Consider the following 56133-nt stretch of genomic DNA (forward strand, 5'->3'; position numbering starts at 1 on the left):
ACGGCGCCCGCGCAGGCGCGCTTCACCACGATCGAGACGCGCTCGATCGACTATGTGCCCGACAGCGAGCGGCACGGCAGGGTCATCGACCAGGGGCCGTTCTGGTTCCTCGGCAATTTCCAGTTCTTCACCATCGCGATCGGCTTCGTCGGCCCGGGCATGGGGCTCTCGCTCGGCTACACGATCCTGTCGGGCATCCTCGGCATCCTGTTCGGTACGCTGTTCATGGCGTTCCATGCCTCGCAGGGCGCCCACCTCGGGCTGCCGCAGATGATCCAGTCGCGCGCGCAGTTCGGCTATCGCGGCGTGGTGGTGGTGCTGCTCGCCACCGCGTTCACGTTCGTCGCGTTCAACGTGGTGGACGTCGTGCTGATGGCGAGCGGCCTGCATGCGATCTTCGGCTGGTCGCCCGCCGCGATCACGCTCGTCACGGCGCTGCTCGCGCTGCTGCTCGCCGTGTACGGCCACGACTGGCTGCACCGCGCGTTCAAGTGGATGCTTTACGCGAGCCTGCCGCTCTATCTGGTGCTGTCGGCGGCGATCCTCGCCGGCGGCGTGGCGCCGAAGGCGGTTCACGCGGGCGGCTTCAGCCTCGTCGCGTTCGCCTCGCAGTTCGCGGCCAGCGCCAGCTACAACATCACCTACGCGCCCTACGTGTCCGACTACTCGCGCTACCTGCCGCGCCACACGCGGCCGCGCGCGATCATCGGCGCGGTGTTCGCGGGCGCCTCGTCGTCGGCGATCTGGCTGATCGCGCTCGGCGCCTGGCTCGCCTCGCGGCTCGGCGCGTCGGATGGATTGATCGCGCTGAACGCGGCCGGCAACGCGATTGTTCACGGCTTCGGCGCGCTGATCTCGATCGTCTCGATCGGCGCGATGGTCGCCACCATGGGGCTCAACAATTACAGCGCGATGCTGACGCTGATCACCGGTGTCGATTCGTTCCACCCCGTCAAGCCCACGCGCGCGATCCGCATCGTGACGATCGTGCTGGTGAGCGCCGCGTGGGTCGTGATTTCGATGCTGCTGACCGGCAACGCGATCGACATCCTGTTCGCGGCGCTGACGATGATGCTCTACCTGCTCGCGCCGTGGACGGCCGTGAACCTGGTCGACTACTTCTTCGTGCGGCGCGGCCGCTATGCGATCACGCACCTGTTCTCGGCCGACGGCATCTACGGCGCCTGGGGCCTGCGCGGGCTCGCCTCCTATGCGATCGGCCTGGCCGCCTCGGTGCCGTTCTTCGTGCTGCCAGGCCTCTACACGGGCGGGCTCGCGGCGCGCCTGGGCGGCGTGGACGTGGCTTGGGCGGTCGGGCTCGCGGTGGCGACGCTGGCCTACCTGCTGCCGTGGCGTGGCGTGACGGCACGCGACGAAGCGGCCGCGATCGACGAGAGCGACTACACGCCGGGACTGCGCTGAAGCAGGGCGAGGTGGCGGCGAGGCATCGTCAATGCGTCATCGATGCGATGCATTCCGCCATTGCCGTTGACCGGCCGCAACTCGCTCATGACAATCGATTCGGATGATCCTCGAACGCGCCTTGCCAAGGCAATCAACACGGATTCATTGACGCAGCACGGTACCGCGCGCGTCTCGCCGCGCGTGGGAGGGAACCTCGCGAGGCCGGCGCAGTCGGTCAGGACGGGGCGAGACAGCCCCATGACGATAACGATGATCCGATTCATCGAAACAGGGAGAAACACGATATGCGGAAGAGGGTGGCGGTGGCGATCGCCTGTCTGGTCGCGTCGCATGGCGCGCAGGCGCAGAGCAGCGTGACGCTGTTCGGCGTGCTCGACGAGGGCATCAACTACACCAATAACGCCGGCGGTCACGCCGCCTGGCAGCAGACCAGCGTCGATCTCGCGACGAGTCGCTGGGGCATCAAGGGCAGCGAGGATCTCGGCGGCGGCCTGCATGCGATCTTCGATCTCGAAAGCGGCTTCCAGCTCGACAATGGCCGCATCTACTACGGCGACCGCCTGTTCGGCTATCAGTCCTACGCGGGGCTGCAGTCGGAACGCTTCGGCACGCTCACGTTCGGGCGCCAGTTCGATACGGTGGCCGACGTGCTCGCGCCGCTGACCGCGAACGGCAACTGGGCCGGCTACCTGTTCTCGCATCCGTTCGACAACGACAACACCGACGCCTCGTTCCACGTCGACAACGCCGTGAAGTTCACGAGCGCGAGCGTCGCCGGGCTGACGGCCACCGCGCTCTACGGCTTCAGCAACCAGGCCGGCGGCTTCGCGCGGAACCGCGCGATCGGCGTCGGGCTCGGCTACCGCTACGAGACGCTGACGCTCGGCGCCGTCTACGAGGATCTCGGCGCGCCCGGCACCACCACGGGCGGCAGCGTCGCGACCGGCGACATGGTGTTCGCCGCCGCGAACCAGAAGATCTACGGCATTGGCGCGAACTACGGCATCGGGCCGGCCACGCTCGGGCTCGTCTACACGCACGTGATGGTGCAGCGGCCCACCGAGTCGCTGTACGCGGGCGCGCTCGGCGTGCCGGTCGCGGCGCTGCGTTTCGACAATCTCGAAGCCAACGCGAAAGTGCAGGTGCGGCCGGACCTGTTCGTCGGCGCGATGTACACCTACTCGCGCGCGCATCTCGACACCGGTGGCGGCGCCTCGCTGCACTGGAACCAGCTCGGGCTGATGGCGCAGTACGCGCTGTCGAAGCGTACCGGCCTCTATTCGCAGGTCGCGTATCAGATGGTGGGCGGTGGCGGCACCGGCACGCCGCTCGAGAACGCGTTCGTGCTCGGCTCGGCCGGCGCGTCGTCGAACGGGCATCAGGTCGTCGCGCGAGTCGGCATCACGCATTCGTTCTGAGCGGCGGCGGTGCGTCAGAAGCGGTAGTCGAGCAGCAGCTCGAAGCGCCGGTCGCTGCCGAGCAGGTATTGCGTCTCGTCGTAGTAGGCGCTCTCCACGTAATGGCGGTTGAACACGTTGTAGGCGCGCGCCGTGATCGTGGTGTCCTTGCGCGGCTTCCAGGCGAGCGCCAGGTCGACGGTGGTGTAGGACGCCATCGACAGCTGGTTCGCGGTGTCGGCGTAGCGCTTGCCCACGTAGCGCAGCCCGCCGATGCCGGTCCATCGCGAGGCGAAGCGCCAGCTCACCCACAGGTTCGCGAGCCGCTGCGGTACCGAGGCCGGCACGTTGCCGTCGCGCGAGACGAGCCCGCCGCCGCTCGCCTCGGTGAAATCGTCGTACTTCGCGCGCAACGCGGCGACGTTCGCGTCGATGCGCCAGTCGCGCGCGAGTTGCGCGCCGAAGCTCGCCTCGATGCCGCGTGACGACTGCTGGCCGATCTGGATCGACTGGTTCGGGTTCTGCGGATCGGCGGCCACCAGGTTGTCCTTGACGATCCGGTAGGCGGCCAGCGTCCACTCCGCGCGGCCGCCGAGCAGCGACTGCTTGAAGCCGACCTCGATCTGGCGGCCGGTGGCGAGGCGGAAGTTCGCGCTCGACGAATTGAGCATCAGCAGCGAGCCGACCGGATCGGCCGCCACCGAATACTGGCCGTAGACGGTGAACGCCGGCGCGATGTCGTAGACGGTGCCGAGGCGCCAGCCGGTGTTCGCGTACACGCGCGTGAAGCCGCCGCCGTTGACGAGATCGTCGCGGTTCACGCTGGCGTGGTCGTAGCGCAGGCCGCCCACCACCGACCAGCGCTTCGTGAGCGCGAGGTGATCCTCGGCGAACAGCGCGTACTGGTTGGCCTGCGAATCGTACTTGGGCCGCGTGCCGGCCACGTTGACGAAGCTGCCCGGGTCGAACGCATACGGATCGACCATCGAGCCGCCCGAGTACGGCGAGTTGTTGTCGTGGCGGAACGTGGTGTGATTGAACTCGAAGCCGGCCGAGAACGTGTTGCGGCGGCCCAGCACGAGGCTGTCGACGGTGGCCGTCGTCACGTCGCCGAACTGCTGCTGGTCATGCAGGATCTCGGTGTAGCCGCTGCGCGCGATCCGGCCGGTGGCCGGCACGAACGCGTAATCCTCCGCGTCCTTCCAGTGGCGGTTGCTCTTCATCCGGTAGAACGTGCTGGTCACGCTCAGCTGGTCGCTCGGCCGCCAGCTCGCGGCGAGCGTGGCCCAGCTGTCGCGAAACGAGATCAGGCTGTCGCCGACGTTGTAGTTCTTCTTCCGCAGCGCGGGATCGAGCCCGCCGTTTTCGAGCGGCACGCCGAAATAGCGCATCGGATGCTGGAAGCCCTCGGCATACGAGGCGGTGATCGACAGCTCGGGCGTCACGTCGTAGCGCAGCGCGCCCGACACCGACAGGTTGCGCGAATCGCCCGCGTCGACCCAGTTCGCCGAGCGGTTGCCGCTCACGTCGAAGCGATAGGAAAGCCTGTCGTTGATCGCGCCGCCGCTGCCGAACGCGGCGCGCGCGGTCCGCTCGGTGCCGATGCCGAGCTGCAGCTCGTTCTCGATCGGCCCGCGCGCCGGCTTCTTCGGCACGACGTTCACCACGCCGCCGATCGCGCCTTCGCCGTAGATCACCGAGGCGGGGCCGCGCAGCACGTCGATGTGATCGACCGACCAGGTATCGAACGGATAGGTCACGCCGATCGCGCCGTAGGGGCGCACGCCGTCGAACAGCTGCGTGACCGACGAGGCGCCCACGAAGCCGCGCGCCGACAGTTCCGAATCGCCGTTGCCCGGATGCGGCGAGGCGGCAATGCCGGTGGCGCGGCTGACGGCATCGACGATCGACGCGTCGCCGCGCTCGGTCAGCGTGGCACGGTCGATCTGCTCGACGCTGGCCGGGGTTTCGAGCGGCGTGAGGCCGAGGTGGCTGCCGGTGTCCTGTGGGCGCTCCAGCGCGCCGGGGCGCGCGGCCTTGACCTGGACCGCGGGCAGCGCGAGGTCGGGTGCGGTGGCGTTGGCCTGGGCGTGAGCGGGGTTCGACAGCGTGCCGAGCGCGGCGGCGAGGGCGGAAAACGAGCGAGGCTTCATGGCGAGTGCGGTGAGGCGAATCGAAGGCGGAACGAGAGAGCACGCATGCCCGGCGGGCTGCGTGGGACGAGATGGCGTTCGGCCCGATCCGGGTGCGCTTTGATTGCGCGCCGAACGCGCCATGCCTTGCGTCGCGGTGAACGGGCGAGGCGGGCAGGGCGGCCGCGGCGAGGGACGGGGCCGACGAAGGCCGACGCGCATTGACGACGCACGACGGCGGCGCCGGATCACGCGGGGATCAGGCGACGGCAAGGCGCGGCAAACGAAGCGTCAGGCGGAAGCGAAGCGGGGAGGGGCACGCGCGCCGGGGCGCGCATGATGCGCTTGCCGGCGCGGGCGCGTCAGGCGCGACGGCGCGCGGCGCGTGACGACCGTGACGCGCGCCCACCGCAGGCATGCCAGCACGGCGAACGTGATCGCGATCGCGAACGCGGCGCTGAACGGGCACAGTTGGCCGCCCTGCATCGCGCCGGCGTGATGCGGATCGACGCTGCCGAAAGCGTCGGAATGGCCGGGCGTGGCCGCGAGCGCCTGTTCGAGCGCGTCGGCGGCCCGCGCGGCGGCGCCCGTCGGCGCCAGCGGGCCGTGCCCGGTGCAGATCACGAGACCGGGCCAGCCGCCGTCCGCGCTCGGGTCGAGCATCAGACCGGTCGGGAAGATCAGGCGGAACGCGAGCACGCCGAGAATCAGCGCCGACAGCAGCGGATGATTCGCGCGCCGCGCCAGCAGATGGCGGAGTCGGCTCATGGCGGCGGTATTGTAGCCGCAATGTTGCGGTCGTTCGCTCCGCGACGGGGTGCAGCATCGTCGCGAAAACCGCGCGCCGCGCCGGTTGTCGTGGCGGTGCGTGGATGCGCGGCGACCCGCGACGCGAGGCGGCGCGGGCACCGCCGGCCGTCGCGCGCCACGGCCCGGCCGCCCTGATACCGGCGATTCGGCGATAGCGCTTCACGGTCGCCGCCGCTGGGAGTTACAATCGCGCCGCCATGAACGCACTTCGCCATTTCCTGTTGCGGAACGGCGTCGCGACACGACTGTTGTGGGGCCTGATACTGGCCGTGCTGCTGTCCCGCGCGCTGATTTCCGGAGCCGTGATGCTCGACCCGGATTCGCCGGGCGCGGGCGGCTTGGTGCTGTGCTCGGGGCACGGCCCGCTCGTGATCGGCGCGGCGGGAGTATCCGCCAGCTTCGACGAGCAGTCGCCGATCACGCCGGCCAACGACGCGATGGCGCTCGCGAGCCTGCTCTCGCATCATGGCCACGACGCTTCGTCGGGCGGCTCGACGTCGTCCGGATCGAGCGGCGATCTGTGCCCGTTCGGCGCGGCGTTGTTCGTCGCGCTGGGCATGAGCCTGCTGCTCGTCGTGCTGTTCCCCGTCGCCGCCGCGCGGCGGGTCTGGGCGCGTGCCGCCGCATGCGTGGCCGCGCGTTCCCCGTCCGGCGTTCGTCCTCCCTCCCGCGCGCCTCCCTGCTTCGCCTGACCGATCCGTTGCCGCCGCACGCCTGACGCCACGCGTGCCCGTCACCACGTTTCCCGAAGCCGAACCATGAACCCTGTCGACCGCTCGCGGCCCGCGAGCGACGCCGGCATGCGCGTTGTCCGTGCATGCCGGCCGCGCCTCGCGCCGCCGTCCCCATCGTCGTCGGCCGCGCGCCGCCTGGTTGCGCCGCCGATCACAAGGAGCTGAGCCATGTCCACCACCCTCGAGCGCGCGAGCGCGGCCGTGCGCTCCCCGCAGGCCGGCTATCGCACGCTATGGCGCTGGCATTTCTATGCCGGCCTGTTCGTGATGCCGTTCCTGATCGTGCTCGCGATCACCGGCACGCTGTACTGTTTCCAGCCGCAGATCGAGCCGCTGCTCTATCCGCATCGCCTGCTCGTGACGCCGCGCGCCACGCCCGCGCTCGACGCCGATACGCTGCTGGCCCGTGCCGGCGCATCGCTGCCTCGCGGCGCCACGCCGGTCTCGGCCGAGATCCGCCGCGCGCCGGACCGCAGCGCCGAGTTCGTGTTCCGCCTGCCCGGCGGGCGGCGCGAGAGCGTCTATGTCGATCCCTACGACGGCGCCGTGCTTGGCACGCTTGGTGTCGACGACCGCTTCATGCAGATCGACCGGATGGTGCATCGCAAGCTGCTGCTCGGCAAGCCGGGCGAGCTGCTGATGGAACTGGTGGCATGCTGGACGCTGGTGATGATCGGCACCGGGGTGGCGCTCTGGTGGCCGCGCGAGCCCGACCGGGCGCGGCGCCTCTGGCGGCCCGACCCGCGGCTGCGCGGCCGGGCGCTCTGGAGGAGCGTGCATGCCTCGCTCGGCATCTGGCTCGCGGCTGGCGCACTCGCGTTCGTGCTGAGCGGGCTGCCGTGGACGGGCTCATGGGGGCAGGGCTTCAAGGCGTTCGCGACGCGCGTGAAGCTCGGCTCGCCGCCCGGCGCGTGGGGAGACGCGTCGCTGCGCTCGACGCGCCCCGGCGCGGCGCCGGCTGCCGCGAACGCCAAATCGGACGCTGAGTCGAACACCAAATCGGACGCGATGCATCACGCCGCCGGCACCGACGATTCGATGCCGGGCATGGTGATGGACGACCTGCCGGTGCGGCTCACGCCCTGGGCCGTCGGCCAGGTGCCGGTGCCCGAATCGACCGCGGCGGCGCCGGGCGCGCGGCCGCTCACGCTCGACCAGGCGATCGCGGCGATGGCCGCGCACGGCGTGACGAGCGGCTACACGCTGGTGCTGCCGACGAGTCCGGACGGCGTCTACACGGCCTCGTACTTTCCCGCCGATCCGAAGGCGGAGCGCACGCTCTCGCTCGACCAGTACAGCGGCGCGGTGCTGCGCGACATCCGCTACGCCGATTACGGCGCGATCGCGCAGGCCGTCTCGTATGGCACGGCGCTGCACATGGGCCGCTATTTCGGGCTCGCGAACCAGCTGATCTGCGCGGCGCTGTCGCTCGGCCTCGCGGCGATGGCGCTGACCGGCTTCGTGATGTGGTGGAAGCGGCGCCCGGCGCTGTCGCTCGGCGCGCCGCCGCGTGAACGCCGGCCGCCGCCGATGCGCGCCTGGATCGCCGGGCTCGTGCTGCTCGGCCTCGTGTTCCCGCTGATGGGCGCGAGCCTCGTCGCCGTCTGGCTCGTCGACCGGCTGCTGTTCAGCCGGGCCGCGCGAGCGATGGCCTGACGCCACGCCCGCCGGCGCCGTTCGATCGGCGCGCCGGCGGGAATGCGGGGCGCCGGGGGGCGCGCCGCCAGCCGATCGCCGGCCGCCCGGCGTGTGCGCGATGCATGCGCCGGGGCGATCCCGACCGCCGGCACGGCACGCCGTCTGGCTTGCGTCGTTCCGCCGAGCTGTGAATTCCGGTTCGCAGTCCTATGCGATCGATGCAGGCGAGCCGCCACGCCCGCGGTCCGACCACGACCTGATTTCCATAACGACATGATCCGTATTTCCCGACTCACGGCCGCCCTGTCCGGCGTGCTGTCCGCCCTTGCCGCGTCCGGCGCGGCCGCGCAGGCCGCCGCCGCCGCCGGTGCGGCCGAACCGGCGTCAGCCACGCCGCTGCCTTCGATCGCCGTCACCGCCCGCCCGATCGCCTCGCCCACCTCGCTGCCGAGCGCCGAGCTGAAGCACCGGATCGACCAGACGGTCGGCTCGGTCGGCTTCGTCGACGCGTCGAGCTACGCGAACAGCTATGCGTTCACGCTGCGCGACGTGCTGCAGAACGCGCCGGGCGTGTTCGTCGAGAACCGCTACGGCCAGGAGTTGCGGCTGTCGATCCGCGGTTCGGGCATCGCGCGCGGCTATCACGCGCGCGGCCTCGACATCCTGCAGGACGGCATCCCGACCAACCTGGCCGACGGCAGCGGCGACTATTACCAGATCGATCCGCTCGCGCTGCAGGCCACCGAGATCTACAAGGGCGGCAACGGCCTGCAATACGGCGCGTCCACGCTCGGCGGCGCGATCAACTTCGTCACGCCGACGGCCTACACGGCCGAGGCGCCGAACATCGTGCGCGTGGAGGGCGGCAGCGACGCCACGCTGCGTACCAGCGCGCAGCTCTCGCGCGTGATCGGGCCGCTCGATTTCCTCGCCACCTTCAGCGTGAACCATGCCGACGGCTGGCGCGACCACGAGCGCGGCCAGTACGAGCAGTTCAACGCGAACCTCGGCTACCGCTTCAGCCCGGGCGTGGAGACGCGCTTCTACGTCGGCGCCTACGTGGTGGACCAGCAGCTGCCCGGCTCGCTGTCGCTGTCCGACGCGCTGCACAACCCCACCGCGGCGGCGCCGAGCGCGCTGTCGGGCGACCAGGCGCGCAACTCGCGCACCGAGCGCATCGCGAACCGCACCACGGTCGAGCTGGACGGCGGCGGCGAGCTGCAGTTCGACACCTGGGCGATCCACAAGAGCCTCTATCACCCGATCTTCCAGGTGATCGACCAGGACGGCTGGACCTACGGCTTCGCGCCGCGCTTCACCACGCACCCGACGCTGGCCGGGATGCGCGACGACCTGATCGTCGGCGCGCGTTTCTTCGGCGGGCGCACCGAGGCGAACCAGTTCGTCAACGTGAACGGCGAGCGCGGCGCGCAGACGCTCGACTCGCGGCAGACCGCGTTCAACTACGAGGCCTACGTCGAGAACCGGCTGTTCTTCCTGCCGACCGTCGCGCTGATGACGGGCGTGAAGGTGCTGCACTCGGTGCGCGAATACATCGACTACGGCGGCCTGCCGGGCGACGCCGCGTACAAGTCCACGCGCGCCGCGTACAGCGGCCTGAACCCGAAGCTGGGCCTGCTCTGGCAGCCCGGGCGCGAGATCCAGGCGTTCGTCGACGTCACGCGCAGCCAGGACGTGCCCGACTTCACGGATCTCTCGCAGACCTTCGCCGGCACCACGCGCTTCACGCCGCTCGCGGCGCAGCATGCGTGGACCCTCGAACTCGGCACGCGCGGCCGGCGCGATCGCGTCAGCTGGGACCTGACCGCCTACCGTTCGCTGGTGCGCGACCAGCTGCTGCAATACACGACCGACCCCGACATTCCGGCCGCGACCTTCAACGCCAACAAGACGGTGCTGCAAGGCATCGAGGCCGGCGCGTCGATCGACGTATGGCGTGACGTGACGCGGCGCGGCGCGGGCGATCGCATCACGCTGTCGGGCGTCTGGAATCTCAGCGATTTCCGCTTCAAGGACGATCCGCAATACGGCTCGAACCGCATCGCCGGCGTGCCGCTCAACGTGCTGCGCGGCGTGCTGGGCTACGCGCGGCCGAACGGCTTCCATGTCTCGGCCAGCGTCGACTGGGTGCCCTCGGGCGCCTGGGCCGACGACGCGAATACGCTGCGCGTGCCCGGCTACACGGTGTTCGGCATGCAGGCCGGGATGGATTTCCGCAACGGCCTGTCGGTTTATGTCGATCTGCGCAATCTCGCGAACAAGCGCTACGTGTCGGACATCAGCACGGTGGCGAACGCGCGGACCGCGTCGAGCACCGCGATCTTCTATCCGGGCGCGGGGCGCAGCGTGTTCGCGGGGATGCGTTACGCGTTCTGACGGCGCGCGGCGTGGCAGCGACGTGATGGCGGTGATGCGGCGCAGCGTTGCCGCCGCGAATATTGGCCCGCTAGAATCGTCGCTCGCCGCCTTTCACTCCACGGGAGCCATGCCGATGTCTTCACCCACGCAGTTCTGGATGGTCGAGGGCGCGCCGACGCCGGTCGGCCCGTTCTCTCACGCGACCGAGCGCGACGGCTGGATCTTCGTGACCGGCCAGATGCCGACGCAGCCCGACGACGACGGCGCACCGCTGCCCGACGGCATCGTCGCGCAGACGCGGCGCGTGATGGACAACCTGATCCTGGTGCTGGAAGGCATGGGGCTCGGCCTCGAGCACGTGATGTCGGCGCGCATCTTCCTGACCGAGTTCAAGCGCGACTACGCGGCGATGAACGAGACCTACGCGTCGTATTTCCCGAAGGGCCGGCTGCCGGCCCGCACCTGCGTGGGCGTGACGGGGCTCGCGCGCGACGCGATCGTCGAGATCGACTTCATCGCGAAGCGGCCCTGACGCGAGCCCGGCCGGATCAAAAGCGGGAATCAGGAACGGGAATCACAAACGGCGACGCCGGCTGTCTGGCCGGCGTCGCCGTTTCGTGCCGGGGCGCGGCCGGCGCATCGCGCACCGGCCGCGCCGTCGCTCACTGCGCGGTGAACGTGTAGGTGCCCTGGGTGCGATGGCCGTCGGTGGCGACGGCGACCCAGTTGACGGTATGGACGCCCGGCTTCAGCGCGGCGAGCGCGACGCTCATGCGCTTGTTCCCGTCGCCGCTCACGCTCGACTTGCCTTGCGTGACGGACTGGCCGCCCGCGTCGGTCACCTTGATCGAGCTGAACGCGGGTTCGAGCCCTTCGTCGAAATCGATCGCGACGGCCGCCGTGGAGACCGGTGCGGTGGTGCCGGCCTCGGGCGTGCGATGGGTCGGATGCGCATGCGCGAACGCGAGCGGCGCGGCGGCCGCGAGCAGCAGGGCGGTGACACCGCGTGCCGCGAACTGGCGAAGCTTCATGGAAGGCTCCCTGGTGGAATGATGGATGGTGGCCGCGACGAGCCGCAACCGCTTACTTCGACATTGCCTTCGGGCTTTCCAGCATGCACGACGAGGTCAGCTTCTCGCCGTCGCTGAACGTGAAGGTCAGCGGGATCGTGGTGCCCACCTTGAGCGCCTGTTTCGGCTCTTCCAGCATCACGTGATAGCCGCCCGGCGCGAACGACAGCGTGCCGTTGGCCGGCACCGTCGCCTTGTCCACCATCACCATCTTCGACATGCTGCCGTTGCTCTGCGTCTGGTGCAGCATGGCCATGCCGAACGCGTCGGTGGCCACGTCGGTCAGGTCGACGGGCTTGGCGCCCGAGTTCGCGATCTCGAAGAAGCCACCCGACGGGATGCCGGCCGGCATCGCGCGGATTCGGCAGTGCGAGACGGTCAGGGCGCCGGGCGCGGCGAACGCGGTGGCGCAGGCGGCGACGAGCGGAGCGGCGGCGAGCAGACGGAATGCGAGTTTCATGTTGGACTCCTGATGGGATTCGAAGGGAAGGCGGCGCGGCCGGCGGCTCACGCGTCGTTCTTGAGCAGCAGCGGCAGATCGTGAACCCACGGCGCGGTGCCCTGGCCGTCGCGCGCGAACAGGCGCAGCTTGCCGTTCGAATCGAACACGATGCTGGCGGCGGTGTGGTTCATCGAGTAGTTGTCGGCGCTGGAGCCGGCCACCTGCTCGTAGGTGATGCGGAAGTCGCTGGTCACCTGTTTCAGCTGCGCGTCGCTGGCGGGCCGCAGCGCGCGGAACGACGGATCGAAGGCGCTCACGTATTGCGCGAGCACCGTGTTCGTGTCGCGCTTCGGATCGACGCTGACGAACAGCACCTGCACGCGCTTCGCGGTGTCGGGGCCGAGCTGGTTCAGCGCCTGCGCCAGTTCGGCGAGCGTGGTCGGGCAGACGTCGGGGCAATGCGTGTAGCCGAACAGCAGCACCACGGCCTTGCCGCGATAGTCGGCCAGCGTGCGGGTCTTGCCGTCGGTGTCGGGCAGCGAGAAATCGTGGCCGAACTGCGTGTTGCCGGTGATGTCGAGATTGGTGAACGACGGCTCGCTCTGCTTGCAGCCGGACAGCAGCGAAACGCCGGCGAGCGCGCAGACGATCGCGAGGGTGGCCGCGCGCCGCGAGGCGCGGAACGCGGGAAGGGCGGATCGGGTGGACATGGTGAAGGTCGCCACGAAAACGGGAACATCGAAGAAAACCTCGATCGCGCGCCGGGTGGGCGCGGCGGCGGGCACGGGCGAGCCCGTGCTGCCGTCATGCGGCGCCGTTCAGGCGCCGCGCGATCGAACGCGAAACGGGAATCAGGCCGACGGCGGTGGCGCGCGCGCGGAGGCGGCGAGCGTCGTGAACGAGCGCGGCGCCGGCGCGGGCAGCGGGCGTGCCGCGCGCCGCACCAGCGGATGCAGCGGCAGGGCGGCCGGCGCGGGCGCCGGCGGGGCGTAGGAATGGGCGGCGAGCAGATCGCAGTAGCCGCAGGCGGACAGGGCATTGCCGGCCGGGACGCGGTGGCCCGGATGCTGCGCCGCGGTACAGATCGTCGCATCGGGCTGGCGCGCGACGGCCGCTTCGGCCATCTGGCTCGCGAGCGGCATCAGCACCAGCAGCCAGATGGCCAGCAGGCCGAGCCAGGCAGTCAGGCGGCGACGGGAATCGGTAGGGGGCGGCATCGCGCGATGGTAAACCAGTTGCGCGCGGCCTGCGTCATCGGCGTGATATCGATCACGACGTGATGGGCATTCGCGGGGACAAGTGGGGCGATTTGTCGCGCCTGGTGTCGCTTGGCGCGGCCGGTATCGGTAGCCGGACGGGGCAAGGGAATCGCGGGAGGGAAGTCGGGTGGCGGGGCCGCGGGGCGCGGCCCCGCGCAGGACCGGGCCGAACGCGTCGGAACGCCCAGTTCGATGTCGCGCCGCTCAGGCGCCGGCGCGGGCGCCGAGGTCGCGGATCGCCGGCGTCTGCGCCGGAATCCGGTTCGCCGCGGCCAGCAGCGAGCGGCCGGAGTCGGTCAGGGCCGGGCGCTCGACGCCGTCGTCGTGCGCCTCGACGCGAACCAGGCGGTATTCGAGCAGCGTGCCGAGTTCGGCACGGTCCGGATCGATCGCATCGGACGCGCCGTGGATCAGCATCAGGGTGGCAAATTCATGAGGGCTCAGCATGGTCGACTCCGAAGGCAAGGCTGCCGCGTGAAACGCGGGACATCGGAAATACCGTATCGACGTGACGCGGCGATGACGATGCGCACGAAAGTTCGGCGATGAACCGGCGCGCCGCCGCGAGGGCCGGCGTGCCGCGTGTGTCATGCAGCGATGGACCGGCTCGCGAGGCCGCTCGTTCCCACGATTTTGTTACGTTCGATCACGCCGACCAGATCCCGTAACGCGGCCCCTGACGCCTGCGGCTGCGCCGGCGCCGCCCGCCGATGGACAAGGCGGTTGCCGGCCGAAACTATTGCTGAACGAAGCGCTTCAGCTCGACCGTTTGCGGTCGTTCGAAGATCTGTTCGGGCGGCCCGCTCTCCCAGATGCGTCCCTGATGCATGAACACCACCTGGTCGCTGACGGCGCGCGCGAAGCGCATCTCGTGCGTGACCATGATCAGCGTCATCTCCTCGCGCGCGAGTGCCTCCACCACGCCGAGCACCTCGCCGACCAGTTCCGGATCGAGCGCGGAGGTGATCTCGTCGCAGAGCAGCACCTCCGGCCTCATCGCCAGCGCGCGCGCGATCGCGACGCGCTGCTGCTGGCCGCCCGAAAGCTGGTCCGGATAGGCGTCGAACTTGTCGCCGAGGCCGACGCGCTCGAGCATCAGTTCGGCGATGGCGCGCGCCTGATGCCGGTTGGCCTGCTTGACCACGGTCTGCGCGAGCATCACGTTGCGGCCCGCGCTCAGGTGCGGGAACAGGTTGTACTGCTGGAACACCATGCCGACCTTGAGCCGCAGCGCGCGCAGGTCGCCGCGGCGCGCATCGACGGTGGTGCCGTCGATCGAGATCGAGCCGGCATCGATGCTCTCCAGGCCGTTGAGCGCGCGCAGGAACGTGCTCTTGCCCGAGCCGCTGCGGCCGATGATGGTCACCACCTGACCGCGTTCGACGCTGAAGTCGATGCCTTTCAGCACGTGGTTCGAGCCGAAGTTCTTTTCGAGGCCCCGGGTTTCAACGAGCGGCATGCCATTTCCTTTGCAGCGAGCGCGCCCAGCGGGTCAGCGGGTAGCAGAGCGCGAAATAGATGAGGGCGACGAGGCCGTAGACGAGGAACGGCCGGAACGTGGCGTTCGAGATCATGGTGCCGGCCTTGGTCAGCTCGGTGAAGCCGATGATCGAGACCAGCGCGGTGTCCTTGATCGCCTGCACGCCGAAGCCGACCGTCGGCCCGATGGCGATGCGCGCGGCCTGCGGCAGGATCACGTGGCGCAGTTGCTCGAGATAGCTCATCGCGAGGCTCGCCGACGCTTCCCACTGGCCGCGCGGCACCGCCTCGACGCAGCCGCGCCAGATCTCCGCCAGATAGGCGCTGGTGAAAAACGTGAGTCCGAGCGTGGCGGCGATCCAGGGCGGGACGTCCAGGCCGACGAGCGGCAGCCCGAAGAACACCACGAACAGCTGCATCAGCAGCGGCGTGCCCTGGAACACCTCGATGTAGAGCTTCACGAGGCCGCGCAGCGCGACGTTGCTCGAGACGCGCAGCGCCAGCAGCACCAGCGCGAGCGCGCCGCCGAGCACGAACGAGACGAGCGAGAGCACCACCGTCCAGCGCGCCGCGAGCAGCAGGTTCGTGAGGATCTGTCCGAACGTGAATTCGATCATCGCGTGCCTCCCGCGCCGCGCGCGAACAGCCGGCGGCCCGCCGTGTTGAGCGCCGCGCGCAGCAGCAGCGCCATCGCGAGATAGGCGAGCGTGATCACGAAGTACGTCTCGAACGCGCGGAAGTTGCGCGACTGGATATAGCCGGCCGCGTAGGTCAGGTCGGCCACCGAGATCTGCGAGACCACCGCCGAGCCGAGCATGGTGATGACGATCTGGCTGACGAGCGCCGGGAACACCTTGGCGAGCGCCTGCGGCAGCACCACGTGGCGCCACGCCTGGGCGCGCGACATCGCGAGCGCGGCGGCCGCCTCGTGATGGCCGCGCGGCACCGCGGCCACGCCGGCGCGCACGATCTCGACCGAGTAGGCGCCGAGGTTCAGCGTCATCGCGAGGATCGCGGCCGTGACCTCGCCGATGTGGATGCCGAGCGCGGGCAGGCCGAAGAACACGAAGAACAGCTGCACGAGGAACGGCGTGTTGCGGACCGCCTCGACGTAGGCGCCGGTGAGGCCGCGCAGCGGCGCGAGGTGCGGCGCGCGCGTGTCGTGTGCGGCCGCGCCGAGGATGCCCAGGCCGAGGCCGAGCGCGGTGGACACGGCCGTCAGCGCGAGCGTGGTGGCGGCGCCGCTCGCGAACAGGCCGGCGTACTCGGCGAGATCGCCGAACTGGAGCTGGTAGGTCATCTCGAATGCGGTGGAGGGGCTGGGTTCGGGGCGGGCGCCGCTGCTGCCGGCGCGCACACATCAGTCGGGCGCGGGTGCGCCGCGAGCGGCCTCGCGGGCGCCGGCGGGCGCGTGACCGCGCGCGGCGTCACAGGCCGGCCGGCAGCGGCTGGCCGAGCCACTTCTTCGAGATCGCGTCGAGCGCGCCGTCCTGCTTCGCCTGCGTAATCGCCGCGTTGACCTTCGCGAGCAGGCGCGGCTCGTTCCGGTTCAGTCCCACGAAGCAGGGCGAGTTCTTGATCACGAACTTCGTCTCCGGGCGGCGCGGCGGGTTCTTCGCGAGGATCGCGGCCGCCACGATGTTGCCGGCCGCGATCAGTTGCACCTGGCCGGACAGGAACGCCTGGATCGTCGCGTTGTTGTCCTCGAAGCGCTTGATGGTGGCGTTCGGTGCCATCTGCGAGAGCGCGATCTCCTCGAGCGCGCCGCGCGTGGCGCCCACGGTCTTGCCCGTCAGGTCGGCGGGGCCGCTCACCTTGAGGTCGGCGGGGCCGAACACGCCCTGGAAGTAGGGGCCGTAGGCGACCGAGAAATCGATCACCTTCTCGCGGTCGGGCGTCTTGCCGAGCGACGAGATCACCAGGTCGACCTTGTTGGTGGTCAGGTAGGGAATCCGGTTCGCGCTGTTCACCGGTACCAGCTGCAGCTTCGCGCCGAGTGCCTTGGCAAGCAGGCCGGCCGTGTCGATGTCGTAGCCCTGCGGCTGCATGTCGGCGCCCACCGAGCCGAACGGCGGATAGTCCTCCGGCACCGCGACGCGCAGCACGCCGCTCTTCGTGATCGTGTCGAGCGCGTCGGCGTGCGCGGCGGGGACGCCGGCCAGCAGCAGGGCCGGGGCGGCGAGCAGCGCGGCGAGCCAGGCGCGGCGGGCGGGAGTGCGGTTCGGTCGGAAATCCATCGCGGGGTGTTCTCTGGTGGCGGTCTGGGTGTCGGGGAGGCGCGCGTCGTGGCGCGCCCCGAATCTTTGAAGCAAGAGCCGGGCCATGTGCCGACTGGCTGGTCTGGCCACCGTGGCGCGTGTCGGCCTTGGGTACGGCGGCGTGATGCACCGCGATGCACCGTTTTCGCGCGTGGGCGCTGCGTCGTTCGGGTGCATTGGCACGGGAATGCGCCCGGCGTGGGCGTGACGCCGGTGTTTGGGCGGAACGGAAAGGGATCGTCAGGCGGCGGGTGGCTTCGTCGGCGCGCACGGTGGCTTTGTTCATACTGGTAAGACCAGTGGCATGAAGAACGCCGCTTGCATGGCGGCGTGCGCTGCGGCCGGGGCGGGTTGGCCGCACTCGCGAGCCGTTGCATGGTGACCGGGGTGCGTTGCGCGCGCGCCCGCGGCCCGATCACGGCGCGGCCGGTTGGCGAGGCGGGGTTCGGTGTGTCGCAAGGGGCATGGGCGGGGATCAGTGGCAAGGACGGGCAGCCGGGGCAGCCGCGATTGCGCGCGAGGCCGCCGCCCATGCGAAGATCGACCCCGGGGCTGCTCGACATGACCACGCGTGCCGCGATTCGACGCGCATGGCGGGGGCGGCACCGCTCACGGCGCCACGCCGGCCCGTCTCCGCGCCGGCCTCGACAGGGATCGACACGATGCGGGCATTCGAAGCACGAAGCCGGACGGCGCGGCGGCTCGCCGGTCTCGCCCTGGCGGCCGGCGCGGCGCTCGCCGCCGTTCCGGCCGTCCATGCGGCGGCGGGCGCCGGCGCTGTCACGCTGCGCGCGGACGGCACCTCGGTTACCACCACCCTCACGCTGCGCGACGCGGGGCTCGACCCGGGCGGCAAGCGGCGCTTCGCCTACGAACTGCGCGTCGCGCGCGGCGCGTGCCACGCGAGCCTGGCCGGCGTCGTGCATTTCACGGCGCGGGCCGATGCGGCCGGCGACGATTCCGCGTTCCTGCGCGATGGCACCGGCGTGGACACGCGGCGCTTCCATGACGCTGCAGAAGGCCGCGACGTGACGCTGACGATCGACGTCGGGTCGGCGCGGCCGCGATACGCGGGCGTGGAGATCGCGCGGGCGCCGGCCGGCTGCGTGGACTGGCAGCGTCTCGACGGCGATTTCTATGCGCGATAGGCGGCGCGGGTAGGCGCCTCGTTCGGCGGTGGGCGGTTTTCAGCGCAAGCGGTCGGCCACGCCGGTCGCATCCCGCTGCCGGTCGTGGCGCGCGGCGTTTCGGCCGGGGCTTTCCTCCTGCACAGCACGCAGGTCGGCTGCTCCGTGCCGCTGCGCATTCGCCTTGCCGGCAGGGCCTGCATTTCGCCTCATTCCCGCCCGGGTCGAATCCGCCCCTCCACGATTTTGTTTTCGATTTCGCAACAACCCTTTGCGGCACAATGGCGCATATTGGAACCGGTTCCATTTATAATCCATGCGCAAATAACGATGTCGGGGCGATATCGGGACCGCCTATCTCGAAATAAGCGGCACCGGCGGCCCTCCCGGCGCCGTCCGTCCGTTGCCCCCGCTCGTCGACCGACGGCCGGCGCGGAACAGGGCGCCGTCGCTGCCGCGTTTCCGCCCATCGTCCCAACCACGAACGGATCACCATGCCCCCTTCCTCCGACTCGCCGGGCTCGCGGCGCCGTTTCCTGCGGACCTCGATCGCGCTCGTTCCGGCCGCCTCGCTGGCCGGCTGCGACCTCGGCAAGCCCGCCGCGACAGCGCAGGCCGCGGTCCCGCCCCCGGCGTCCGCCGAAGCCTACCGGCCGCGCTTCTTCGACACGACCGAATGGGCCTTCCTCCACGCCGCCTGCGACCGGCTGATTCCGGCCGATGCCGAAGGCCCCGGCGCGCTGGAGGCGGGCGTGCCCGAATTCATCGACCGCCAGATGGACACGCCCTATGCGCACGGCGCGCACTGGTACCTGCAGGGGCCGTTCCAGAGCGGACCACCCGAACTCGGCTACCAGCTGAAGCTGGTGCCGCGCGATCTCTACCGGCTCGGCATCGCGGCCGTGAACCGCTACAGCGCGACCGCGCACGGCAAGCCGTTCGCCGAACTCGACGCGGCCACGCGCGACGCCGTGCTCGGCGCGCTGGAGGACGGCCGCGTCGAACTCGGCGAGGTGCCGGCCCAGACGTTCTTCGGGCAACTGCTGCAGAACACGCGCGAGGGCTACTTCTGCGATCCCGTGCACGGCGGCAATCGCGGCATGGCCGCCTGGAAGATGATCGGGTTCCCGGGCGCGCGGGCCGACTTCATGGATTTCGTCAATCAGGACGGCAAGCCCTATCCCTACGGGCCGGTGTCGATCAACGGGGAGCGCAGTTGATGGCCGGCAAGAAACCGCATGTCGACGCCGTGGTGGTGGGCTTCGGCTGGACCGGCGCGATCCTCGCGAAGGAACTGACCGAGGCGGGGCTCTCGGTGGTCGCGCTCGAACGCGGCGAGTACCGCGACACCTATCCCGACGGCGCCTATCCGAACACGCTCGACGAGCTGACCTACAACATCCGCAAGAAGCTGTTCCTCGATCTCTCGAAGACCACGGTGTCGATCCGCCATGCGCCCGGCGACACGGCACTGCCGTACCGCCAGCTGGCGGCGTTCCTGCCCGGCGAGGGCGTGGGCGGCGCGGGGCTGCACTGGTCCGGCGTGCATTTCCGGATCATGCCGGAGGAGCTGCGGCTGCGCAGCCACTACGAGGAGCGCTACGGCAGGAAGTTCATTCCCGAGGGCATGACGATCCAGGACTACGGCGTCAGCTACGACGAGCTCGAACCGCACTTCGACTTCGCCGAGAAGGTGTTCGGCACCTCGGGGCAGGCCTATCGCGTGGGCGGCAGGGTGGTGGGCGACGGCAACGTGTTCGAGGCCAACCGCAGCGATCATTTCCCGTTGCCCGCGCAACTGAATCCCTATTCGTCGCAACGCTTCCACGACGCCGCGAAATCGCTCGGCCTGCATCCGTACCGGATGCCGTCGGCCAACACCTCGGGGCCGTACACGAACCCGTATGGCGTGCAGATGGGGCCGTGCAACTTCTGCGGCTACTGCAGCGGCTATGCCTGCTACATGTATTCGAAAGCCTCGCCGAACCTGAACATCCTGCCCGCGCTGAAGCAGGTGCCGCATTTCGAGCTGCGCTCGAAGTGCCACGTGCTGCGCGTCGAGCTCGACGACAAGCGCAAGCGCGCCACCGGCGTGACCTACGTCGATCCGGCGGGCCGCGAGGTGTTCCAGCCGGCCGACCTCGTGATCGTCTCGGCGTTCCAGTATCACAACGTCCACCTGCTGCTGCTGTCGGGCATCGGCAAGCCCTACGATCCGGTGTCGGGCGAGGGCGTGGTGGGCCGCAATTTCGCCTACCAGAACCTCTCGACCATCAAGGCGTTCTTCGACGAGGACACCTGGACCAACCCGTTCATCGGCGCCGGCGGCAACGGCGTGGCCGTCGACGATTTCAACGCCGACAACTTCGACCACGGCCCGCTCGGCTTCGTCGGCGGCTCGCCGCTGTGGGTCAACCAGGCGGGCGTGAAGCCGATCAGCGGGATCGCGACGCCGGCCGGCACGCCGGCCTGGGGCTCGGCCTGGAAGAAGGCGGTGAAGCAGAATTACGCGCACACCGTGTCGATGGACGCGCACGGTTCGAACATGTCGTACCGCGACGTGTTCCTCGATCTCGATCCGACCTATCGCGACGCCTACGGGCAGCCGCTCCTGCGCATGACGTTCGACTGGAAGGACAACGACATCCGCATGGCGCGCTACGTGACGGCGCAGATGCGCAGGATCGCCGAAGCGATGGGGCCGAAGGCGATCAGCGTGGCGACGCGCGAGTTCGGCAAGCATTTCGACGCGCGCCAGTACCAGACCACGCACCTCGCCGGCGGCGCCGTGATGGGCACCGATCCGCGCACCAGCGTGCTGAACCGCTACCTGCAGAGCTGGGACGTCCACAACGTGTTCGTGATGGGCGCCTCGGCGTTCCCGCAGGGCACCGGCTACAACCCGACCGGGCTCGTCGCCGCGCTCGCGTACTGGTCCGCGCGGGCGATCCGCACGCAGTATCTGAAGAACCCCGGCCCGCTGGTGAGCGTATGACGTCGCGTCGCTTTTCGATCTCGACGGCGGCGCGCGGTGCGTCCGCCTGGATGGCCGCGGCCGTGCTGGTGGGCGCGATGGCCGGCGTGCCGGCGATGGCGCGAGCGGCGGGCGGCGGCGCGGCTTCGGGCCCGGCCGTCCCGGCCTCTGCCCCGGCTTCGGCTGCGCTCCCGTCGCTCGACGCGATGGCGGCGGCGTCGGCCACTGCCGTCACCCGCACGCATGCGGCCGCGCTCGCGGCCGCCGCGGCCGTGACCAGCCTGCCGGGCCACGACGGCACGGCGGCCGACCGGCTCGCGCGCGGCGCATATCTGGCGCGCGCCGGCGACTGCATCGCCTGCCACACGGCGCCGGGCGGCAAGCCGTTCGCGGGCGGCCTGAAGTTCGACACGCCGATCGGCGCGATCTATTCGACCAACATCACGCCGGACGCGAAGACCGGCATCGGCGGCTGGACGCTGGCCGACTTCGATCGTGCGCTGCGCGGCGGCGTGCGCAGGAACGGCGACACGCTCTATCCGGCGATGCCGTATCCGTCCTACGCGCGCCTGACCGACGACGACGTGCGGGCCATGTACGCGTATTTCACGCGCGGCGTGGCGCCCGTCGAGCAGGCCAACCGGCCGGTGGACATCGTCTGGCCGCTGTCGATGCGCTGGCCGCTCGGGCTCTGGCGCAGGCTGTTCGCGCCGGCGCCCGCGCCGTTCGACCCCGGCCATTACGCCGATCCGGTACTCGCGCGCGGCGCGTACCTGGTGCAGGGGCTCGGCCACTGCGGCGCCTGCCATACGCCGCGCGCGCCGACCATGCAGGAGCGCGCGCTGACCGACGCGGACGGCCCCGCGTTCCTCGCCGGCGGCGCGGCGATCGACGGCTGGGTGCCCGCCAGCCTGCGCGGCGAGCCGCGCACGGGGCTCGGCACATGGTCCGAGGCGCAACTCGTGCAGTTCCTGAAGACGGGCCGCAACGCACGCACGGCCGCGTTCGGCGGGATGACCGACGTGGTCGATCACAGCATGCAGTACCTCGACGACGCCGATCTCGCCGCGATCGCGCGCTACCTGAAGGCGCTGCCGCCGCGCGTGACCGGCGAGACGCTCCATGCCTACGACGACGCGGCGGCGCATGCCCTGCGTGATGGGGATACGCGGCGGCCCGGCGCGGCCGTCTACGTCGACAACTGCATGGCCTGCCATCGCAGCGACGGGCGCGGCTACACGCGCGTGTTTCCGGCGCTGGGCGGCAACCCGGTGGTGCAGGGCGCCGATCCGGGCTCGCTGATCCACGTGGTGCTGGAAGGCGCGGCGCTGCACGGCACGCAGGCGGCGCCGTCCACGTTCACGATGCCGCCGTTCGGCTGGCGGCTGTCGGATCAGGAGATCGCCGACGTGGCCAGCTTCGTGCGCACGAGCTGGGGCAACACGGGCTCGCCGGTGACGGCCGCGCAGGTCGCGAAGCTGCGCCGCGCTTACCCCGGCACGCGGCCCGACGCACCGCCGGGCGCGAACTACGCGAGGCCGGCGGCTCGCTGAGGGCCGCCGCCCGGGCGGCACGCGTCGTGTCGTGGGACGAAGCCGCGTGAGCCGTGATGGCCACGCGGCTTCGTCGTCATGGAGCGGTCGGGCGCGCGCCGGCGGCGCCGTGTCGTGCCGGCCTCAAGCCACTTCGTCGTAGGTATGCTCGAACGCCTGCCGGTAGATCTCGAGCGCGGCCGGCTCGTCGATCTCGCAGGGGTTGTTGATCAGCAGCCGCTCCTGCTTCATCGCGTCGGCCGCGAGGCCGCCCAGATCGGCCACGCCGATCCCCACGGCCTGCAGGTTCGACGGCAGGCCCGCGTCGCGCGCGAGCCGCACCAGATGCGCGATGAACGCCTCGGCCTGCTCGTCGAACGAGCCCACCGGCTCGAGCCCGATGATCTGGCCCAGCTCGGCATAGGCCTGCTCGGCGGCGGGCACGCGCGCGTTGAAGCGCAGCACGTGCGGCAGCACCAGCGCGTTCGACAGCCCGTGCGGCACATGGAACACGCCGCCGATCGGATAGGCGAGCGCGTGGACGCCGGCCACCGGCGCGTTCGCGAACGCCTGCCCGGCCAGCATCGCGCCGAGCAGCATGGCCGAGCGCGCCGCGAGATCGCCGCCGTCGCGGCAAGCCGGCAGCAGGTTCGCGCTCAGCAGCTGCAGCGCCTTGCAGGCGAGGTGGTCGGACAGCGGATTCTTCAGCCGCTTGCTGGTGTAGGCCTCGATCGCGTGGACCATCGCGTCGACACCGGTGGCGGCCGTCGCGGCGGGTGGCAGCCCGACGGTCAGCTCGGGATCGAGGTAGGCGGCGTCGGCATAGAGCTGCGGCGCGACCACGCCGCTCTTGGTGGTCTTGCCGGTGGTCACGATCGCGATCGGCGTGACCTCGGAGCCGGTGCCGGCCGTGGTGGGAATCTGTACCAGCGGCAGGCGCGTACCCTGCACGCGGTTCACACCGTACATCTGTTCGAGCGGCTGCTCGCTCGCGCAGAGCGCGGCCACCAGCTTCGCGACGTCCATCGACGAACCGCCGCCGAGCCCGATCACGAGGTCGGCGCCGAACTCGCGCGCGCGGCGCGCGGTGTCGCGCACCACGTCGTCGGGCGGATCGGCCACCACGTCGTCGATCACCAGCACTTCCCAGCCCGCCGCGTCGAGGCTCGCGAGCGCCGGGGCCAGCGTGCCGCCGCGATGAAGGAACGCGTCGGTGACGACGCAGGCGCGGCGGCCCGCATGGCGCTCGCGCAGCGCCTGGCCGAGACGTTTGGCGACGCCCGCTTCGAGTACGACGTGCGGGACGGTCTGAAACGAAAACGCTTGCATGGTGTCTCCCCGGCAGGTTTCGTGGGGCGGGGCGGGCGTGGCCCCCGCCGGCGTCAGGCCATGATACCGGCGGCCCGGCGATCGCGCAGGTCCGACGTCGCCGACCGGGCGTCGTGGCGGTTTCGAACGCGGTGACTCGATGACGACAAACCCGATCGTGAATCCGGCAGCGCATCACACCGCGCTTTCGGTCGTCGCGGTGAAAATTACCGATCGTCGATATCGTAATTAATTCGGTGGAAATTTTTTCCCGATATATTACCGAATTAATCTGAAGCGGAAATCGATTGCGCGCCTTGCGTTTACGCGCGTGGGCGCAGCGTTTATAGTCGCCGTCGGCTGACTCGGCGGCAATGGCAAGGCAATGCCGGCCGGCCATCATCGATAAAGGAAAATCACGATGACCGAATCCAGAAATACCCGTTCAGCACAACATTATCCGCGCCCGGCACCCATGCAGGGCTGGGTGGCAATCGACCCATCGGTGGTGCCGCCCGCGTCGCAGAAGGCGCTGCGCGATGCGATCGCACTCGAGAAGCAGCCGGCCACCGATTACAGCGACCTGTTGTGGATCATGGCCCAGCAATCGAGCGGGGTGGTCAACGCGCATCGTCCGGACTCGACCGCGCGCGGCCTGTTTCAACTGCTGCGCGCGCAATACGGATTGAATCCGAACGGCGAGAAATCATTCGGCATTGCGGTGGAGGAAGCGCAGGGCGGCTTGCGCTACATTTATGGCCGCTACCATTCGGCGTACCAGGCCAGGAAGTTCTGGGAAAGAAACCGCTGGTATTGAACGCGATGATTTCCTTTCGCTTCACGATCGCGTCGGGCGTGGTGTGGATCGTGCTGGCGGCCGGATTCGCTGGCGCGGCGGAGCCGGCGCGGGCCGCGAGGCCGGTGCCTGAATTCGACAACTTTCCGGTGGCGCAGGCCTGGCACGGCAACGTGGCGCCCACCGTGCTGCAATCGGAGCAGGATCACCGGTTCGCGGCGCGCCTGCGCGAGCTGAGCGGCAAGAAGCCGAACTTCGCCGGGCACTACGCGCTCAGTTCGTGGGGCTGCGGGGCCGCCTGCGTGATGGCGGTGGCCGTCGACGTGACGACGGGCGACACCGTCTGGCTGCCGTTCACGGTCTGCTGCTGGGACGCTGGCGTGCGCGAGCCGGTGGCGTACCGGCAAGACAGCAAGCTCGTGATCGTGCGCGGCAGCCGCGACGAAACCGGCAACGGCATCTACTATTATCTGTTCGACCAGCACCGCTTCACGCTGCTGCGCGGCGAGGAGCAGCCGGTGAAGAAGTCGGGCCACTGAACGTGGCGTGCCGCCGACGATTTCCGGGTTGTTTTTTCGGCATTCGTTCATACTTGACGCCGATGTTACGCATCACACCGAAGGCGATCCGCCATGACGAAACCTGAATTCAGCGACACCGCCAGCGCACGGCCGGACCTGCTGTGCTACCTGGTTGCGATTGCCGCCGCCTCGTATGCGCTGACGGAGGAGTGGCGCGTCGACCACGTGGTCGAATGCTGCCGCCGCTGGCTCGACAAGCAGCGCGTGACGATGGAGTGGCTCGACCGCGTGCGAATCGGCCAGCTCGCGCTGAAGATCGCGCGGCGCGACCTGCTGGGCGCCGGCATCGCCGTGCGCCTGTCGAGCGTGGCCGCGCTGTTTACGAGCGAGATGGAACTGAACGAGGCGTCCACGATGGTGCAGCGGATGATGGCGCTGTGTCAGGAAGCGCTCTGAGCGCTGCCGCCTCCCGTCGATTCCTCCCGCCGATCCCCGCTCAGGCTGTCCCCGGATCCCGAGTCCGGCGATCCCGCCCTCGAACCGCGGCGCACCGTAACGCCGCGAACTCCCGCAAGACATCGCCACACGGCACCACGCCGGCCGAACGCTTTTCGTTCGCCAGGATGGTGGCGGCGTTGCTCGCCGTGAATCCGCAGGCCGGCTGCCCGCGCCGCACGTCGAGGGCGGGGCGAGCGTGCTGACCGAACTGCCCGCGATCACGGCCTGTCTGGTGCGGCGTCACCCCGAGGCCGGCCTCGCGCCGGCCGGTCCGCTCGGCGAGGCGCGCTGCCGCGAATGGCGGTCGTGGCTCGCGGGCCGGGGCCGGACGCTGGCGCCCGCATCGCTTCATCGGTGAGCCGGATCGGCACGACGCGATCATGCGCGACGGCCGGCGCATCATCGGCGAACCGGCGCGCGCGATCGACACGAAGCTGGCGCCGGCAGCGGCTATTCGGTGGGCGATCGCTTCAGCGTCGCCGATCCGTATCTGCTCGCGATTCATCGTTGAGGCGTGCGGATCGGCATCGACATGGCCGGGCGCTATCCGGCTTCGCATGCGCCACGCGTTGCGGCTCGGCGCGCGTTCGAGCGCGAAGGGCGCACGCCGACGGGCGTGAAGCCGATGCCGGGGCGAGCGGCTGCCTTGAAAGCTGGCGGGCGGGACTGAAGAATGCGCGCGTCGAACGGGAACTGGTGCTGCTGCTGCCGACCCTCGGCGCGACCGGATGCTTCGGCCCGCTGATCATTGAACCCATGCGCCGGTTCGCCGGGAACGCCGAGCGCGGCACCCACTCGCGCGGCAGGCCGGATATCGATGCGCCGACACGCGCTGCGCGGGTTCATGCTAAAACGTCGCGAGCACGCATGAGTGGCGCGCGATCGTGAGCACTCGCGCGCCGTCCCGGCAATCTGGCGTTTTCCTTCCGGAGTGAACTTGACCTCATCCAACGCTTCCGGCGTGCCGTCGCGCGCCGGTCTCGCGCTGTTCGCGCTCGCGATCGGCGCGTTCGGCATCGGCACGACCGAGTTCGCCCCGATGGGGCTGCTGCCCGTGATCGCGAGTGGTCTGCACGTGACGATCCCGGCCGCCGGCTTGCTGGTGAGTGCCTATGCGATCGGCGTGATGGCCGGCGCGCCGCTGGTCACGCTCGCGCTCTCGTCCTGGCCGCGCCGCCTCGCGCTGATCGTGCTGATGGGGCTCTTCACGCTCGGCAACCTGATGTCGGCGCTGGCGCCCGGCTATGAGGTGCTGCTCGTCGCACGGGTGGTCACGAGCCTCGCCCACGGCGCGTTCTTCGGCCTCGGCGCGGTGGTGGCCGCGAGCCTGGCTCCGCCGCAGCGCGGCGCGAGCGCCGTGGCCACGGTGTTCGCGGGGCTGACGGTGGCGAACCTGTTCGGCGTGCCGGCCGCGGCCTGGCTCGGCACGCTGTTCGGCTGGCGGCCGCCGTTCGCCGCCACCGCCGTGCTGGGCCTGATCGCGATGCTGGCGCTGCGCGCCGCGCTGCCGGCCGGCGGCGCGCAGGCGCGGCCCGACCTGCGCCGCGAACTGGTGGTGCTGGTGCGCCCGGGCGTGCTGGTCGCGCTCGCCACCACCGTGCTCGGCGCGGCCGCCGCCTTCACGCTCTACACCTACGTCGCGCCCGCGCTTCAGACGCTGACGGGCGCCTCGCCCGCCTACGTGACGGCGATGCTGGTGCTGATCGGCGCGGGCTTCTGCATCGGCAACGCGGCGGGCGGCCGGCTCGCCGACCGCTCGCCCGACGGCTGCCTGGCCGCCGCGCTCGGCCTGCTGGTCGCGATGATGCTGGTGTTTCCGTGGCTCGCCGCCACCCACGGCGGCGCGGCGCTGGCCGTGTTCATGTGGGGCATCGCGGTGTTCGCGATGGTCTCGCCGCTGCAGATGCGCGTGATGCAGGCGGCCGCCGATGCGCCGGGGCTCGCCTCGTCGATGAACATCGGCGCGTTCAACGTCGGCAACGCGCTCGGCGCCGTGGCCGGCGGCGCGGTGATCTCGGGCGGCTTCGGCTACGCGGCCGTGCCGCGCGCCGGCGCGTCGATCGCCGCCGTGGGCCTCGCGCTCGTGATCGGAAGGATCGTGCTGCGCCGCCGTCGAGGCGCGCGTCTCGCGCGCGGCGGCCCGGCCGCGTCGTGAGCCTGAACCGATGGCCGTCGGCGTTGCGGTGCGTCCGCCGGCCGTCATGCCGGCGCGCCCGCATCGCCGGATGCGCCCGCCGCCCGATGCGGCTCGGACTGGCCCGGGCGCCACATCGGGCGTGCCCGCTTCCCGCGGCAGCCCGGACGGTCCGCTACGGAGCGCCGTCATGCCGGCGCGCTGGATCGACAGCGCCTGATGCTCCGCGTTCTCCCGAACGGCGTCTGGTGCGTCGATGATGAGGTCGGGAGGCGCCGTCACCGGCGCCGCGCCTTGACCTGTCCGCCGACGCGGCCGCGCGCGCGCGTGGCGCCGCGCGGGCCCGGCGCCGCCACCACGCGCGCGCCTTCGTATTGCAGCTCGCGCGTGGTGCCGACGATGAAGTTGCGCAGCCACGCGTTCTGCGCGTCCTCGTTGCGCGCGGCCTTCCAGATCATGAACACGCGAAACGCCGGCACGCTGATCGGCACCGGGCTCACGGTGAGCCGCGCGATGCGCGCGTAGGCATGCGCCGCGAAGCTCGGCAGCGTCGCGATCGCGTCGCTGTAGACGAGCGCCGCGAGCGCGCCCGAGAAATGCGTGAACGAGGCCGACACCTTGCGCGGAATCCCCTCGTTGTCGAGCAGGTCGTCCACGAAGCCGCGCCGCCCGTCATACGACACGCGCACGTGCGGATGCGAGAGGTACTCGTCGCGCGTGATCGGGCTCTTGAGGTTGAGCCGCGCGCCGTCGTAGAGGCACGAGTACGACGACGAGAACAGGATCTGCGACGAGTAATGCGAGCTGAACGCCTTCGGCTCGGAGCAGAGCGCGAGGTCCATCTCCGGATCGGCCAGCGCCGTCTTCCAGAGCGAGCTGTTCGATTGATGGAACGCGAAGCCCACCGACAGCCCGCGTGCCCGCGCCTCGTTGACGAGCAGCGGCGACACGCAGCTCTCGATGTCGTCGGACAGCGCGATGTTGAACACGCGCCCCGAGGTCTCGGCGGCGAACTGCGTGTTGCCGTCGAGCATGGTCGCGATCGCGGCCAGCGCCTCGGTGACCTTCGGCGCGAGTTCGAGCGCGCGCCGCGTCGGCACCATGCCGCCCGCGCCGCGCACGAACAGCGCGTCGTCGAAGTGCTCGCGCAGGCGCTTCAGCGACGAGCTGACGGCCCCCTGCGTGAGGTTCAGGATCTCGGCGGTGCGCGTCACGCTGCGCTCGCCCATCACGCACTGGAACACGACGAGCAGGTTCAGGTCCATCCGGCTGATATTAGCCACATTGATGATGGTCATTTTTATCAATCGTTTGATTAAATCCAGGCCTCATTTTTACACTGAGCCCGTCACGTTTCGCAACCGCGCGTGCCTCTCCTCTCACTCGGGCAATCGTATGAACATCGCTACCGCCACGCACGACGAAGCGTCCCCGGCCACCCGCATCGACCTGCGCAAGCGCTCGCTCGCGGTCGGCATCGGCAACTTCATGGAATGGTTCGATTTCGCGATCTACGGCTACTTCGCCACGATCATCGGCCGGACCTTCTTCCCGTCGGCGGTGCCCGGCATCTCGCTGCTGTCGGCGCTGGCCGTGTTCGCGGCGGGCTTTCTCGCGCGCCCGGTCGGCGCGCTCGTGCTCGGCCCGATCGGCGACCGGCTCGGGCGCCGCGCGGTGCTGATCGTGACGGTGTTCGGGATGGGCGTGTCGACCACGCTGATCGGCCTGCTGCCCGGCTACGCCACGCTCGGCCTCGCCGCGCCGGCGCTGCTGGTGGCGCTGCGCTTCCTGCAGGGGATGATGGTGGGCGGCGAGTGGTCGAGCGCCGGCATCTACATCGTCGAGAGCGCGCCGCGCAACCGCCGCGCGCTGGCCGCGAGCGTGATCACCGGCACGGCGGGCGCGGCGTTCCTGATCGGCACCTGCCTTGCCGCGCTGCTGTCGATGCTGCTGTCGGAAGCGGACCTCGCGGCGTGGGGCTGGCGGCTGCCGTTCGTCGCCTCGATCTTCATGACGATGGTGGCGCTCTACATCCGCCGCCGGCTCGGCGACACGCCGGTCTACGAAGCGGTGCGCCGCAGGCGCGCCGGCGGCGGCGTCGAGGCGGTGCCGCGCGGCGAGCGCGTGCGCGCGATGGTGACCACCTGCGCGTTCTCGGCGCTGTTCGGCGTGTCGCTCTACTACTTCATCACCTACGCGAACAACCACCTGACGCAGACGGTGGGCCTGACCAAGACGGCCTCGCTCTGGCTCTGCAGTCTCGCGCTGGTGCTCTATACGCTGTTCCAGCCGCTGGTGGGGCGCCTGAGCGACCGCGTCGGCCGGCGCCCGCTGGTGCTGGCCTCCGCGCTCGGCCTCGCGCTGCTCGCCTATCCGGTGTTCCTGCTGCTCAACACCGGCAACGAGTGGCTGATCCTGCTCGGCCTGGTGGTGCTGGCCGCGCTGGTGGCGGTCACGGCCGTGATGGACGTGGTGCTGCTGGTGGAAGTGTTCCCGGCCTCGATCCGTTCGAGCAGCGCCGCGATCGGCCACAACCTCGCGCTCGCAGTGCTGGCCGGCCCCGGCCCGTTCATCGCGGCCGCGCTGATCCGCTGGACCCGCGATCCGAACATTCCCGCGTGGTATCTGGCGGGCATCTCGCTGATCTGCTTCGTCATCCTGTTCTTCACGCTGCCGGAGACGAAGGAACGGGACATCACGAACGGCTGACGCCGCGTGCCGGTCCCATCACCTCAACCGTCAATCACTCATTCCCTGGAGTCGCCATGTTCAAAGCCGCCGTGGTACAGGCCGCGTCCGTGCCGTTCGAACCGATGAAGGCCGCCGCGAAGGCCGCCGGGCTGATCCGCGAGGCCGCGCGCGAGGGCGCGTCGCTGGCCGTGTTCCCCGAGGCGTTCCTCGGCGGTTATCCGAAGGGCGCCTCGTTCGGCACGCTGGTCGGCAAGCGCACCGACGGCGGGCGCGCCCATTTCCGGCACTACTTCAACGGCGCCGTGACGCTCGACGGCCCGGAGCTGGCGCTGCTCGCCGAGGTGTCGACCGAGACCGGCGTCCACGTCGTGATCGGCGTGATCGAGCGGCTGGGCCGCACGCTCTACTGCACGGCGGTGACGCTCTCGCCCGGCAAGGGCGTGGCGGGCCACCACCGCAAGCTGATGCCGACCGGCCAGGAGCGCATCATCTGGGGCTTCGGCGACGGCTCGACGATCGCGCCGGTGGACACGCCGCTCGGGCGCGTGGGCTCGGTGATCTGCTGGGAGAACTACATGCCCGCGCTGCGTCAGGCGATGTTCGCGCAGGGCACCGAGATCTACTGCGCGCCGACCGCCGACGATCGCGCCACCTGGGCACCGTCGATGATCCACATCGCGCTGGAGGGCCGCGTCCACGTGCTGAGCGCGTGTCAGGCGATCCGCCTCGACGCGTATCCGGCGTTCTTCCGCGACGACTTCCATCTGGAGGCGGGCGAGGCCGACTACATCATGCGCGGCGGCAGCATGATCGTCGATCCGCTCGGCAAGGTGCTGGCCGGCCCGGTGTTCGACACCGAGACGATCCTCTACGCCGAAATCGACACGGCCGTGGGCCACGCGAGCAACCTCGACTTCGACGTGGTCGGCCATTACTCGCGGCCCGACGTATTCCACCTCGGTGTCAACACGGCGCCGATGCCGCCGGTCACGCTGTCGGCGGAGTGAACGGAGCGCGCCGGTGCGTTCGGGTGGTCACGGGTTCGTCATGAGGGCAGGGAACATGGCTCGCGTCGAATCCGGACGCGTGGCATCGCGATGAACACGAGGCCCGACGACACGATCGGCGCGGCCATCATATAGTTGTCGTCCGGGCCTGCCGGCTTTCCCCGATTGTTTACGACTTTGAAAGGAACCCAAGCGATGTCAGAGATCGCATTGACCCGCGGAATCGATCATCTCGGCCTGACCGTGCGCGACCTGTCCGAGACCCGCGCGTTCTTCGAAACCTGCCTGGGCTGGAAACTGCTCGGCGAGCGGCCCGAATATCCGGCCGCGTTCGTGTCGGACGGCCACGTCACGCTCACGCTCTGGCAGGTGAAGGATCCCGAGGTGGTCGAGTTCGACCGCAAGCGCAACATCGGCCTGCATCACCTGGCGCTGCGCGTGGCCAGCGAGGCGGCGCTGAACACGCTGTACGAGCGCGTGGCCGCATGGCCGGGCGTGCGCGTCGAGTTCGCGCCCGAGCCGCTGGGCAAGGGCACCAAGCGCCACACGATGATCTACGAGCCGGGCGGCATCCGCATCGAGTTCGATTACGACACGGCCGCCAAGGCCGGTTGAACCGCGCCGGCCGGGCACGCCGGCCGGACGCGCTCAGGCCAGCGCCTCGTCCGAGCCCGAACGTTCGCGCACGAGCCGCGCGAACGCGTCGGCCTCGAGCGGCTGGCCGAGCAGGAAGCCCTGCATCTCGTCGCAGCGCAGCGTCTCCAGCTTGTCGCGCTGCGTGACGGTCTCCACGCCCTCGGCCACCACGTCCATGTCGAGCGAATGCGCGAGCGCGATGATCGCCGAGACGATCGCGGCGCCTTCCTTGCCGTGGCGGTCGAGCCCGCTCGTGAAGAAGCGGTCGATCTTCAGCTGCTTGACGCGAAAGCGCTGCAGGTAGGCGAGGCTCGAATACCCGGTGCCGAAATCGTCGATCGCGATCTCGAAGCCGCTCTGCTGGAAATCGCGGATCGCGACGATGGTACGCTCGGCGTCCTGCATCGCCATCGTCTCGGTGATCTCGAAGATGATCTGCTGCGGCGCGACCTGTTCCCGCCTGACGATCTCGAGCATCGCCGCGGCCAGTTCCGGCTGCGCGAGCTGGCGCGTGGAGAGGTTGACGGCCACCTTCAGCGGCGGCAGCCCCGCCTGCATCCATTCGCGGATGTGCCGGCAGGTCTCGCGCACCACCCAGTAGCCGATCGCCACGATCTGCCCCGAGCGTTCGGCGATCGGGATGAAGTCGAGCGGCGCGAGCGCGCCGAGCTTCGGGTGGTGCAGCCGGATCAGCGCCTCGGCGCCGGTCAGCGCGCGCGTGTCGCTGCGGAATTTGGGCTGGAAGTGCAGCGAGAAATAGCCGTTGGCGAGCGCCTCGTGCAGCGCCTGCTGGATCTGTAGCGTGCGCAGCGCGGCGTCGTTCATGCCCACTTCGAAGAAGCGGTAGGTGCCGCGCCCGCCGCGCTTGGCCTCGTACATCGCCGCGTCGGCGTGCTTGAGCAGCGTGTCGACGGTCTCGCCGTCGCGCGGGTAGAGCGCGATGCCGATGCTCGGCGTGACCTGCAGCGGCTCGTCCACGCTCCAGGCGCCGTCGCGGGTGCGCTCCAGCACCGTCTCGGCGATCACGCGCGCCTCCGGCGCCGAGCCGATCCGCTCGGCCAGCACCACGAACTCGTCGCCGCCGAGCCGCGCCACCGTATCGAACGAACGCACGCAGCCGCGCAGCCGTTGCGAGAACGTGACGAGCACCTGGTCGCCGATCGAGTGGCCGAGCGAATCGTTGATCGCCTTGAAGCCGTCGAGATCCATGAACAGCACGGCGAAGCCGGTGTTGCGGCGCCGCGCGTCGTCGATCGCCTCGACCATGCGGCTGGTCAGCGTGCTGCGGTTGGGCAGGCCCGTCAGCGTGTCGAGCGTGGCGAGCCGCACGATCTCGCCGTTCAGGTTGGTCACCGCGTGGGCGAGCCGGCTGTTGCGCGCGTCGATGCGCGAGAGCAGCAGCGTGACGATCAGGATCACGAACGTGAACAGCGCGACGGTGGTGGCGAGCCACGCCGAATTGATGCCGGATGCCGCGCCGCAGATGCTGCCGGGCAGGAACATCGCCGCGGCCATGCCCGAGTAGTGCATGCCGCTGATGCCGGCGGCCATCACCAGCGCCGCGCCCGCGCGGGCGCGCACCACCGCGTGCCGGCTCTCGCTGCGCAGCCGCCGCGCGATCGCGAGCGCCGCCATCGAAGCCCCGATCGCGATCACGATCGACGCCGCGAACCAGCCCGGCCGGTAGTCGATGCCGGGCGCCATGCGCATCGCCGCCATCCCGGTGTAGTGCATGCCGGCCACGCCGAGCCCCATCAGCGTGCCGCTCACCGCGAGATGGGCGAAGCTGGCGCGCCGGCGCGTGGTGACGAACAGCGCGAGATACGACACCACGATCGCGAGCGCGAGCGAGTAGCCGGTCTCGACGAGATCGTAGCCGAGCGGGATCGGCAGCGTGAACGCGAGCATCGCGATGAAGTGCATCGACCAGATGCCGGTGCCCATCGCGACGGCGCCGCCGGCGAGCCACGTGTGGCGCTGCAGCGAACGGCCGAGCAGCGCGATGCGGCCGGTCAGGTCGAGCGCGGTGTAGGAAGCGAGCGTCGCCACCACGAACGACACCACCACCAGGAAGAAATTGTACGAGCCGTGCATGTCGAAAAATCGGGAGCAGGAGCGTGCGCGGGTTGGCGGCACGCGGCCGCCCCATCCGCAACGAAACACGAGGGGCGATTCGAAATAAACGGGGCAGGAACGACGACCGGAGCGCGTTGCCCCGGGGGTTCCGCATCATAGCGCCGCCCGGGGTCAATGCGGTGCCAATCGGGTCGCGATCGGCCGTCGTGGGGCCGATACGACAGTCTCGTCCCGCGATTGCCGGACGGCAATTGTTGCGGTTCCCGGCAATTTTCACGATAGAATTGTCGCCGCCAAGCTCGGAAGCGGGTGAAAATCCCGCGCGGTCGCGCCACTGTGACCGGTTTCGCCGTCGTTCGACGGCCGCGCCGGAAGTCAGACCTGGGTTCGGTTCCCTCATTCGCCAAACGGGGCGCGAAACCCCAGGAGATCTCCGCGTGACTGATTCCGTCCGATTCCGGGACGCCGGCCGCCTGCGCGCGCGCCGTGCCGTCGCCTGCCTTGCCTTGATTGCCTCAATTGGCTCGATCGCGCCGCGCGCCTGCCGCGCCGTGGTCGAGCGCGTCGATTGCCTCGTGGATTCGATCGTGCCGTTTTCGCGTCCTGCCGGGTCCGGCGTTTCCGCCTGAACCGCGCGCGCCCGGGCGCCTTGCCCGCGGGCCGGGCGGCTGTCGGCGCGATGTCGGCGCGAGGCGTGGCCCGGCCGTTGCCTGAGCCGCCGCTCGCGTCGGTTGCGCCGGCCGAGTCGGACGCGACGGCTGCCGCCCGCGATACGCCACCCATCTTCGCCACCCGCATTCGCCCCACGAGATGACCCACCGCTCGAACTGCCTTCGCCCGCGCGCCGCGCGTCCCGTGCGTCGCCGCGCCTGCGCGGGCATGGTCGCCGTCGCCTCGCTGCTCGGCGCGCCGCGCGTCGTGCCGGCCGCCGACGTCGCGTCGCCCGATTCCGCCGCCGCTGCCGGCGCCGCCGGGCCGCCCTCCACGGCCGCCGGGCCGGCATCGGGCGCGAGCGGCACGGCCACCGCGCTGCCGGCCATCGCGATCGGCGCCACGCGCGCGAGCGGCGCGGCCGGCGCCGCCGACCTGAGCGCGCCGGTCGCCACCGGCAGCCGGCTCGGGCTGTCGAGCCTCGACACGCCGGCCAGCGTCGAGACGCTCGACGGCGAGCGCGTGCGCGAACGCGGCGACACCACCGTCACGCAGGCCGTCACGCGCGCGGCCGGCTTCGCGGCCGACGCGGCGCCGGGCAACGGCGGCACGGCGGTGTCGGTGCGCGGCTTCAGCGGCCCCGAGTCGATCACCACGCTCTACGACGGCACGCGCATGCTGGTGGGCGCCGGCACCGTGACGTTCCCGGCCGACACCTGGTCGGCCGAGCGCATCGAGGTGCTGCGCGGGCCGGCCTCGGTGCTGTACGGCGAGGGCGGGCTGGGCGGCGTGATCAACGTGGTGCCGAAGGCGCCGCGGCGCGAGCGCTCGACCACGCTGCTGGTGGGCGCCGGCGCCTATGGCGGGAAGCGCGTCGCGCTCGACGCCACCGGCGCGCTCGGGCCGATGCTGTCGTATCGCTTCTACGTGAACGACGACCGCCAGAACGGCTGGGTGCCGCGCGGCGAGTCGCACATGACCTCGGTGGGCGGCGCGCTGAAGCTCGACGTGAACCCGTCGCTGTCGTTCACGCTCGACTACGATTTCGCGCGCCAGAAGCCGATGACCTACTTCGGCGTGCCGGTCGCGGACGGCGTGCTCGACGCCGCGCTCGCGCGGCAGAACTACAACGTCGGCAACGCGTCGATCGCCTACTACGACCGCTGGGCGCGCCTGGACGCGACCTGGCGCGCGACGCCCGGCATCACGGTGCGCAACCAGCTCCACGCGATGCTGACCGACCGCCACTGGCACGACTCGGAAAGCTACGCGCTGCAGGGCGACGGCAGCGTGCTGCGCAGCGACTACATCGAGATCCTGCATCACGAGCGGCAGCTGGGCGACCGGCTCGACACCACCTTCGACGGCCGTCTGCTGGGCCGCCAGAACCGGCTCGTGGTGGGCGCCGAGTTCAACGACGTGAGCTTCGTCGACACCAGCAACTCGCCGTTCGGCGGCCAGTCGGTGGTGCCCGCGTCCGGCTTCGATCCGGGCGTGTTCTCGAGCCCCGATCCGACCGTGCCGGTGTTCCGCACGCATACGCACCAGGCCGGCGTGTTCGCCGAGGACCGCATCGAGCTGACCCGCCGGCTGTCGTGGATCTCGGGCCTGCGCTACGACCACATCGACTATCACCGCGACACCTTCGCGACGCCGACGGCCGGCGCCGCGTCGTTCGACAAGACCTTCGCGCACACCAGCTGGCGCACCGGCCTGGTGTTCTCGCTGACGCCCGACGTGTCGCTGTACGGCCAGACCACCACCGGCACCGACGGCGTCGGCTCGCTGATCACGCTGTCGAAGTCGAGCAGCGCGTTCACGCTGTCCACCGGCGACCAGTGGGAGGCCGGCATGAAGCAGGCGTTCGCGGGCGGGCGCGGTTCGTGGACGCTCGCGTTCTACCAGATCGTCAAGCGCAACCTGCTCACCACCGATCCGCAGCATCCGGACCGGACCATCCAGGTCGGCCGGCAATCCTCGCGCGGCGTCGAGTGGACCGGCGCGCTGCGGCTCGGCGGCGGCTGGTCGATCGACGCCAACGCGGCGTTGCTGCGCGCGCGCTACGATTCGTTCGACGAGTCGGTGGGCGGCGTGAGCGTCTCGCGCAACGGCAACGTGCCGATCAACATTCCGCAGCGGACCGCGAACCTGTGGGTGGACTGGGCGTTCGCGCCGGGCTGGCGCGCGGGCGCCGGGCTGCGCTACGTGGGCTCGACCTACGGCGACACCGCCAACACGGTGCGGATCCCGTCGTATGCGCTGGTCGACGCGTCGGCCTCGTGGCGCGCCTCGAAGAACCTGACGCTGTCGCTGTACCTGCACAACCTGACCAACCGCATCTACACGGAAACCAGCCAGAACGACGGCGGCGAGTGGCTGCTCGGCGCGCCGCGCTCGGGCGGCGTGAGCGCCGCCATCACGTTCTGAGCCCCCCCGCGATGAGCCGCCTGCAGATCACCAAACTCGACTGGCGCCCCGCCGGGCGCCGCGCCCGCGCGCTGTTGCGGCGCGTGACGCTGGACGCGCGGCCGGGCGAGCTGGTCGGCCTGATCGGGCCGAACGGCAGCGGCAAGACCAGCCTGCTGCGCTGCGCGTTTCGCTACGAGCGCCCGCACGGCGGCACGATCGGTGTCGGCGGCGACGACCTCTGGCGGCTCCCGCCGCGCCTCGCCGCGCAGCGCGTGGCGGTGGTGCTGCAGGACCCGCCCGACGAGTTCGGCCTGACGGTCGCGCAGATGGTGGCGATGGGGCATACGCCGCACAAGCGCATGCTCGACGGCGACACCGCCGAGGATCTCGCGCGCGTGGCGCGGGCGCTTGCGGAAGTCGGGCTCGCCGGGCTCGGCGAGCGGCCGTTCGCGACGCTTTCGGGCGGCGAGCGGCAGCGCGCGCTGCTGGCGCGCGCGCTGGTGCAGCGGCCCGAGGTGCTGATGCTCGACGAGCCCACCAACCATCTCGATCCACGCCATCAGCTCGCGCTGCTCGCGCTGGTCCGGCGCCTGCGCATCACCACGCTCGCGACGATCCACGACCTGAATCTCGCCGCCGCGTTCTGCGCGCGGCTGTTCGTGCTGGCCGGCGGCGAGATCGTGGCGAGCGGCACGCCGCACGAGGTGCTGACCGCGCCGCTCCTGCAATCCGTTTATGGCGTGGAGGCGATCGTCGACCGGCATCCGGCCGGCGGCTATCCGCGCGTCACGCTGCTCGTCGACGAGGAACCCTGAGCCCATGAAGCCACGCATCCCGCCGCGAATCCTGTCCGGCCTGCCCGGCCTTGCCATGATCATGAGCATGGCCATGCCCGCCTTGGCGGCCGGCCATTACGCGGTCACGATCCACAGCTGCAACCGCAGCGTCAGGTTCGAGCGCGCGCCGGCGCACGCGGTCAGCAACGACGTGAACCTGACCGGGATGATGCTCGCGCTCGGCCTGCGCGAGCGGATGGCCGGCTACACCGGCATCGGCGGCTGGAAGACCGCCACGCCCGCGTTGCGCGCGCAACTGGCCGGGCTGCCCGAGCTGGCGCGCCGGTATCCGGCGCTCGAGACGCTGGTGGCGGCCGGCGCCGATCTCTACGTGGCCGGCTGGAACTACGGCATGCGCGTGGGCGGTCCCGTCACGCCCGAGTCGCTCGCGCGCTTCGGCATCGCGTCCTACGAGCTGACGGAGTCGTGTTCGCAGGTGATGCCGCGCCCGGCCGCGTCGTTCGACGACGTCTACGCCGACCTGCGCAACCTCGGCGCGATCTTCGACGTGGCGCCGCGCGCCGAACGGCAGATCGCCGCGATGCGCGCGCGCCTCGACGCGGTGGCGCGTGCGCTCGGGCCGCGCGCCGCGCCGGTGCGGACCTTCGTCTACGACAGCGGCGGCGACAAGCCGTTTACGGCCGGCCGGCTCGCGATGCCGACCGCGCTGATCCGCGCCGCGGGCGGCGTCAACGTGATGGACGACCTCGCGCAGAGCTGGGCCGCGGTGGGCTGGGAGAGCGTGGTGGCGCGCAATCCGCAGGCGATCGTGATCGTCGATTACGGCGCCGAGACGGCCGAGCAGAAGATCCGCCATCTGACCGGCAACCCGGCGCTGGCCACGATCGACGCGATCCGCGCGCGGCGCTTCGTGGTGATCCCCTATGACGCCGCCACGCCCGGCGTGCGCAACGCCGAAGCGGTCGAGGCCATCGCGCGCGCGCTGCATCCGGACGCGTTCGCGGCGCGGCCGGACGGGGCGCGATAGATGCGGCGCGCGCGACGCGCCGAAGGCGGCGAGCGGAGCGAGGCGCGGCCGGCCGTGCCGTCTCCGGCGCGCCGCCGGCGTGCCATGGCGATCGGCCTGCTGCTGCTCGTCGCGTCGATGCTCGTCGCGACCGGCCTCGGCCCGGTGGCGATCGCGCCGGCCACCGTGGCGCGCGTGCTGGCCGCGCATCTGGCCGGCCACGCGGCGGCCGGCGTCGCGCCTGGGCTCGATACGATCGTCTGGCTGATCCGCTTGCCGCGCGTGCTGCTCGGCGCGCTGGTGGGCGCTGCACTGGCGATGGTGGGCGTCGCGCTGCAGGCGGCCACCGGCCACCGGATGGTCGATCCGCACCTGCTCGGCGTCAGCTCGGGCGCCTCGCTCGGCGCGGTGGTGGCCACCGTCTGGTTCGGCGCCGCGTTCGGCTGGCTCACGCTGTCAGGGTTCGCGTTCGCCGGCGCGCTCGGCGCCACCGCGCTCGTGATCGCGCTTGGCGCGCGTGCCGGGCGGCTCGATTCGTCGCGGCTGCTGCTGTCGGGCGTGGCCGTCTCGTTCGCGCTGATGGCGCTCACGAACCTGCTGATCTATCTCGGCGATCCGCGCGCGGCGCAGTCGGTGCTGTTCTGGATGCTGGGCGGCCTCGGCCTCGCGCGCTGGAGCCTGCTCGGCGCGCCGGCGGTCTGCCTCGTCGCGGGCGGGCTGCTGCTGTTCGGCCGGCGCCGCGAACTGAACGCGCTGACGAGCGGCGACGTGGCCGCGGCGGCGCTCGGCGTGGACGTGTCGGCGCGGCGCCGCGAGCTGTTCGTGGTCGGCTCGCTGCTGACGGCCGCCTGTGTCGCCGTGAGCGGCGCGATCGGCTTCGTCGGCCTGGTGGTGCCGCATGTGTGCCGGCGCCTGTTCGGCGCCGAGCACGGCCGACTGCTGCCGCTCGCGGCGCTCGGCGGCGCGCTCGCGCTGGTCTGGGCCGACGTGCTCGCGCGCACGCTGATCGCGCCCGACGACCTGCCGATCGGCGTGATCACCGCGCTGATCGGCGGGGCGCTGCTGGTGGGGCTGGTGCGGCGCGGCTAGGGCAGGGACCGCGCGACAACCGCACGAGAAGCACGCGCCCGATCCTCGCGCTTCCATCCGGCGAGGCACGTTTTCACCGACCCGGATTCGATGGATTGCCACCGGTTCATCCAGCCTCGATTGCGTGAATCACGGTCATTCATCGTCATGCCATGCTGTCGTGCGCGCTGCCTGGATCAATGCGCATGCAGGATGGGTTGGCATTGATTCCGGATTCGCGCCAAACGCACGTTCCCTGATTGCCGACCCTGCATTAACTGACCCTGCATTAACCGGCCCGGCATTGCCGTGCCGCCGGCGGCGCATGCTCGCGCACGGCGCCGGAGCCCTGCCGGCGGGGATTTTCCCTTCGACGACTGTCCGGACGTCCATCAGCCGTGGCAGCCGCTTCGAACGCGGCGACGGCTGGTCTCGCCTGATCGACGCGCTGTCGCGCCGGTTCGAATCGAAGGCGCGGCCCGGTGCCGGGCGCGATCGAGGTGAGCGGCTCGGCAGCCCGTGGTTCCGCGCGCGCGGCGACGTGACCGACGCGGCGGACCGCCGGCTCGCCGCGGCCGGTCGCGCCGGCCGGCGAACCGGCGAGCGATGCGGCACCGCGACGGCCGCATGCCCGCGCGGTGCCCGGCCCGCGCGACGGCGCAGCATGACGTGCCGGCATGACGGCGTCGTTGATCGCCGCGCGCACCCTACAATGTCGACACGGGCTCCCGCGGCGTTTGCCGCCGCCCGGCGTCCGGCTGTTTTTTCAACGGGAGAAGGGATGATGTCATCGGTATCGCATGGCCGGCCGCCGCGGCTCTACGTGTTTTCGGGCGCGGGCCTGTCCGCCGAGAGCGGGATTCCCACCTTCCGCACCGGCGACGGGATCTGGTCCAGCGCCAACCTCGACAAGGTCTGCAATTTCCTCACCTGGCGCCGCAACCGCGAGGCCGTGTTCGCGTTCTACAACGCACGGATCGCCGAGAAGCGCGACGCCGTTCCGAACGACGCGCACCGCATGCTGGCCGCCTGGCAGGACGCCTGGGGCACCGGGCGCGTGCGGCTCGTCACGCAGAACATCGACGACCTGCTGGAGCGCGCGGGCGCGCGGCACGTCGTGCATCTGCACGGCGACGTGCATTCGCTGCTCTGCACCGCCTGCGATTGCCGGTTCCCGAAGGACGGCGAGCATTACCGGATCGATACCGCCTGCCCGGCCTGCGGTGAAGTCGAGGGGGTCAAGCCGGGCGTGGTGTTCTTCAACGAGGCCGCGCCCGAGTACGCGACGCTGCAGCGGATGCAACTGGAGATGACCGAGCGCGACCTGTTCGTGGCGATCGGCACCGCGTTCCAGGTGGTCGGGCCGGAGAGCCTGCTGCCGCGCGAGCGGCGCCTCGGCCATGCGCGCAATTTCCTCGTCGATCCGGCGCCGAGCCGCCCGGAATGCTTCGGTACCGTCGAGGCGGTGTCGGCCAGCGTCGGGCTGCGGAATCTGCAGGCGCGCATCGAGGCGTTGATGGCCGAGTGAGGGGCAGGCAAGGCCGCGCCGCCGCGCGCGGGCGCGCATTTTTTCCTTTTCGTGCGCGCCGCTCCCGGCGAGTTTCCCTTATCCTGAAACCTTTCTGATTGTTTACATTGGATTGGGGGGCGGATGCCGCATGACGTCAGTCTGATTGCCTTGCTCGCGGCCGGCTTCGGGCTCGCGATGATCTTCGGTTACCTCGCCTCGCTGCTGAAGATGCCGCCGCTGGTCGGCTACCTGCTGGCCGGCATCGTGATCGGCCCGGGTACGCCGGGCTTCGTCGGCGATCTCGCGCTCGCGCAGCAGCTGGCCGAGATCGGCGTGATGCTGCTGATGTTCGGCGTGGGCCTGCATTTCTCGCTCGGCGACCTGCTCGCGGTGCGCAAGATCGCGCTGCCCGGCGCGGTCGTGCAGATCGCCGTGGCCACCGTGCTGGGCGGCGCGCTCGCGCTGGCCTGGGGCTGGAACCTCGGCGCGGCGCTGGTGTTCGGGCTCGCGCTGTCGGTGGCCAGCACCGTGGTGCTGCTGCGCGCGCTGGAGGGGCGCGGGCTCGTCGAATCGGTGAACGGGCGCATCGCGGTGGGCTGGCTCGTCGTCGAGGATCTCGTGATGGTGCTGGTGCTGGTGTTGCTGCCGCCGCTCGCCGGGCTGCTCGGCGGCGCGCCGGACGGCCTGGCCGGCGCCGGCGGCACGCACGCGGCGGCGCCGGGCGGCGGGCTGTGGGGCACGCTCGGGCTCACGTTCCTGAAGGTGGCCGCGTTCATCGCGCTGATGCTGGTGGTGGGCAAGCGCGTGTTCCCGCGGATTCTCTGGCTGGTGGCGCGCACCGGCTCGCGCGAGCTGTTCACGCTCTGCATGATCGCGGCGGCGGTGGGCGTCGCGTTCGGTGCCGCGAAGCTGTTCGACGTGTCGTTCGCGCTCGGCGCGTTCTTCGCCGGGATGATGATGCGCGAGTCCGAGTTCAGCCGGCGCGCCGCCGACGAGACGCTGCCGCTGCGCGACGCGTTCTCGGTGCTGTTCTTCATCTCGGTCGGCATGCTGTTCGATCCGGCGATCCTCGTGGAGCAGCCGCTGCATGTGCTGGAAGTGGCGCTGGTGGTGGTGATCGGCAAGACGCTCGCGGCCGTGGCGCTGGTGCTGGCGTTCCGCTATCCGCTCAACACCGCGCTGACGGTCGGCGCCGGGCTTGCGCAGATCGGCGAGTTCTCGTTCATCCTGGCCGGGCTCGGGCGCACGCTCGGGCTGCTGTCGGCCGACGGGCAGAGCCTGATCCTGGCCGTCGCGCTGATCTCGATCTCCACCAACACGCTGCTGTTCGCGGCGATCGAGCCGGCGCTGGTATGGATTCGCCGCCATTCCGCGTTCGCGCGGCGGCTCGAGGCACGCGACGATCCGCTCGCCGCGCTGCCGATGTCCACGCCGCAGACGCACCTGACCGGGCAGGTCGTGATCGTCGGCTACGGCCGCGTCGGCGCGCGCATCGCGCAGGCGCTGGACGAGCGCGGCATCGCCTGCGTGGTGGTGGAGCAGAACCGCGAGACGGTGGAGAAGCTGCGCGCCGACGGCGCGGCCGCCGTGTCCGGCGACGCGATCGAGCCGGTGGTGCTGGTGCAGGCGCACATCGCGCGCGCCGGGATGCTGGTGGTGACGCTGCCCGACACGTTCGACGTGCGGCAGATCGTGGAGATCGCGCGAACCCTGAATCCGGCGATCGAGATCGCGCTCTGCACCAACAGCGGCGACGAGGCCGCGCTGCTGACGAGCGAGGGCGTGGGCACCGTGTTCATCAGCGAGACGGAACTCGCGCGCGGCATGACCGAGCACGTGCTGGCGCGGATGGGCGCCGCGCGACCGAAGGCGGCGGCCTCGCCATCGCATTCGCATTGACGGCGCGGCGGCGGGGCCGCCAGCCGCCTTCAGTGCCGCGCCGGCCTTCGCGGCGCCGGATCTCCCGCCTTTCAGGATCATGACGACAGCCGCGTCGCCCCATGCGACACGCCACGGGCCGATGCCTCGCCAATCAACTCTTATATAAGATATAAGATGTTTGATGTTTCGACACAATCCGATTAGAATCATGGCCGAAGCAGCACCCGCAGCGGTTGCGGCGTGCCTGACGCACCATCCCCTGAAACGCATACCAGCAGGTTCCCCATGCTTGAAAACTTTCGTGCTCACGTGGCCGCCCGCGCCGCGCTTGGTATCCCGCCCCTGCCGCTGACGGCCCAGCAGACCGCCGAGCTGGTGGAACTGCTGGCGAATCCGCCCGCCGGCGAAGAACAGACGCTGATCGACCTGATTACCCACCGCGTGCCCGCCGGCGTCGACGAAGCCGCGCGCGTGAAGGCCGGCTTCCTGGCCGCCGTGGCCAAGGGCGAGACCGCCTGCGCGCTGATCTCGCGCGAGCGCGCGACCGAGCTGCTCGGCACCATGCTGGGCGGCTACAACATCCAGCCGCTGATCGAGCTGCTGTCCGATGACGCCGTGGCCGCCGTGGCCGCCGACGCGTTGAAGAAGACGCTGCTGATGTTCGACCAGTTCCATGACGTCAAGGAACTGGCCGACCAGGGCAACACGCACGCCAAGGCCGTGCTGCAGAGCTGGGCCGACGCCGAGTGGTTCACGAGCCGCCCGGAAGTGCCGCAAAGCCTGACCATCACCGTCTTCAAGGTGACCGGCGAAACCAACACCGACGATCTCTCGCCGGCGCCGGACGCCACCACGCGTCCCGACATCCCGTTGCACGCGCTGGCGATGCTGAAGAACGCGCGCCCCGGCATCACCCCGGAAGAAGACGGCAAGCGCGGCCCGGTGAAGTTCATCGAATCGCTGAAGGAAAAGGGCCATCTGGTCGCCTACGTGGGCGACGTGGTCGGCACCGGCTCCTCGCGCAAGTCGGCCACCAACTCGGTGCTGTGGTTCACGGGCGAGGACATCCCGTTCGTGCCGAACAAGCGCTTCGGCGGCGTGTGCCTGGGCGGCAAGATCGCCCCGATCTTCTACAACACGATGGAAGACGCCGGCGCGCTGCCGATCGAACTCGACGTGTCGCAGATGGAAATGGGCGACGTGGTCGAGCTGCGCCCCTATGAAGGCAAGGCACTGAAGGACGGCGCCGTGATCGCCGAGTTCCAGGTCAAGTCCGACGTGCTGTTCGACGAAGTGCGCGCCGGCGGCCGGATTCCGCTGATCATCGGCCGTGGCCTGACCGCCAAGGCGCGCGAGGCGCTGGGGCTGGCGCCGTCGACGCTGTTCCGCCTGCCGCATCAGCCGGCCGACAGCGGCCGCGGCTTCTCGCTCGCGCAGAAGATGGTCGGCCGCGCCTGCGGCCTGCCGGAAGGCCAGGGCGTGCGCCCGGGCACCTACTGCGAGCCGAAGATGACCTCGGTCGGTTCGCAGGACACCACCGGCCCGATGACGCGCGACGAACTGAAGGATCTGGCCTGCCTCGGCTTCTCGGCCGACCTCGTGATGCAGTCGTTCTGCCACACGGCCGCCTATCCGAAGCCGGTGGACGTGAAGACGCACCAGACGCTGCCGAACTTCATCAGCACGCGCGGCGGCATCGCGCTGCGCCCCGGCGACGGCGTGATCCACTCCTGGCTGAACCGCATGCTGCTGCCCGACACCGTCGGCACCGGCGGTGACTCGCACACGCGTTTCCCGATCGGCATCAGCTTCCCGGCCGGTTCGGGCCTGGTCGCGTTCGCGGCCGCCACCGGCACGATGCCGCTCGACATGCCGGAATCGGTGCTGGTCCGCTTCAAGGGCAAGATGCAGCCGGGCGTCACGCTGCGCGACCTCGTCAACGCGATTCCGCTCTACGCGATCAAGCAGGGCATGCTGACGGTGGCCAAGCAGGGCAAGAAGAACATCTTCTCGGGCCGCATCCTCGAGATCGAAGGGCTGCCGGACCTGAAGGTCGAGCAGGCGTTCGAGCTGTCGGATGCGTCCGCCGAGCGTTCGGCCGCCGGCTGCACGGTGCATCTGAACAAGGAACCGATCATCGAATACCTCAACAGCAACGTCACGCTGCTGAAGTGGATGATCGCGCAGGGCTACCAGGATCCGCGCAGCCTGCAGCGCCGCATCGCGGCGATGGAGCAGTGGCTGGCCGACCCGCAGCTGCTGTCGCCGGACGCCGACGCCGATTACGCCGCCGTCATCGAGATCGACCTGGCCGACATCCACGAGCCGATCGTGGCCTGCCCGAACGATCCGGACGACGTGAAGACGCTGTCGGACGTGGCCGGCGCCAAGATCGACGAGGTGTTCATCGGCTCGTGCATGACCAACATCGGTCACTTCCGCGCCGCCTCGAAGCTGCTGGAAGGCAAGCGCGACATCCCCGTCAAGCTGTGGGTCGCGCCGCCGACCAAGATGGACCAGAAGCAGCTGACCGAGGAAGGGCACTACGGCGTGTTCGGCACGGCCGGCGCGCGCACCGAAATGCCGGGCTGCTCGCTGTGCATGGGCAACCAGGCGCAGGTGCGCGAAGGCGCGACGGTGATGTCGACCTCGACGCGCAACTTCCCGAACCGCCTGGGCAAGAACACCAACGTGTACCTCGGCTCGGCGGAACTGGCGGCGATCTGCTCGCGTCTGGGCAGGATCCCGACCCGGGAAGAGTACATGGCCGACATGGGCGTGCTGACCGCGAACGGCGACAAGATCTACCAATACATGAACTTCGACCAGATCGAGGACTTCAAGGAAGTGGCGGATACGGTCAAGGCGTAAGCCCTGGATCGGCCGCGAAGCGGTGCCACGGCGCGACGGATGCGGCGTGGCCTCCCGAAAAAAGCGCCGCGGGCATCTGCCTCGCGGCGCTTTTTTTGCTCGTGGGGCGGGCTGGATGGCGGCCGCCGCAGGCGTTTTCGGGGCGGCGCGTTGTTGTTGCCCCGTCGTCACGCCATCGTCACGTTTTGGCGGCGTCGTGCGTGGCGTTAGAATGGCCACCTTTTTTCAGGGAGAAGCCGATGTCCTGGTTCATTTACGAAGTACCCGAATACCACGAGGACGGGGCGCGCATCGAACCCTTCAGCGATCTGCGCGATCGCGTACTCAAGCTCAGCGGCCAGTCGATGGTCGACGAGCTGGACAGCATCCGCGAGAATGCCGCGACGACGGCGGACACCCCCGCGCACGCGCTGCTCGGCGCGGAGAACCCGCATGTGTTTCCGATTCCCTATGCCGATTCGATGATCCTGGTCGGCTTCATCTTCGAGATGAAGCGCGACGGGCGGCAACTGGTGGTGTCGCCGGTGGAGATGCCCTGGCTGAAGGACGCCTGAGCGGCGGGAGCGCGAAACGCATGCAGACGCCCGACCTCGAACGCCTGGTCACGCTGGAGATGCCGTTCGGCAAGTACAAGGGCCGGCTCATCGCCGATTTGCCCGGGCATTATCTGAACTGGATGGCGCGGGAAGGATTTCCGCGCGGCGAGATCGGGCGGCTGCTCGCGCTGATGCACGAACTGGACCACAACGGCCTCAAGGATCTGCTGGAGCCGCTGCGCAAGCGGCGATGAGAGCCGGCGCGGAAGCTGGTGGAGAAACCAACCGAAAACAAGCCAGCCGCAGGCGGGATCGGCCCCTACGCCACCGGAATCAAGACCGACAGAATCAGGTCGATTTCCTTCTCGGTCACCGTCGCGCCTTCGAGCGTCGAATAACCGATGAACGCCCAATACGCCCAACGGCCCAGCGTCGCGGCCTCGGCCTTGCTGCGTCCGGCGCCGCGCAGCAGGGTGGTCAGGTAAGCGGTGCGCTGCCCGTCGACGCGCAACTGCACGTCGCGCGTCGACGGATGCGTCAGCGCCCACGAGCGTATCGCGCGGTCGAGCGCGAGATCCGACGCGGCGGCCCCCTTCAGCCAATGGCGCAGCTTGGTCTGCGCATCCCCGCCGAGCCGTTCCACGCAGTCGATCGCGTCCTGGGTGTGGCTGCGCTCCCAATACTGCGCGAGTTCGCCGAGATAGGCGTCGAGGCCGGCGAAGTGCCAATAGAAGCTGCCCTTGGTGACGTTGAGCCGCCTGGCGACGGACATCACGCGCAGCCCGTCGGCGCCGTCCTCGGCGAGTGCTTGCAGGCCGGCGCGCAGCCAGTCTTCACGGGTTTTTCGATCATCCATCGGGCCACCATACCGAAAGGTATTGACATTGGCAATCGCGAATGCGACTCTCCATACCGTTTGGTATGGAGAGTCTTCCGACCGGCACCGTCCGTCCCCGGCGGTGTCTCGTGGATTCCAGGCCCACTACCATCATGCTCAGACCCATAACAACCGATATCTGGCATCTCCAGCATCCGTTCGTGGCGGGCGGCCTGCGCGTGTCGTCGCGCATGACCGTGGTTCGTCTGCAGGATGCATCGCTGTGGCTGCATTCTCCCGTGCCCTTGCCGGCCGAGGTCGTCGCGCAACTGCGCACGCTGGGCGAGGTGCGCTACATCGTGGCGCCGAGCAAGGCCCACCATCTGTTCGTGGCGGATTGTCTGAAGATTTTTCCCGAGGCCGCGCTGTTCGGTGCGCCGGGGCTGGCGGCCAAGCGGCCGGACCTGCGGAACCTGCGCGAGCTGACGCGCCGCGTCGAGCCGGCCTGGGCGGCCGATTTCGAACAGGTGTTCTTCGACGGCATCCCGTTCGGCAACGAAACGGTCTGGTTTCACAAGGCATCGAAGACGCTGATCGTGACCGACCTGTGCCAGTGCTGGCAGGACGATGCGCCGTTCGCGACGCGGGCCTTCGCGGCGCTGACCGGCGTGCGCGGGCGGCTCGCGGTGCCGCGCACGATCCGGCTGCTGGTCAAGGACCGTCAGGCGGCCGGTGCGAGCGCGGCGCGCATCCTCGCGTTGCCGTTCACGCGCGTCGTCATGGCCCACGATTCGATCGTCGAGGTGGACGCGCATCGCGCGGTCGAGCAGGCGTTTCGGGTGTTCGCGCCGCGCTGATCGGTCAGCCGGCGCGTTTTCGATCGGCGGGGCAAGCGGCGCGATGTATCCGGGCAACCCAGCGAACGCGGCAGGCCCAACGGCGCGCCGCAAGGACAGGCACCCGCGAACGCATGCTCAGGAACGCGCCGCGTCGCCGGCGTCGGCCTGCGCATCGGCCATCACGCGCGGCCGCGCTTCCTTCGCATTCGGCGCGCGCGCGACGGCGCGCGCGGACGGCTTCGCCACCGCCCCGGCCGAAGCCGGTTTCACCGCATCGGCCTTGACCGGCGCGTCGGGCGGCACCGCCAGCAGCTGCAGCGTGCCGCCCATCACCGACGAGAACACCGGCCCCGCCACCGTCCCGCCGTAATACCCGCGCCCGCCCGGCTCGTCGATCATCACGGCGACGATCACGCGCGGGTCGCTCATCGGCGCCATGCCGGCGAACAGGGCGCGGTACTTGCCCTTCGCATAGGCCCCGCCTTCCTGCTTGCGCGCGGTGCCGGTCTTGCCGCCGATCCGGTAGCCGTCCACGCGCGCCGCGCGCCCGGTGCCGCCTTCGCTGACGGCCATCTCCAGCATCGAGCGGATCGCGGCGGCGGTCTCGGGCCGCGTCACGCGATGGCCCTGGCGGCCGGCGTCGTTGCCGTCGCGCAGCAGCGAGACGGGATGGATCGTGCCGTCGCCGGCGTAGGCGGTGTACATCTGCGCGATCTGCAGCAGCGACATCGACAGCCCGTAGCCGTAGGCCATGGTGGCCTGCTCGATCGGGCGCCAGCGCTGGTAGGGCCGCAGCCGCCCCGAGGCGACGCCGGGAAAGGTCAGCTCCGGTGCGTGGCCGATGCCGTATTCCTGATACTTGTCCCAGATGGTCTGCGCGGGCAGGTTCAGCGCCAGCTTCGCGAGCGCGACGTTGCTCGACTTCTGCAGCGCCTGCGCGACCGTCACCACGCCGTGGTTCGAGGTGTCGTGGATCACGGCCGGCCCGATCTTCCAGGTGCCGGGCGAGGTGTTGACGAGCGTTTGCGGCCCGACCTTGCCCTCGTCGATCGACAGCGCCACGACGAGCGGCTTGACGGTCGAGCCGGGCTCGAACGTGTCGATCACGGCGCGGTTGCGCAGCTGCGCGCCGGTCAGGCGGCTGCGGTCGTTCGGGTCGAAGGTGGGATAGTTGGCGAGCGCGAGGATCTCGCCCGAGCGCGCCTCGAGCACCACCACGCTGCCGGCCTTCGCATGGTTGGCGAGCACGGCGGCCTTCAGTTGCGCGTAGGCGAGCTGCTGCACGCGGCGGTCGATCGTCAGCTCGACGGTGGCGCCGTGCCGCGCGGGCACGAGCGGGCGCGTATCGGAGATGATCCGGCCGAGCCGGTCGCGGATCACCTCGCGCTGCCCGGCGGTGCCGAGCAACCGGTCGTTGGCCGCCAGCTCGACGCCTTCCTGGCCGCGGTCCTCGATGTTCGTGAAGCCCACCACGTGCGCGGCCGATTCGCCTTCCGGATAGAAGCGCTTCGAATCGGCGATCTGCGTGATGCCTTCGAGGTCGAGCTTGCCGATCTTCGCGGCGGTGTCGGGATCGATCTGCCGCTTCAGCAGCACGAAGCTCTTGTCGGCCGTCAGGCGCCGCGCGAGTTCGGCGTGCGGCATGTCGAGCAGCTTCGCGAGCGGCCCGTAGGCGGCCGGATCGACCTGCTTCGGGTTGGCCCAGATTTCGTAGGTGGCGAGGCTCACGGCCAGCATCGCGCCGTTGCGATCGACGATGCGCCCGCGCATCGCGTCCAGTTCGATGGTGCGCTGATAGCGTTTCTCGCCCTGGCCGAGATAGAAGTCCTGATTGGCGACCTGCACCCAGAACGCGCGTGCGATCAGCGCGGCGAACGCGAGAAACATGACGATCACGACGAACTTCGAACGCCACATCGGCAGGCTCGACCCGAGCATCGGGCTGCGCGCGACGGCGACGTAGGGATCGGCGGATTTCGGCTTGTTTCGTTGCGGCATGAAGGCGAGCGGGAAGGAGGGGCGTGGGTGTTTGAAAGGAATATAAGGTGATTTGTAATGAATGTCGATGCGAATCTGGGCCGGGCTTGCGGCGGCGCACGACGGCGTGCGATGCGACCGGGGCCATGCCTGGCGGCGTACCGGCGGCGGGGCCTGCCTCGCATCGTCAGGGATGCGAACGATCGGCGGCGCGGGGCGAGCAGGCTGCGCCGGCGGCTCGCGTGCAGCCGGGGAGCTAGACGGGATCCTTGTCCGGCGGCGCGTCGTGCGGCTGCTGCGGGCTGTCATGATGACCTGGCGGATGGCCGGGCGGCGCGGGCTCGCCGGTGTCGGGGGCCGGATCGCGGGTCGGACCGGCCGGCAGGTCCGGAATCGGCGAGGTGTGATCGGTCATGGCGTGGGCGCGGTGCGAGAAGGTGGACGGCCGCCGCGCGGGGCGGCGGAGGGCGCGGGCGAGGACTTCCGCGCTTCCGTTATAGACAATGGCGGCGGGACTCGCCCATATCCGTTTCGCCGCGAGCGGCACCCGCCGGGCCGGCGGCCATCCCGGCGGCACGCCCCGGCCGCGCCGGTCAGTCGATTCCGTGGAACACCGCGTCCTCGGGGCCGAGGTAGGCGGGCGACCGCCACGTGGCGTCGCGCATCGAGTGCTGCACGAGGTGATCGACGCCGAGCAGCACGGCGAACACCGCCATGCGCACCGGGATGCCGTTGTCGGTCTGGCGGAAGATCGCGAGCCGCGGGTCGTGGTTCAGGTCGGTGGCGAGATCGTTGGCGCCGGGCCGGCTGTCGCGCGGCAGCGGATGCATGATCAGCGTGTCGCGCTGGCAGACGGTGTCGACGAGCGCCTGGTTGATCTGGAAATCGGGCGTGTAGCCCTCGAACGATTCGTCGGCGAAGCGCTCCTTCTGGATCCGCGTGGCGTAGACCACGTCCGCGCCGGCCAGCCCGCGCGCCAGGTCGGTGGTTTCCTCGATCACATGGCCGTTCTTCGCGATCTGCTCGACGATGTAGCGCGGCATCTCCAGCGAGGCCGGCGCGACCAGCGTGAAGCGGATGCCGCGATAGAGCGCCAGCAGCTTGGCGAGCGAGTGGACGGTGCGGCCGTACTTCAGGTCGCCGACGAACGCGATGTGCGAGCCGTCGACGATCTTGCCGAGCCGCGAGAACTCGCGCTGGATCGTGTAGAGGTCGAGCAGCGCCTGGCTCGGATGCTCGCCGGGGCCGTCGCCGCCGTTGATCACGGGCAGGTTGGTCGCGCGCGCGAACTCGGCCACCGAGCCCTGCTCGGGATGGCGGATCACCAGCGCGTCGACGTAGCCGGCCATCACGCGGCTGGTGTCGTGGATCGATTCGCCCTTGGCCATCGACGAGAACGTGAAGCCGGTGGTGTCGCAGACCGAGCCGCCGAGCCGGCAGAACGCGGCGCCGAACGACACGCGCGTGCGCGTGCTGGCCTCGAAGAACAGGTTGCCGAGCACGGCGCCCTCCAGCACGCGCGAGATCTTGCGGCGGCGCGCGATCGGCTGCATCAGGTCGGCCACGCGGAACAGCGCCTCGACCGAGTCGCGCGAGAACTGGTCGACGGACAGCAATTGCGGGCGGCCCTCGAACAGGATCTGGCTCGCGAGCGATGAGGTATCTACGCTTTGCGTATATGGTGTCTCGTCCGAGGCGCGCGAGACGATCTCCGTCACGTAGCGCTCGACGATCTCGGGCATCGAGCGCGATTCCTGCGAATCGTCGGGCAGCAGCCAGGTATCGAGCGCACGACGGCTCACGCCGATGCGGTTTGCGAACGCTTCGCGGGTCATGTTGAGGCGACGCATCGCGTCGCGCAGGAAGGCTTGCTGGGGAGCGGTCATCGTGGGTTCGATATCAAAATATACGCGATGCGTATAATAGTCGGTCGCGCGCCGAAGTCAAGCCGCCGTGGTCCCCGACAGGGATGTACCTTCTCCGCCACGCACTACAATCAGTTACTGGCGGCCTCGTGCCGCGTTTGTATAATCGGGACCGGTCCCCGCTCCAGCGGGGGCGCAGTCCGTTCGACAAGGTACGATGCGCTCGTTTCGTGCGGGCAAATTTCCAAGGAGAATCACGATGACTCGTTCGATTGCCGCAGTTCTGCTGGTCTTGACCGCCGCGCTCGCAGGCTGCAACACGATCGCCGGTGCCGGCCAGGATATTTCGAGCGGCGGCAACGCCATCTCGAACACGGCCGAAAAGGCCAAGTAAGCGCGCGGCGCCAGCTCGACCGGCGCGCATCGCGACCCTCGACGGGCTGCCTCAGGCAGCCCGTTTTCGTTGGTGCGGCGGGAGATGGAAGATGCGGGCGGGCCCGGCGTTCCGGCGGTGTGTGCGGGGCTGGCCGCTCAGGCCGGACGCCGCGCCTCGGTTTCCTGATACTGCGCCCGCAGCGCGCGCGCGAGCAGCGTGTCCACTTCACGCGGCGGCCCGCCGCGCGTGAGGATCGCCACCGGCGGCAGCGTCCAGTCGAGCGAATACGGCACGATCGCCACGCCGGCGATATGCACGAGTTCCTCGGCGATGTCGGCCGGCACGATCGACACGGCGTTCTCGTTCGAGGCGAGGATCTCGCCGATCAGCCGCGACGAGTAGCTCTCGACGATCGGCACCGGCGGCGACGCGCCCGCGCGCAGGAACAGATCGGAGATCTGCTCGCGGATCGGCGTATGCGGCGCGCCGAGTATCCAGTCGAGCTCGACGAGCTTCTGCCAGTTCAGCGCGTTGCGCGCGAGCCGCGCGGCGAGGCGCCGGCTCGCGATCAGCCGCGGCCGCTGCTGATAGACCACCTCGAAGCGCAGGTCGGCCAGATCGACGGTGGCGGTGGCGCGCGCGATCACCACGTCGAGCTGGTGCTCGCGCAGTTGCGCGATCAGCGTCTCGCTGGTGCTTTCGTGGATCGTCATGGTGAGCCGCTGCGGCACGTCGGCCTGGGTCCGGCGGATCGCGGCGGCCAGCGTCTTGCCCGAGATGAACGGGATCACGCCGATGTGGATGCGCGTGGCGTGGCCGGCCACCACCGCCTCGATGTCGCGCGTGAGGTGCTCGAGGTCGTGCAGCATCGCCTGCGCGCGCGCCAGCACCACCTTGCCGAGCGCGGTCGGCGTCATGCCGCGCGGCGTGCGGTCGAACAGCGGGCCGCCGAACATGCCTTCGAGTTCGGCCAGCGCGTTCGTGACGGCCGGCTGGCTGCTCGCCATCTGCTCGGCCACGCGCGTGAGCGAGCCGTGCTGGCGGATCTGCAGCAGCAGGATCAGGTGGCGAATCTTCAGGCGGGTGCTGAGGCGCCGGATCACTTCGTCCGTATCGAAAGCCACTGTGGCGGGATCCCGGGTCATCATGAAAAGGTGATGCGCCCATACTAATTCAAAATGGCGCGCCGTTAGCGGCTGCCTAGAATCGCTTCCTCAGATCGCCGCCGGGGCAGTCCCGGCGCAGCCAACCCGAGGGAGACGATGAACAAGACCGACCGCCAGGCCGCCCTGGAATACCACCAGTACCCCACGCCGGGGAAGATTTCCGTGACCGCCAGCAAGCCGCTCGTCACGCAGCGCGACCTCGCGCTCGCGTACACGCCGGGCGTGGCGGTGGCCTGCGAGGAGATCGTCGAGGATCCGGCCAACGCGTTCAACTACACGAGCCGCGGCAACCTGGTGGGCGTCATCACCAACGGCACGGCCGTGCTCGGTCTCGGCAACATCGGCGCGCTGGCCTCCAAGCCGGTGATGGAAGGCAAGGCGGTGCTGTTCAAGAAGTTCGCCGGCATCGACGTGTTCGACATCGAGATCACCGAGACCGACCCGGACAAGCTGGTCGACATCATCGCGAGCCTGGAAGCCACCTTCGGCGGCATCAATCTGGAAGACATCAAGGCGCCCGAGTGCTTCACGGTCGAGCGCAAGCTGCGCGAGCGCATGAAGATCCCGGTCTTCCACGACGACCAGCACGGCACCGCGATCACCGTCAGCGCCGCGTTCATCAACGGCCTGAAGGTGGTCGGCAAGGACATCAAGCAGGTGAAGGTGGTGACCTCGGGCGCCGGCGCGGCCGCGCTCGCCTGCCTGGACCTGATGGTCGACCTCGGCCTGCCGCTCGAGAACATCTGGGCGACCGACATCGACGGCGTGGTTTACAAAGGCCGCACCACGCTGATGGATCCGGACAAGGCGCGCTTCGCGCAGGACACCGCGGCGCGCACGCTCGACGACGTGATCGAGGGCGCCGACGTGTTCCTCGGCCTGTCGGCGGGCGGCGTGCTGAAGGCGCCGATGCTCGCGAAGATGGCGAAGAACCCGCTGATCCTCGCACTCGCGAACCCGACGCCGGAGATCTTCCCCGAGATCGCGCACGCCACGCGCGACGACGTGGTGATCGCCACCGGCCGGTCGGATTTCCCGAACCAGGTCAACAACGTGCTGTGCTTCCCGTACATCTTCCGCGGCGCGCTCGACGTGGGCGCCACCACCATCACGCGGCGCATGGAGATCGCGGCGGTCCACGCGATCGCGGGCCTCGCCGAGGAAGAGCCGAACGATTCGGTGGCCGCCGCCTACGGCGCCTACGACCTGTCGTTCGGGCCGAAATACCTGATCCCGAAGCCGTTCGATTCGCGGCTGCTGCTGCGCATCGCGCCGGCGGTGGCGAAGGCGGCCATCGAGGAAGGCGTGGCCACGCGTCCGATCGACGATTTCGCCGCCTATGCCGACCAGCTGCAGCAGTTCGTCTACCACTCGGGCGCGTTCATGAAGCCGCTGTTCTCGGCGGCCAAGCAGTTCGTGCGCGACGGCGCGAAGACGCGCATCGTGTTCGCCGAGGGCGAGGAGGAGCGCGTGCTGCGCGCGGTGCAGGTGATCGTCGACGAGAAGCTGGCGCGGCCGATCCTGATCGGCCGGCCCGAGGTGCTGCTCGCGCGGATCGAGAAGTTCGGGCTGCGCCTGAAGCTCGGCGAGGACGTCGAGGTGACCAACCCCGAGTACGACGAGCGCTTCCACCAGTACTGGACGACGTATTGGGAACTGCGCTGCCGCGACGGCATCACCAAGGAGATGGCGCGCGTGGAAATGCGCCGGCGCCTGACGCTGATCGGCGCGATGATGGTGCGGCTCGGCGATGCGGACGGCATGATCTGCGGCACGGTGGGCGCCTATCACGACCACCTGCGCTTCGTCGACGAGACGATCGGCAAGGCGCGCGGCGCGCGCACCTACGGCGCGATGAACATCCTGCTGCTCGACAAGCGCACCGTCGCGCTGGTCGACACGCACATCAACGACAACCCGAACGCCGACCAGATCGCCGAGTTCACGATCGCGGCGGCTTCGCAGATGGCGTGGCTGAATCTCTCGCCGAAGGTGGCGCTGCTGTCGCGCTCGAACTTCGGCTCGGGCAGCTCGGCCTCGG

The 56133-nt window shown here is 70.0% G+C and carries 50 protein-coding genes (2 of these 50 running past the window's edge); 30 read left to right on the forward strand and 20 right to left on the reverse strand.

The window, feature by feature from the left end:
- Positions 1–1422: the 3' portion of a purine-cytosine permease family protein gene (locus tag bpln_RS22685; protein ID WP_055140071.1), read on the forward strand. It extends 36 nt beyond the left edge of the window; only the last 1422 of its 1458 coding nucleotides appear in the window; the start codon falls outside the window, past its left edge; the stop codon is at positions 1420–1422.
- A 287-nt stretch (positions 1423–1709) separates the two neighbouring features.
- Positions 1710–2843: a porin gene (locus bpln_RS22695; RefSeq protein WP_042627515.1), complete on the forward strand. Its 1134-nt coding sequence runs from the start codon at positions 1710–1712 to the stop codon at positions 2841–2843.
- A 14-nt stretch (positions 2844–2857) separates the two neighbouring features.
- Here bpln_RS22695 and bpln_RS22700 read toward each other — a convergent pair whose 3' ends face one another.
- Both bpln_RS22700 and bpln_RS22705 read right to left on the reverse strand, forming a co-directional pair.
- Positions 2858–4975: a TonB-dependent receptor gene (locus tag bpln_RS22700; RefSeq protein WP_055140073.1), complete on the reverse strand. Its 2118-nt coding sequence runs from the start codon at positions 4973–4975 to the stop codon at positions 2858–2860.
- Positions 4976–5245: 270 nt separating this feature from the next.
- On the reverse strand, positions 5246–5722 hold the full coding sequence (locus bpln_RS22705; RefSeq protein ID WP_055140074.1) for a hypothetical protein: 477 nt from the start codon (positions 5720–5722) through the stop codon (positions 5246–5248).
- 239 nt (positions 5723–5961) lie between these two features.
- Here bpln_RS22705 and bpln_RS22710 point away from each other — a divergent pair, with 239 nt between their 5' ends.
- From bpln_RS22710 to bpln_RS22725, 4 genes are all read left to right on the forward strand, one after another.
- Positions 5962–6456, forward strand: coding sequence for a hypothetical protein (locus bpln_RS22710; protein WP_055140075.1), 495 nt, complete (start codon positions 5962–5964; stop codon positions 6454–6456).
- Between the two features lie 210 nt (positions 6457–6666).
- Positions 6667–8154: a PepSY-associated TM helix domain-containing protein gene (locus bpln_RS22715; RefSeq protein ID WP_055140076.1), complete on the forward strand. Its 1488-nt coding sequence runs from the start codon at positions 6667–6669 to the stop codon at positions 8152–8154.
- Positions 8155–8409: 255 nt separating this feature from the next.
- Entirely contained in the window at positions 8410–10533 is a 2124-nt protein-coding gene (locus bpln_RS22720) for a TonB-dependent receptor family protein (protein WP_055140077.1), read from the forward strand.
- 115 nt (positions 10534–10648) lie between these two features.
- Positions 10649–11047 (forward strand): RidA family protein, encoded by a 399-nt coding sequence (locus tag bpln_RS22725; RefSeq protein ID WP_042629339.1) that lies wholly within the window; start codon positions 10649–10651, stop codon positions 11045–11047.
- Positions 11048–11177: 130 nt separating this feature from the next.
- Here bpln_RS22725 and bpln_RS22730 read toward each other — a convergent pair whose 3' ends face one another.
- The 9 genes from bpln_RS22730 to bpln_RS22770 form a co-directional block, all read right to left on the reverse strand.
- Positions 11178–11546: a copper resistance protein CopC gene (locus tag bpln_RS22730; RefSeq protein ID WP_055140078.1), complete on the reverse strand. Its 369-nt coding sequence runs from the start codon at positions 11544–11546 to the stop codon at positions 11178–11180.
- A gap of 52 nt (positions 11547–11598) precedes the next feature.
- Positions 11599–12045, reverse strand: coding sequence for a copper chaperone PCu(A)C (locus tag bpln_RS22735; RefSeq protein WP_042627522.1), 447 nt, complete (start codon positions 12043–12045; stop codon positions 11599–11601).
- A 47-nt stretch (positions 12046–12092) separates the two neighbouring features.
- Positions 12093–12737 (reverse strand): SCO family protein, encoded by a 645-nt coding sequence (locus tag bpln_RS22740; protein WP_042629340.1) that lies wholly within the window; start codon positions 12735–12737, stop codon positions 12093–12095.
- A 141-nt stretch (positions 12738–12878) separates the two neighbouring features.
- Positions 12879–13244, reverse strand: coding sequence for a DUF2946 family protein (locus bpln_RS22745; RefSeq protein ID WP_042627523.1), 366 nt, complete (start codon positions 13242–13244; stop codon positions 12879–12881).
- 246 nt (positions 13245–13490) lie between these two features.
- Complete coding sequence (locus bpln_RS22750; protein WP_042627524.1) at positions 13491–13733, reverse strand: hypothetical protein; 243 nt, start codon at positions 13731–13733, stop codon at positions 13491–13493.
- Between the two features lie 289 nt (positions 13734–14022).
- The gene (locus bpln_RS22755; RefSeq protein ID WP_042627525.1) at positions 14023–14745 is read right to left on the reverse strand and encodes an amino acid ABC transporter ATP-binding protein; all 723 of its coding nucleotides are present in this window, start codon (positions 14743–14745) and stop codon (positions 14023–14025) included.
- A complete protein-coding gene (locus tag bpln_RS22760) occupies positions 14732–15382 on the reverse strand; it encodes an amino acid ABC transporter permease (RefSeq protein ID WP_042627526.1) in 651 nt (216 codons plus the stop codon). Before bpln_RS22760 ends, bpln_RS22755 begins: the two co-directional genes overlap by 14 nt.
- On the reverse strand, positions 15379–16065 hold the full coding sequence (locus tag bpln_RS22765) for an amino acid ABC transporter permease (RefSeq protein WP_055140079.1): 687 nt from the start codon (positions 16063–16065) through the stop codon (positions 15379–15381). The genes bpln_RS22760 and bpln_RS22765 overlap by 4 nt, the downstream gene beginning before the upstream one ends.
- 127 nt (positions 16066–16192) lie before the next feature.
- Positions 16193–17002: a transporter substrate-binding domain-containing protein gene (locus bpln_RS22770; protein WP_042627528.1), complete on the reverse strand. Its 810-nt coding sequence runs from the start codon at positions 17000–17002 to the stop codon at positions 16193–16195.
- A 683-nt stretch (positions 17003–17685) separates the two neighbouring features.
- On the opposite strand from bpln_RS22770, the gene bpln_RS22775 reads away from it, so the two are divergent.
- The 4 genes from bpln_RS22775 to bpln_RS22790 all read left to right on the forward strand — a co-directional run bounded on the left by bpln_RS22775 (position 17686) and on the right by bpln_RS22790 (position 22677).
- Positions 17686–18171, forward strand: coding sequence for a hypothetical protein (locus bpln_RS22775; RefSeq protein ID WP_055140080.1), 486 nt, complete (start codon positions 17686–17688; stop codon positions 18169–18171).
- A 473-nt stretch (positions 18172–18644) separates the two neighbouring features.
- A complete protein-coding gene (locus tag bpln_RS22780) occupies positions 18645–19370 on the forward strand; it encodes a gluconate 2-dehydrogenase subunit 3 family protein (protein ID WP_055140081.1) in 726 nt (241 codons plus the stop codon).
- A complete protein-coding gene (locus tag bpln_RS22785; RefSeq protein ID WP_208459447.1) occupies positions 19367–21145 on the forward strand; it encodes a GMC family oxidoreductase in 1779 nt (592 codons plus the stop codon). Before bpln_RS22780 ends, bpln_RS22785 begins: the two co-directional genes overlap by 4 nt.
- 95 nt (positions 21146–21240) lie before the next feature.
- Positions 21241–22677, forward strand: a complete 1437-nt coding sequence (locus bpln_RS22790) for a c-type cytochrome (protein WP_055141182.1) — start codon at positions 21241–21243, stop codon at positions 22675–22677.
- A gap of 123 nt (positions 22678–22800) precedes the next feature.
- Here the strand turns inward: bpln_RS22790 and bpln_RS22795 are convergent, their stop codons facing one another.
- Positions 22801–23985 carry an iron-containing alcohol dehydrogenase gene (locus bpln_RS22795; RefSeq protein WP_042627532.1) on the reverse strand — a complete coding sequence of 395 codons (1185 nt, stop codon included), beginning with the start codon at positions 23983–23985 and terminating at the stop codon, positions 22801–22803.
- A gap of 400 nt (positions 23986–24385) precedes the next feature.
- On the opposite strand from bpln_RS22795, the gene bpln_RS22800 reads away from it, so the two are divergent.
- The 3 genes from bpln_RS22800 to bpln_RS22810 all read left to right on the forward strand — a co-directional run bounded on the left by bpln_RS22800 (position 24386) and on the right by bpln_RS22810 (position 25737).
- Positions 24386–24781, forward strand: a complete 396-nt coding sequence (locus tag bpln_RS22800) for an aggregation-promoting factor C-terminal-like domain-containing protein (protein ID WP_042627533.1) — start codon at positions 24386–24388, stop codon at positions 24779–24781.
- A gap of 5 nt (positions 24782–24786) precedes the next feature.
- Positions 24787–25299 carry a hypothetical protein gene (locus tag bpln_RS22805; RefSeq protein WP_042627534.1) on the forward strand — a complete coding sequence of 171 codons (513 nt, stop codon included), beginning with the start codon at positions 24787–24789 and terminating at the stop codon, positions 25297–25299.
- A 93-nt stretch (positions 25300–25392) separates the two neighbouring features.
- Positions 25393–25737, forward strand: coding sequence for a hypothetical protein (locus bpln_RS22810; protein WP_055140083.1), 345 nt, complete (start codon positions 25393–25395; stop codon positions 25735–25737).
- A gap of 40 nt (positions 25738–25777) precedes the next feature.
- On the opposite strand, the gene bpln_RS35975 is transcribed toward bpln_RS22810, so the two are convergent.
- Entirely contained in the window at positions 25778–26338 is a 561-nt protein-coding gene (locus bpln_RS35975; RefSeq protein ID WP_148654134.1) for a hypothetical protein, read from the reverse strand.
- Between the two features lie 372 nt (positions 26339–26710).
- On the opposite strand from bpln_RS35975, the gene bpln_RS22815 reads away from it, so the two are divergent.
- Positions 26711–27934 carry an MFS transporter gene (locus bpln_RS22815; RefSeq protein WP_055140084.1) on the forward strand — a complete coding sequence of 408 codons (1224 nt, stop codon included), beginning with the start codon at positions 26711–26713 and terminating at the stop codon, positions 27932–27934.
- Positions 27935–28191: 257 nt separating this feature from the next.
- Here bpln_RS22815 and bpln_RS22820 read toward each other — a convergent pair whose 3' ends face one another.
- Entirely contained in the window at positions 28192–29211 is a 1020-nt protein-coding gene (locus bpln_RS22820; protein ID WP_244131877.1) for a LysR family transcriptional regulator, read from the reverse strand.
- Positions 29212–29308: 97 nt separating this feature from the next.
- On the opposite strand from bpln_RS22820, the gene bpln_RS22825 reads away from it, so the two are divergent.
- From bpln_RS22825 to bpln_RS22835, 3 genes are all read left to right on the forward strand, one after another.
- Positions 29309–30622, forward strand: coding sequence for an MFS transporter (locus bpln_RS22825; protein WP_055140085.1), 1314 nt, complete (start codon positions 29309–29311; stop codon positions 30620–30622).
- Positions 30623–30678: 56 nt separating this feature from the next.
- Positions 30679–31611 carry a carbon-nitrogen hydrolase family protein gene (locus bpln_RS22830; protein ID WP_055140086.1) on the forward strand — a complete coding sequence of 311 codons (933 nt, stop codon included), beginning with the start codon at positions 30679–30681 and terminating at the stop codon, positions 31609–31611.
- A gap of 195 nt (positions 31612–31806) precedes the next feature.
- Complete coding sequence (locus bpln_RS22835) at positions 31807–32226, forward strand: VOC family protein (RefSeq protein WP_042627539.1); 420 nt, start codon at positions 31807–31809, stop codon at positions 32224–32226.
- Positions 32227–32259: 33 nt separating this feature from the next.
- Here bpln_RS22835 and bpln_RS22840 read toward each other — a convergent pair whose 3' ends face one another.
- Entirely contained in the window at positions 32260–34341 is a 2082-nt protein-coding gene (locus bpln_RS22840; RefSeq protein WP_042627540.1) for a putative bifunctional diguanylate cyclase/phosphodiesterase, read from the reverse strand.
- A 419-nt stretch (positions 34342–34760) separates the two neighbouring features.
- Here bpln_RS22840 and bpln_RS35980 point away from each other — a divergent pair, with 419 nt between their 5' ends.
- The 10 genes from bpln_RS35980 to bpln_RS22885 all read left to right on the forward strand — a co-directional run bounded on the left by bpln_RS35980 (position 34761) and on the right by bpln_RS22885 (position 47306).
- Positions 34761–34952, forward strand: a complete 192-nt coding sequence (locus tag bpln_RS35980) for a hypothetical protein (RefSeq protein WP_148654135.1) — start codon at positions 34761–34763, stop codon at positions 34950–34952.
- Positions 34953–35202: 250 nt separating this feature from the next.
- Positions 35203–37401, forward strand: a complete 2199-nt coding sequence (locus tag bpln_RS22845; protein ID WP_338025998.1) for a TonB-dependent receptor — start codon at positions 35203–35205, stop codon at positions 37399–37401.
- An 11-nt stretch (positions 37402–37412) separates the two neighbouring features.
- Positions 37413–38198 carry an ABC transporter ATP-binding protein gene (locus bpln_RS22850; protein ID WP_055140087.1) on the forward strand — a complete coding sequence of 262 codons (786 nt, stop codon included), beginning with the start codon at positions 37413–37415 and terminating at the stop codon, positions 38196–38198.
- Between the two features lie 55 nt (positions 38199–38253).
- Positions 38254–39207 (forward strand): ABC transporter substrate-binding protein, encoded by a 954-nt coding sequence (locus tag bpln_RS22855; protein WP_244131915.1) that lies wholly within the window; start codon positions 38254–38256, stop codon positions 39205–39207.
- An 84-nt stretch (positions 39208–39291) separates the two neighbouring features.
- On the forward strand, positions 39292–40275 hold the full coding sequence (locus bpln_RS22860) for a FecCD family ABC transporter permease (protein ID WP_055141184.1): 984 nt from the start codon (positions 39292–39294) through the stop codon (positions 40273–40275).
- A 760-nt stretch (positions 40276–41035) separates the two neighbouring features.
- A complete protein-coding gene (locus bpln_RS22865; RefSeq protein ID WP_042627543.1) occupies positions 41036–41782 on the forward strand; it encodes an SIR2 family NAD-dependent protein deacylase in 747 nt (248 codons plus the stop codon).
- 123 nt (positions 41783–41905) lie between these two features.
- Positions 41906–43663 (forward strand): cation:proton antiporter domain-containing protein, encoded by a 1758-nt coding sequence (locus bpln_RS22870; protein WP_042627544.1) that lies wholly within the window; start codon positions 41906–41908, stop codon positions 43661–43663.
- A 267-nt stretch (positions 43664–43930) separates the two neighbouring features.
- Entirely contained in the window at positions 43931–46516 is a 2586-nt protein-coding gene (gene acnB, locus bpln_RS22875; RefSeq protein ID WP_055140089.1) for a bifunctional aconitate hydratase 2/2-methylisocitrate dehydratase, read from the forward strand.
- A gap of 239 nt (positions 46517–46755) precedes the next feature.
- Positions 46756–47070, forward strand: coding sequence for a hypothetical protein (locus tag bpln_RS22880; protein ID WP_042627546.1), 315 nt, complete (start codon positions 46756–46758; stop codon positions 47068–47070).
- A 20-nt stretch (positions 47071–47090) separates the two neighbouring features.
- Positions 47091–47306, forward strand: a complete 216-nt coding sequence (locus bpln_RS22885) for a DUF3820 family protein (protein WP_042627547.1) — start codon at positions 47091–47093, stop codon at positions 47304–47306.
- 65 nt (positions 47307–47371) lie between these two features.
- Here the strand turns inward: bpln_RS22885 and bpln_RS22890 are convergent, their stop codons facing one another.
- On the reverse strand, positions 47372–47908 hold the full coding sequence (locus tag bpln_RS22890; RefSeq protein WP_052498425.1) for a TetR/AcrR family transcriptional regulator: 537 nt from the start codon (positions 47906–47908) through the stop codon (positions 47372–47374).
- A 134-nt stretch (positions 47909–48042) separates the two neighbouring features.
- Between bpln_RS22890 and bpln_RS22895 the strand changes: the two genes are divergently transcribed.
- A complete protein-coding gene (locus bpln_RS22895) occupies positions 48043–48726 on the forward strand; it encodes a DUF4336 domain-containing protein (protein WP_063891319.1) in 684 nt (227 codons plus the stop codon).
- A gap of 117 nt (positions 48727–48843) precedes the next feature.
- Here bpln_RS22895 and bpln_RS22900 read toward each other — a convergent pair whose 3' ends face one another.
- The 3 genes from bpln_RS22900 to bpln_RS22905 form a co-directional block, all read right to left on the reverse strand.
- On the reverse strand, positions 48844–50706 hold the full coding sequence (locus bpln_RS22900; RefSeq protein ID WP_055140090.1) for a peptidoglycan D,D-transpeptidase FtsI family protein: 1863 nt from the start codon (positions 50704–50706) through the stop codon (positions 48844–48846).
- A 235-nt stretch (positions 50707–50941) separates the two neighbouring features.
- The gene (locus bpln_RS37205; protein ID WP_167352314.1) at positions 50942–51100 is read right to left on the reverse strand and encodes a hypothetical protein; all 159 of its coding nucleotides are present in this window, start codon (positions 51098–51100) and stop codon (positions 50942–50944) included.
- A gap of 178 nt (positions 51101–51278) precedes the next feature.
- A complete protein-coding gene (locus bpln_RS22905; RefSeq protein ID WP_055140091.1) occupies positions 51279–52571 on the reverse strand; it encodes an aspartate carbamoyltransferase in 1293 nt (430 codons plus the stop codon).
- Between the two features lie 238 nt (positions 52572–52809).
- Between bpln_RS22905 and bpln_RS22910 the strand changes: the two genes are divergently transcribed.
- A complete protein-coding gene (locus bpln_RS22910) occupies positions 52810–52944 on the forward strand; it encodes an entericidin A/B family lipoprotein (RefSeq protein WP_042627551.1) in 135 nt (44 codons plus the stop codon).
- A gap of 137 nt (positions 52945–53081) precedes the next feature.
- Here the strand turns inward: bpln_RS22910 and bpln_RS22915 are convergent, their stop codons facing one another.
- Positions 53082–54050, reverse strand: a complete 969-nt coding sequence (locus bpln_RS22915; protein WP_042629346.1) for a LysR family transcriptional regulator — start codon at positions 54048–54050, stop codon at positions 53082–53084.
- Between the two features lie 138 nt (positions 54051–54188).
- Here bpln_RS22915 and bpln_RS22920 point away from each other — a divergent pair, with 138 nt between their 5' ends.
- On the forward strand, positions 54189–56133 hold the 5' portion of the coding sequence (locus bpln_RS22920) for an NADP-dependent malic enzyme (RefSeq protein WP_055140092.1). The gene runs 341 nt beyond the window's last position; only the first 1945 of its 2286 coding nucleotides appear in the window; its start codon is at positions 54189–54191; its stop codon lies off the right edge, out of view.

The organism is Burkholderia plantarii, assembly GCF_001411805.1.
In the GTDB taxonomy this organism is placed as follows: Bacteria; Pseudomonadota; Gammaproteobacteria; order Burkholderiales; family Burkholderiaceae; genus Burkholderia; species Burkholderia plantarii.

What these genes read in the sequence shown, in the direction of transcription:
- bpln_RS22835 (WP_042627539.1), top strand. Translation starts at nt 31,807, where the DNA reads ATGTCAGAGATCGCATTGACCCGCGGAATCGATCATCTCGGCCTGACC.
- bpln_RS22850 (WP_055140087.1), top strand. Translation starts at nt 37,413, where the DNA reads ATGAGCCGCCTGCAGATCACCAAACTCGACTGGCGCCCCGCCGGGCGC.
- bpln_RS22740 (WP_042629340.1), bottom strand. Translation starts at nt 12,737, where the DNA reads ATGTCCACCCGATCCGCCCTTCCCGCGTTCCGCGCCTCGCGGCGCGCG.
- bpln_RS22760 (WP_042627526.1), bottom strand. Translation starts at nt 15,382, where the DNA reads ATGATCGAATTCACGTTCGGACAGATCCTCACGAACCTGCTGCTCGCG.
- bpln_RS22755 (WP_042627525.1), bottom strand. Translation starts at nt 14,745, where the DNA reads ATGCCGCTCGTTGAAACCCGGGGCCTCGAAAAGAACTTCGGCTCGAAC.
- bpln_RS22765 (WP_055140079.1), bottom strand. Translation starts at nt 16,065, where the DNA reads ATGACCTACCAGCTCCAGTTCGGCGATCTCGCCGAGTACGCCGGCCTG.
- bpln_RS22700 (WP_055140073.1), bottom strand. Translation starts at nt 4,975, where the DNA reads ATGAAGCCTCGCTCGTTTTCCGCCCTCGCCGCCGCGCTCGGCACGCTG.
- bpln_RS22860 (WP_055141184.1), top strand. Translation starts at nt 39,292, where the DNA reads ATGGCGATCGGCCTGCTGCTGCTCGTCGCGTCGATGCTCGTCGCGACC.
- bpln_RS22845 (WP_338025998.1), top strand. Translation starts at nt 35,203, where the DNA reads ATGGTCGCCGTCGCCTCGCTGCTCGGCGCGCCGCGCGTCGTGCCGGCC.
- bpln_RS35975 (WP_148654134.1), bottom strand. Translation starts at nt 26,338, where the DNA reads ATGCGAAGCCGGATAGCGCCCGGCCATGTCGATGCCGATCCGCACGCC.
- bpln_RS22715 (WP_055140076.1), top strand. Translation starts at nt 6,667, where the DNA reads ATGTCCACCACCCTCGAGCGCGCGAGCGCGGCCGTGCGCTCCCCGCAG.
- bpln_RS22780 (WP_055140081.1), top strand. Translation starts at nt 18,645, where the DNA reads ATGCCCCCTTCCTCCGACTCGCCGGGCTCGCGGCGCCGTTTCCTGCGG.
- bpln_RS22870 (WP_042627544.1), top strand. Translation starts at nt 41,906, where the DNA reads ATGCCGCATGACGTCAGTCTGATTGCCTTGCTCGCGGCCGGCTTCGGG.
- bpln_RS22800 (WP_042627533.1), top strand. Translation starts at nt 24,386, where the DNA reads ATGACCGAATCCAGAAATACCCGTTCAGCACAACATTATCCGCGCCCG.
- bpln_RS22865 (WP_042627543.1), top strand. Translation starts at nt 41,036, where the DNA reads ATGATGTCATCGGTATCGCATGGCCGGCCGCCGCGGCTCTACGTGTTT.
- bpln_RS22840 (WP_042627540.1), bottom strand. Translation starts at nt 34,341, where the DNA reads ATGCACGGCTCGTACAATTTCTTCCTGGTGGTGGTGTCGTTCGTGGTG.
- bpln_RS22855 (WP_244131915.1), top strand. Translation starts at nt 38,254, where the DNA reads ATGATCATGAGCATGGCCATGCCCGCCTTGGCGGCCGGCCATTACGCG.
- acnB (WP_055140089.1), top strand. Translation starts at nt 43,931, where the DNA reads ATGCTTGAAAACTTTCGTGCTCACGTGGCCGCCCGCGCCGCGCTTGGT.
- bpln_RS22810 (WP_055140083.1), top strand. Translation starts at nt 25,393, where the DNA reads ATGACGAAACCTGAATTCAGCGACACCGCCAGCGCACGGCCGGACCTG.
- bpln_RS22730 (WP_055140078.1), bottom strand. Translation starts at nt 11,546, where the DNA reads ATGAAGCTTCGCCAGTTCGCGGCACGCGGTGTCACCGCCCTGCTGCTC.
- bpln_RS22725 (WP_042629339.1), top strand. Translation starts at nt 10,649, where the DNA reads ATGTCTTCACCCACGCAGTTCTGGATGGTCGAGGGCGCGCCGACGCCG.
- bpln_RS22790 (WP_055141182.1), top strand. Translation starts at nt 21,241, where the DNA reads ATGGCGCGAGCGGCGGGCGGCGGCGCGGCTTCGGGCCCGGCCGTCCCG.
- bpln_RS22720 (WP_055140077.1), top strand. Translation starts at nt 8,410, where the DNA reads ATGATCCGTATTTCCCGACTCACGGCCGCCCTGTCCGGCGTGCTGTCC.
- bpln_RS22885 (WP_042627547.1), top strand. Translation starts at nt 47,091, where the DNA reads ATGCAGACGCCCGACCTCGAACGCCTGGTCACGCTGGAGATGCCGTTC.
- bpln_RS22775 (WP_055140080.1), top strand. Translation starts at nt 17,686, where the DNA reads ATGCGGGCATTCGAAGCACGAAGCCGGACGGCGCGGCGGCTCGCCGGT.
- bpln_RS37205 (WP_167352314.1), bottom strand. Translation starts at nt 51,100, where the DNA reads ATGACCGATCACACCTCGCCGATTCCGGACCTGCCGGCCGGTCCGACC.
- bpln_RS22905 (WP_055140091.1), bottom strand. Translation starts at nt 52,571, where the DNA reads ATGACCGCTCCCCAGCAAGCCTTCCTGCGCGACGCGATGCGTCGCCTC.
- bpln_RS22710 (WP_055140075.1), top strand. Translation starts at nt 5,962, where the DNA reads ATGAACGCACTTCGCCATTTCCTGTTGCGGAACGGCGTCGCGACACGA.
- bpln_RS22910 (WP_042627551.1), top strand. Translation starts at nt 52,810, where the DNA reads ATGACTCGTTCGATTGCCGCAGTTCTGCTGGTCTTGACCGCCGCGCTC.
- bpln_RS22705 (WP_055140074.1), bottom strand. Translation starts at nt 5,722, where the DNA reads ATGAGCCGACTCCGCCATCTGCTGGCGCGGCGCGCGAATCATCCGCTG.
- bpln_RS22820 (WP_244131877.1), bottom strand. Translation starts at nt 29,211, where the DNA reads ATGACCATCATCAATGTGGCTAATATCAGCCGGATGGACCTGAACCTG.
- bpln_RS22770 (WP_042627528.1), bottom strand. Translation starts at nt 17,002, where the DNA reads ATGGATTTCCGACCGAACCGCACTCCCGCCCGCCGCGCCTGGCTCGCC.
- bpln_RS22825 (WP_055140085.1), top strand. Translation starts at nt 29,309, where the DNA reads ATGAACATCGCTACCGCCACGCACGACGAAGCGTCCCCGGCCACCCGC.
- bpln_RS22880 (WP_042627546.1), top strand. Translation starts at nt 46,756, where the DNA reads ATGTCCTGGTTCATTTACGAAGTACCCGAATACCACGAGGACGGGGCG.
- bpln_RS22830 (WP_055140086.1), top strand. Translation starts at nt 30,679, where the DNA reads ATGTTCAAAGCCGCCGTGGTACAGGCCGCGTCCGTGCCGTTCGAACCG.
- bpln_RS22745 (WP_042627523.1), bottom strand. Translation starts at nt 13,244, where the DNA reads ATGCCGCCCCCTACCGATTCCCGTCGCCGCCTGACTGCCTGGCTCGGC.
- bpln_RS22795 (WP_042627532.1), bottom strand. Translation starts at nt 23,985, where the DNA reads ATGCAAGCGTTTTCGTTTCAGACCGTCCCGCACGTCGTACTCGAAGCG.
- bpln_RS22750 (WP_042627524.1), bottom strand. Translation starts at nt 13,733, where the DNA reads ATGCTGAGCCCTCATGAATTTGCCACCCTGATGCTGATCCACGGCGCG.
- bpln_RS22735 (WP_042627522.1), bottom strand. Translation starts at nt 12,045, where the DNA reads ATGAAACTCGCATTCCGTCTGCTCGCCGCCGCTCCGCTCGTCGCCGCC.
- bpln_RS22890 (WP_052498425.1), bottom strand. Translation starts at nt 47,908, where the DNA reads ATGGATGATCGAAAAACCCGTGAAGACTGGCTGCGCGCCGGCCTGCAA.
- bpln_RS22895 (WP_063891319.1), top strand. Translation starts at nt 48,043, where the DNA reads ATGCTCAGACCCATAACAACCGATATCTGGCATCTCCAGCATCCGTTC.
- bpln_RS22805 (WP_042627534.1), top strand. Translation starts at nt 24,787, where the DNA reads ATGATTTCCTTTCGCTTCACGATCGCGTCGGGCGTGGTGTGGATCGTG.
- bpln_RS22695 (WP_042627515.1), top strand. Translation starts at nt 1,710, where the DNA reads ATGCGGAAGAGGGTGGCGGTGGCGATCGCCTGTCTGGTCGCGTCGCAT.
- bpln_RS22900 (WP_055140090.1), bottom strand. Translation starts at nt 50,706, where the DNA reads ATGCCGCAACGAAACAAGCCGAAATCCGCCGATCCCTACGTCGCCGTC.